This window comes from Rothia sp. ZJ932 (genome assembly GCF_016924835.1).
Taxonomy (GTDB): domain Bacteria; phylum Actinomycetota; class Actinomycetes; order Actinomycetales; family Micrococcaceae; genus Rothia.
Window position 1 is genome coordinate 1,614,404 of the sequence record NZ_CP070480.1, and the last position, 57,671, is coordinate 1,672,074.

The following is a 57,671-nucleotide window of genomic DNA, read 5'->3' on the forward strand; positions in this document are numbered from 1 at the left end:
AATCACGTCGTCGGTAAACATTGCCGGGTGAGGGGAGGTGAAGCGGACGCGCTCCAACCCCTCAATCTCACCGCAGGCACGCAACAGCTTAGAAAAGGCCTGACGGTCGCCGAATTCAACGCCGTACGAGTTCACGTTCTGACCCAGCAGGGTCACCTCAATAGCACCGTCGTCGACTAGAGCCTGAACTTCAGCCAGAATATCTCCGGGACGGCGGTCTTTCTCTTTACCGCGTAGTGAGGGCACGATGCAGAAGGTACAGGTGTTGTTACAGCCCACCGAAATTGAAACCCAGCCCGAGTAGACGTGATCACGCTTGGTCGGCAGCGTGGAGGGGAAAACCTCCAGTGATTCCAGCAACTCAGCCTGTGCCTCATTGTTGTGGCGAGCGCGTTCTAAGAGGGCAGGCAAAGAACCAATATTGTGAGTGCCAAAGACAACATCAACCCAGGGAGCACGCTTGATGATGGCGTCCTGATCTTTCTGCGCCAGGCATCCGCCTACAGCAATCTGCATGCCTTCGTTCTCACGCTTGGTGGGAGCCAACATCCCCAGATTGCCGTACAGCTTGTTCGAGGCATTTTCACGCACAGCGCAGGTATTGAACACTACAAGGTCAGGAGTCTGCCCTTCTTCTACCGGAAGGTAACCGTTAGATTCCAACAAACCGCTCATGCGCTCGGAATCGTGCACGTTCATCTGGCAACCGAACGTGCGTACCTCGTAGGTGCGGGCGCTGTTGGCAGTTACTGCGGGGGTCTGAGTTTCATCTAAGTTCAAAGTCACCTTACAAGACTACTCGATAAGGCATAATGTGCTCCATGAATAATACGCCACGTTCACCACACTGCCAGGGGCTGTACGATGCGGCGTGCTCTCGTTATCAGCCCCAACCGGCGGACTCCCCCGTTGATACTCCCAAATTTGCTTCTCTTCTTGATGCCCTGGTTTCGGTGGCAGCTGGTGTCTGCAATATTGAGCAGGACGCGCTAGAGCACCTTGAGATCCTTTCAGCTGGTATGCGTTCGGTGGTGGTTCGTTGTGTCTTTGCTTTTGGTGCTGATTCTAGTCCACAAGGTTCCAGGCACACGTTTTCGGTTATTGCCAAGCACTACAGGCGCAAGGATTCTGCAACCAATTCCGGCGGGTTCGGGTACATTCGCGAGGTCTGTTCGCTGCCGACTTTTAACTATTGGGCACCTAAACTCTTTAGCTCGCTGTTGGGTTCTGACCCTTTAAAGCGGGTGACTGTTACTGAGGATTTAGGGAATTTTCGTTCCGTTCATGCCCTACTGACCAAGGGCGAAATAGAGGCTGGTCTTGATGCCTATCTGAAATTTTTTGAGGATATCTATGCTCAAGATGACACCTGGCACATAGAGTTCCAAGCAGCGGTGAAGGAGCTTGACCCCCAGGCGACATCACCGGGGTCACTCACCAGCCCCCGTTTAGGTATCAAGGGGTGGCGGCGTTTGGCTGCCATTGCTGGAGTACCACTGGCTGAGTCTGTGGAATGCACTCTTGAGATCAATACGGTACCCGCTTTTTCCATGCACACTGTACTTTCGCACGGAGATTTTTCTCCGCACAATATAGCGGTCGCTGACGCAGAGGTGCGTGCTTTTGACGCGGAGGGAGCTGCTATTCATCACGCCTTTTTACCGGTTGCCGATATGTTGCTGGGGTTCCCTCTCTCCCCATATCACCGCGACTATTTACCGCTGGTAGAAAGGGCGCTATGGCAGGACGCCTGCCGGCGGCTCTACGCCCTAGCAGCTCAGCACGATTTGGAAGCTGGTTTCGATACTGACTTACATCTAAGCGAACAGATGATGGTTATGGCAGGCATGGTCTTGGAACTTACAGGTTTCACCGCCCACGACCTAACCGATACACACCGTCAGCTACTCACGCACACCGCCGCCCGCGTAGCGCAACACTACCCGGATGCGTCCGCACTGATACAGCGGGTCTTAGAGCACCGCAATCTCTAGCTCGCAAGCGGGGTATGTTAGAAGTAATACTCCTCAGATTCTGCTGATCTGCCGCCATTCTCCTGCACGTAGTTCTCAATTTCTTCGCTGACCACGCTAAAAGCCATAGAGGGCGGATAGCCCTTGCGTGCCAGCATACCCACCAGCCGGCGCATAATCTTTTCTTTTTCTTTCCGATCTGAAAAGTCCATAGAAGGTCGCATTTTTTTGGCAACCAGCTGGTGAGCGTCGCTGCGTTCGTCCTCTTCGCTGCGCTGCTCAAGAGCTTCAGCAACGTGCTCCTCAGCGACCCCTTTACTTTTGAGCTCGCGGGCTATTGCTGAGCGTGATAGCTTTTTGAAAGTCACTTTTTCCCGAACGTACATCTGAGCGAACTCTTGATCATTTATGAGTTTGGCTGCTTCAAATCTATCGAGAACATCAACGATGGTTTCTTCGCTAATTTCTTTGTCTCGGAGTTTCTTCTCAAGCATCACCCTTGACTTAGCGCTAGCTGCCAACTGGTTGAGCACAATATTTTTAGCTTTGGTAAATTCGCTCTCAGGCTCATGGGCAGCCCCCCTGCGCCAGGGCTTTTTGGCTTCGTCGGGCGTCCCTACCCCGTGCAGGGCGTATAGCGCCAAATCTTCTTCAGTATCAGGCTGGGCAAGTCTGCTTTCGGGGCGAAACTGAGTTGTCTTAGCCGGTTTATGTGATCCTTTCTTCTCGTCCTCAAGCTCTGGCGCAGCGCCGAAAGCCGGGGCGAAAGGGGAATTCTGCAGGTACTTAGCCGGTGGTTTACGAAACCCTTTTTTGCGTTGAGTGTTCGGGTTCCTGCTGTGTTGCCGTCCTGAACGGTTACGACTAGACGCTTCCTCTTCCATGCGCCTATCGCTCTTGGAAGATTCAGAAAACGGTGCGTTTTCGCCAGTATATTGGCGTCCCACAGTGTTAGCGCTTGGACGGATACCCTCCCCCGGCTTTTCTTCTTGGGCGCCGGTAGATGCGGGGTGCCAGTCAGGATAATCGTTAGCTGGGTTGCTTACCATCATGTTCTAGGGCACCTCCTCCATTTATATACTCACGGTGCTTAGCCATTGTAAAAGGTAAGAGACTACTGACTTGTTTCAACGCAAAAAAAGTGTTGCTACCAACGAAAACCGCAGGTAGCAACACTGTGATAACCCGCGTGCCGAGTTAGAAGTTTTCGGGCAAATCTCCTAGGGGATCAATAGCGTCGTCGGTGATGACTCCATCTGCATCTACTCCATCAGGAGCGTCCGCGTTTTCGTCCTCAATGATTCCCAGCTTCACGAGAGTCTTGTACTGGATTTCCTCAGCAAGCTCGGGATTGTCTTTGAGGAAGCGGCGGGCGTTTTCTTTACCCTGCCCCAGCTGATCGCCTTCGTAAGTAAACCATGCACCTGACTTCTTGACGATGCCGTTTTCAACGCCCATATCGATGATACCGCCCTCAATGGAAATGCCTTCACCATAGAGAATGTCGAATTCTGCCTGCTTGAAGGGCGGTGCCATCTTGTTCTTCACGATCTTGGCACGGGTGCGGTTACCAATCGGGTTTGCACCGTCTTTGAGAGTTTCAATACGGCGAATATCAATACGAACCGATGCGTAGAACTTCAGTGCTTTACCACCGGTAGTGGTCTCGGGTGAACCGAAGAAAACACCGATCTTTTCGCGCAGCTGGTTGATGAAGATGGCGGTGGTGTTGGTCTGAGCGAGGCGACCGGTAATCTTACGCAGTGCCTGTGACATGAGGCGAGCTTGCAGACCCACGTGTGAGTCACCCATTTCGCCTTCAATTTCGGCGCGGGGAACGAGTGCGGCAACGGAATCAACGACGATGATGTCCACTGAGCCTGAGCCGACGAGCATATCCATGATTTCCAACGCCTGCTCACCGGTATCGGGCTGAGATACCAGCAGTGAGTCGGTATCGACGCCTAGCTTAGCTGCGTAAATGGGGTCAAGAGCGTGCTCAGCGTCGATGAAAGCTGCAATGCCACCCGCTTTTTGAACGCTAGCAACGGCGTGCAGAGCAACAGTGGTTTTACCTGATGATTCAGGGCCATAGACCTCAATCACGCGGCCGCGGGGCAAACCGCCAATGCCGAGTGCAGCGTCTAGGGAGAGAGCACCGGTTGAGATGGTCTCGACCTTGACAGCTTCTTTGTCGCCCAGACGCATGACAGCGCCTTTGCCGTAGTTCTTGTCGATTTGTGCGAGGACGCCTTCGAGCGCCTTTTCGCGGTCTGATGCCGGAACCTGGCTCACTGAAGTGTTAGCACGTGCTTTAGCTGCCATGTTTTGCCTTCTTTCATGGTGTGATCTCGTGGTGCGCCTGAACTTCAGCGGTTCAGACTTCGTGTTTTCTATAGTCACCACGGTAGCGGTACCGGCTGACAATTTAGGACCGTTTGAGCAAATCTGTGGATAACTTGCTCATTTTTCGACCGTTTTGACCGATTGTGGAAACAACTCTACCAGATTTTCGAACATATTTTCTAGTTACACGGGTAGATTCGAATACCTAGAATATATTTACGAAAAGATTGGTGGTGAGCCTATCGCTTCGGAGCGATATCAGGCCCCCACCAGCGTTCCTCCGGTATTTCCTGCACCTGACATACTGCCCGCCACACCTCTGCCGGGTTAAACCCCTGCCGAAGCGCTTCCTCTGCGGTGAAGTCACCACACTGCCCCAGCACTAAATCGCGGGCAAGCACCCGGGCATACCCCTCACCGAACTCATGCCCCATCAAAAACCAGAACTCACTCAGCTTCATGTGTCTTGAGTTTACTCTCAATCATCATCTGATACATGTCTGCCCCCTCACAAGAAGTGAACGCTCTATATAAAAGTGCCCCGCACTTCACCAAGTGCGGGGCTTTTCTGAGATCTAGACCTTAGCGGGCAACGCTCAAGGAGTGAGCGTCCTGAGGAATATCCTTGCTTGAGGTTGCAGCGATGCCGTACTCACGCTTGAACTGATCTGAGAATTCAGCAGGTACGGTGTCAGGCACAGTAAAGCCGGTCTCAGGTGCCATGCGGTCTGATACTTCGCGCAGCATCTGCGACAGTGAAATATCGAGCGCCTCGCAGATTGACGCCAGAAGCTCAGATGATGCTTCTTTCTGTCCGCGTTCTACTTCTGAGAGGTACCCCAGAGATACGCGAGCACTGTGTGAAACTTCGCGCAGGGTGCGACTCTGACGCTGGCGAACATCGCGCAACACTTCACCGATAGCGTGGCGCAGGAGAATAGTTTTGGGAGCAGAAGTGGTAGGTGCAGCTGCCTCTGATTGGTCAACGTCCTTCCATCGAACGACGCCGTTTACTGATACTGGTTGCTTCGACATGAGAGTCTTTTTCCTTCAGTGATCATCGCGCTCTTTCTTCTAATGAGCGCTCCTTTGTGTTCTACTCAACAGCCTAACGCATTTTTGAGCAGTATGCACTGTGTTTCGTGGGACGCCCCCACGCTTCACTCATTGCGTTATGACTATTTCAACGCATGAAGCTGGGAGTTTGTTCCCGGTTTACCGCAGAATTTTCTGACGAGAAGCTGAGCAAAAGCTGGTAGAAGATGTACCTTGTTCATACAAAGTTCATTCAGCGCACTGAGACAGGCGTACTATATTCAGGTGCCCACCGACAGTTTCTCGAGATGCGCTAAGAGATGAGCCAGTACGTCCTCTACCGTTGCCTGACGAATCTCTTGCCTGTTGCCCTCATATTTTTTCTCATACGCATAGGTCTCGCCAGCACAAAATATACCAATAAATACTGTACCCACGGGTTTGCCATCGGCAGGCTCAGGACCAGCAGCACCCGTGGTTGCAACAGCGCAGTCTGCCTCGCAAACGCGTGCCGCGCCCTGCGCCATGGAGCGAACTACCTCAGAGTCTACTGCCCCCTGAGTTTTCAGCAGCTGGGCAGACACACCCAAAACCCCGGCCTTCACATCGCTACTGTAAGAAATCACACCACCACGATATACAGCTGAGGCACCGGGGACATCGCACAGAGTTGCCCCAACTAACCCGGCGGTCAGCGACTCAGCCGTTGCGAGCTGAACACCTCGCGTCTTGGCAGTTTCGATGACCCGTTGCGCTAGAGAATAACCCCGTGAGCTCATGATTCGATTCGCTCCTGTCTGTGTTATTTGTTCTGAGACGTGAAGTAGTCACGGCGCAGCTGCATAGCCTTAATCACGTAATCCATACCGGTTACCACAGTGACGATAACGACTGCTGCCATGACCAGCCAACCGAGCCATAGCGCCCAAGCGCCCAAGGACGCCAGCGGCAACAGCATCAGCACTAGAGCCACCGTCTGCAAAACAGTTTTGAGTTTGCCACCCTTCGAAGCTGCCATTACCCCGTACTTAATGATGAAAAGACGCATCACGGTGATGCCCCACTCACGCACCAGAATGACAATAGTAACCCACCACCACAGCTCACCCAGCATCGACAGCAGAACAAAGGCTGCGCCGGTGAGTAGTTTGTCAGCGATGGGATCAGCAATCTTACCGAAGCTGGTAATAAGGTTACGCGAGCGTGCGATGGAGCCGTCCAGCCAGTCGGTAATCATTGCCAGTATGAACACTGCTACTGCCCACCAGCGCATACTCATGTTGGTTTCGCCGTAGGTACCTCCCAGCCAGAGAAGCCAGATGAACAGTGGAACCATCAGGATGCGTAGCGCGGTCAGCGCGTTGGGGAGGTTCCAGTTTGACGCGGTGGGGTTCACGGGGGTTGTCACTTTTATGCCTTTCGCAGGTGGCGGTGGCGTACTGTCTTTTTCTTTACAGTACGCCACCGCCGTCAGTAGTCCAGGTAGCTCCGTCAGTGTTTTATCTACCGGTGAGGTTCCAGGCGTCCTCACCGGTGGGATCTTCAGCGTCGTCGAAGTAGTCAACAGCAGGTTCGCCCATAGCGTCGAGAGAATCAGCGACTAGGTCGGTAGGTTCAGCTGCGGGAGGCTCTTCACCGCGTAGGCGTGCTAGGACGGTGGGAAGGTCATCGGGCTGAACCAGCACGTCGCGTGCCTTAGACCCTTCTGAGGGGCCCACAATTTCTCTAGATTCCAACAGGTCCATCAGGCGCCCTGCTTTAGCAAAGCCCACGCGGAGTTTACGCTGAAGCATAGACGTTGAGCCGAACTGGGTGGTAACGATCAGTTCAGCTGCCTGCAACAGAACGTCAAGGTCGTCTCCGATATCATCGTCAATCTGCTTCTTGGGAGCAGCGGCAATGACATCGTCGCGGTATGAAACCGGCATCTGGGTTTTGACGTGTTCCACGATTTCGTGAATTTCAGATTCACCCACCCATGCGCCCTGAACACGCATGGGTTTAGAAGCGCCCATGGGCAGGAACAGCGCATCGCCCTGACCAATGAGTTTCTCTGCACCCGGCTGGTCAAGAACAACACGAGAGTCGGTAACAGATGAGGTCGCAAACGCCATGCGAGAAGGCACGTTGGCTTTAATCAGACCCGTTACCACGTCAACAGAGGGACGCTGGGTTGCAAGAACCAGGTGAATACCGGCAGCTCGCGCTAGCTGGGTAATACGCACAATAGATTCTTCAACATCGCGCGGGGCAACCATCATCAAGTCGGCAAGCTCATCAACAATCACCAAAAGGTAGGGGTAAGCCTTAATCTGGCGTTTGCTGCCGGGTTCGGGCTGAATCTTGCCAGCTTTGACGGCTTTATTAAAATCGTCGATGTGTTTGTAGCCGTAGTGTGCCAGATCGTCGTAACGCGCGTCCATCTCACGCACTACCCACTGCAGTGCCTCAGCGGCTTTCTTGGGGCTGGTGATGATGGGGGTAATCAAGTGTGGAATACCCTCATAAGCGGTGAGTTCAACGCGCTTGGGGTCTACCATGACCAGACGCACCTGATCGGGGGTTGAGCGCATCAGGATTGAGGTAATCATCGAGTTCACAAACGATGATTTACCGGCACCGGTTGCACCCGCCACCAGCATGTGAGGCATCTTCGCCAAGTTGGCGAGTACGAAACCGCCCTCGACGTCTTTGCCCACGCCCATGACCATGGGGTGTTCGTTGGTATGTGCCTGAGGGGAACGCAGTACATCACCGAGTGCCACGGTTTCGCGATCGGTGTTAGGAATCTCGATGCCGATAGCGGATTTTCCGGGAATCGGCGAGAGAATACGAACATCTGCTGAAGCAACAGCGTAGGAGATGTTTTTACTCAGTGCGGTGACTCGCTCTACCTTGGTGCCAGGGCCGAGCTCAATCTCGTAGCGGGTGACGGTAGGACCGCGGGAGAAGCCGGTGACAGCTGCATCAACGTTGAACTGGTTGAGTACCTCGGTAAGAGATTCCACCACCTGCTCATTGACCTCAGATGATTCTTTGGCGGGAGGACCCGCTTCGAGCAGGGTCTCAGACGGTAGATCGTAGTTACCTGCCGATGACTCCACGCTGATACTGCCGCGCGGTTGCTCGGTCGTTGCAGGTACCGTGTGATTGGCGATATTCGTAGGCGCTTTTGGCTTCTCTGTCGCAGTGGTTTTGCTCGTTGCAGGGTTTGTAGGTTGAGCTACAGGCGGACGCGACGCCGCAGATGCAGACGCTGGGGCTGATCGCTGCGGAGCAGCCGCCGGCACCGTCTGAGTGCGCGGTTGTGTTTTTTCTTCTGTCGTCGGTTCAGCGCGGGGTGAACCTGACGGCTTGTCGAGCTCGTCAGTGTAATCAAAAAGATCCGGGGTTTGGGTTTGCTGGGCTCGTCCACTATCTACCGCAGCTTGACGGACCTTCTCCAAACGCTGAGCGGGCGCGTCCGACCACTCGCCCTGGTCAAAGAGGGTGGGTTCAGCTTTTTTCTTGTTTTTCTTGGGGCGTCGAGGAGCGGGTGGCTCAACATCAAAATCTCGGTTGACACGTTGCAGAGGAGCGGTATCTGACACAGGCTCGTCAGGGTGCAAGAGCGCAGTGTCGAAAGCTTCATCGCCCTCGTAGCTATCAAGACGGCGACTAGCAGAGCTGCCGTTGCCAAAGCCCAACCACGCTAAAATTCCCTTACGGGGCGCGGGCGCTGCTGGTGTAGATTCATCGTAGAGGTAAGAACGGTCATGCGATTCCTCGCGGTGCAGTTCCTGCTCTTCATGGGCTTTTTCGGGTTTTGAGGGTGCCTCGCCAAGCATGATGCTCATCAGGTGTACCAGCCGAGGCCCAATCATGCGCAACGGAGTTTTAGTTGCGATCAAAAGACCCAGCGCAAAAACAGCCGCGGTAACCAGCCATTCAAAGATTGAAATACCGCCCACGAGGCGAGAGAGAGGGTTAGCCATAAGCAACCCAATAATGCCGCCCCCAGCCCATACGTCCTCAAAACCACGACCACGGACGAGGGCGGGAAAGCCAGCGAGTTTAGCGGCGAGCATTGACCCGGCGACCAGCATGATGAAAAGACCAACAGCAATGCGGTTATTAGCCCCAATCTCTAGCGGATGTCTAAAGATGCGCCAGGCGAAAATGAAGGCAAAGATTGGAATCAGCAGGGCACCGTGGCCGAAGGTGCCGCCCACCATCACGTGCCACGCGTTAATAGGGGCTTCAAACCATCGGTAGGTATCAACGGTGCGTAGCGCCCACCATTCCACCAAAGCGGTGATGAAGCCAAAGAGCAGAATCAGCAGCGCTCCCCCATCCCTGCGGTCTTCGGGGGCTAAATCGGTGCGCAGGGCACCCACGCGGCGCACAGCGGCGCCCACGATGTGGGCGCACGCCAACCAGGCACCCAGAACAACCTTGCTCACCATGTTCTGCTGGGGAGCCGTTGATTTAGCTTTGGTGTTCTGGCGGGATCGGGCGGAACCGCGTGCCGCAGTCTTCGTCGCTTTGGGCTGCCTCGATGAACGCGGAGCTGACTTTCGTGATGCCATTGTTTCCAATCACTGCAATCGCTTGTCTATAACACCTCACGCGCGATGGGGTCTGCATCGCAAAGATATAAGACTCCACCGCGCGCGGGTAAAGGTTAAACATTATGTTTAAGGTACAGGATTTTTAGTCCTTATCGGTATGAGTTTCAACCACAACCGGAATAATCATGGGTTTGCGACGCAAACGACGTGCCACCCATGAGCCGATAGTACGGCGGACGATCTGCTGTAGCTGGTGAACAGTGTGTACTTCGTGCGGGGCACGACGCAGAGCGTCCTCCAGGACGGCAGTGATTTTGGGAGTGATGTCGTCAAAGACTGAGTCGTCTTCGGCAACACCGCGGGCGTGTACATCGGGGCCGGTGACCACGCGCTTGGTAGCACGGTCAATAACGGTCACGATAGAGACAAAGCCCTCTTCACCCAGAGTACGGCGATCCTTGAGATCTTCTTCGGTAACCTCACCGACGGAGCGGCCATCAACGTAAACGTATTCGTTAGGCACCTGCCCCACAATGCGCGCCTTGCCGTCCGCTAGGTCCACAACGGTGCCGTCCTCACAGATCAACACGCCCTCGGGATCAATACCGGTTTCAATCGCCAAATCGGCGTTGGCGATGAGGTGGCGAATTTCGCCGTGAACGGGCATAACGTTCTTGGGCTTGAGAATGTTGTAGCAGTAAATCAGCTCACCGGCAGCGGCGTGACCCGAAACGTGAACCTTAGCGTTGCCTTTATGCACAACGTTAGCGCCAAGTTTCATGAGACCGTTGATGACACGGTAAACGCTGGTTTCGTTGCCGGGAATCAGTGATGAAGCGAGAACTACGGTATCGCCCTGTTCAATCTGAATCTTGTGATCGCCATTTGCCATGCGTGAGAGCGCGGCCATAGGCTCACCCTGCGAACCGGTACACATCATCACGATTTCTTCGGGACGGTAGTCATCAACTTTTTTCAAATCTACCAGTAGACCCTGGGGCACGTTGAGATAGCCCAGCTTCTCAGCGATGGTCATGTTACGCACCATCGAGCGCCCCACCAGCACGACCTTGCGTCCGCGCTCAGCCGCAGCGTCAAGCACCTGCTGAACGCGGTGAACGTGCGATGAGAAGGACGCGACGATAATGCGCTGAGGAGCATCGCGGAATACCTGGGACAAAACGCCGCCGATGTTCTTTTCGGTCGGAGTAAAGCCGGGAACTTCAGCGTTAGTGGAGTCAGGCAAGAACAAGTCGATGCCTTCTTCACCCAGACGAGCAAAGTGGCGAAGGTCGGTCAGGCGTCCGTCGAGGGGCAGCTGATCCATCTTGAAGTCACCGGTGTGCAAGACCTTACCCGCCTGGGTGCGAATAAAGACTGCGAGCGCGTCCGGAATCGAGTGGTTAACCGCTACAAATTCGCATTCGTAGGGACCGAATGCCTCAACCATACCCTCTTCAACGGTGAGGGTGTAGGGCTTGATGCGGTGTTCAGCAAGTTTCGCTTCGACCAGTGCCAGGGTCAGCTGCGAACCGACCAGGGGAATATCTGCGCGACGCTTGAGCAAGTAGGGCACGGCACCAATGTGGTCTTCGTGACCGTGGGTCAGCACAACTGCGACAATGTCATCGAGGCGGTCCATGATGTAGTTCAAATCGGGCAGAATCAAATCAACGCCGGGCTGGGACTCTTCGGGAAAGAGCACGCCACAGTCAACAACGAGCAGTTTTCCGTTGATTTCGTACACGGTCATGTTACGACCAACTTCACCCAAACCACCGAGGGCTACAACGCGCAGGGTGTCGCGCTTTAGTTTGGGCGGGCGGGGCAAATCGAATTCTAGATGAGCCATAAAACCTCTTTCATAGACACGGTGAAAGCGGATTCTTGCTGGTATGTGCCAGCTGAACCCGCCTCACGCTGTGGTGCAGTGCAGTTGCGGGTCACCTGTTATTCGGTGCCAGTTGCTGCCTTTTCTGCTTTTATTTTTACTGAGTAATGGTTGATGCCAGTGCTGATTCAGCGAGGTCTGCGCGCATGGCAGCTTCTTCTGAGTCGGTCGGACCAACGTGGGGCAGTCGGACTGCGCTCGATTTGAGCATTCCCTGCCATTTCAAAATTTCTTTTGCAGCGACGCAACCGGGGACGCGCCCCATAGCGGCGCGAATAACGGGCACTAGATCGCGATGAATCTGCTGGGCGTGGGCAAGTTCTCCACCGATGAAGGCATCGAGCATATCACGGAACATTTCGGGGGCTACGTGTGAGGTGACGCCCACATGCCCTACAGCTCCAATACTGAGCCAGGGCAAGAGCAAACCGTCATCGCCAGAGTAGTACTGTAGGTCGGTGGCTGCCATTACTTCGGAGGCAGCACCCAAATCAGCCTTTGCGTCTTTAACCGCCACAACAGTGGGCAGCTCAGCGAGAACTTTGTAGGTGTCTATAGCAATCGGGATGCCCGCGCGACCGGGAATATCGTACAACATCACAGGGGTATCAGATGAGCGCGCGACCTCGGTGAAGTGACCTACCAAGCCTGCTTGGGTTGGCTTGTTGTAGTAGGGGGTCACTACCAAAAGACCGTCAACACCCACACGATCGGCAGCCTTGACTAGGTTCAGGGTGTGGTTGGTATCGTTCGAGCCAACACCGGCAATGATCTTAACGCGATCGCCCACAGCATCTTTCACGATGTCAAAGACGCGTTCGTTTTCCTCATCGGTCATCGTGGAATACTCACCGGTGGTACCGCACACCACAAGACCATCGTGACCACGGTCAGCGAGGTGAAGAGCAAGTTCAGCGGTGGCGGTTTCGTCGACCGATCCATCATCAGCGAAAGGCGTCACCATAGCGGTGAGCAAACGCCCGAAAATAGGCTCGGCAAATGTTCCAACGGTGTTCTGTGACTGCGACATATCTCTAATCTACCCTGTGTTGTGCGCACTTACTACTTGTAACTGGTACGTAGAAGTTCACATATGTTGAGTTTTGTGTTCTTATCTAGGATGCTCCATGAAGGTGCAGATAGCGAGCTGTGAGCACTTCGTTACCTAGTATGTTCCTCCTGTTCTACGAGGTGTGTCAGGAAGCAACCAGTTTTCCTGCGCGTAAAGCAATGGCCTCACGCATGGCGGAGCGGGCACGCTTACGATCACCTGAGGCATCGTAGGCTAAAGACAGGTTGAACCAGTTCTGCCATTTTTCAGGGTTCTCTTCAGCTGCCCTGCGGTACTTCTCAAATTGTGCGTCCGCGTCCTGCCGTACCATACGCCCCGAGGGGTGACGCTCGATGGTGTCTTCAGGGAGCAGACCTTGGGCCGCCATTTCTTCTGCCATCGTTTGAATCCGAGAGCCAAAAATGATTTCGCGGATCATAGCCCAGGCGCCAATAACCGGTAGCACTATCAGGCTCATACCCAGTACTACGCCGACCCACTCGCCACTGGTCATCAAAAGGATGCCGCGTTGAACGGTTACTCCCAGATACAGAGTCAGCAAGGCGATGACGATGGCAGCAAAAAGTTTGCCGCGCCCGCGCCCCTCAATCACCGTAAAAACGCCAACAAAAGCCAGCACCATAAAAACAGTAATTTTCGCGCCCTGAGGTAACGGTAGCAAGAGCACGGTGAGAGCAACCAGCACTATAGCGGTGGCACTAAATAGTTTGAGCGAGTTCATCTATGAAAGATCCAAATACCCGTCAAGCCCGTGCGTCAGACCGGGTTGCTGGGCAACTTCTCGAACGCCCAAGAGTACACCGGGCATAAAGGACGCACGGTCAAAGGAATCATGGCGAATCACCAGCTGCTGCCCCGGATCGCCCAGCAAGATTTCCTGATGAGCAACAAGCCCTCGCAGACGAACCGCGTGAACGTGTACACCGTCAACAACCGCACCGCGTGAACCGCCCTCATCGTGTTCGGTAGCATCAGGGGACTCTCCTACGCCGGCGTTTACTCGTGCCTCAGCGATTTTGCGGGCGGTGTGAACCGCTGTACCCGAGGGCGCATCAACCTTATTCGGGTGGTGCATCTCGATAACCTCAACAGAATCAAAATAGCGAGCGGCTTTAGCGGCAAACTCGGTGGCAAGAATCGAACCGATAGCAAAATTGGGGGCAATAAGCACACCAACCTGCGGGTTTTCAGCTAACAAAGCACGCAAATTCTCGAGGCGTTCAGTGTCCCACCCAGTCGTGCCCACCACCGCATGCATGCCGTTTTCAACTGCGAACCGCACGTTCTTCTCAGTGACAGAAGGGACGGTCAGGTCAACGACGATTTCAGCGCCGGCATCAACCAGTTCCTGCAAAGAGTCGCCAGACCCCAGTGCCGCTACCAGATCCATATCCTCAGCAGTGTTGATAGCTCGCACAGCTTCGCTACCCATGCGTCCGCCCGCCCCGACAACAGCAACTTTAAGAATTCTCGTCATAGCTTCTAAACGCCCACCCTCTCACAAAATTTTGGCAATGGCTTACTACTTTACCGCGATAGTCACAGGAGTTCCCCGTTTGTGTCGATACATGAAACATCTGTGTACCCACTAAACTGGTACGGGAGTACTACAGCGCCACCTGCCTCAGGTCGCCACCTCTACCCGCTCCATCCGTTTCATGCCGTACCATCTGATACGCGCCCTGCGCCCTTGGCAGATATCGGCACCCAGCACGTCAGTGAAGGTAAGTATGCAGCAAGAACACGTTTTCTACTCCAGCGTTCGCCCTGAAGAAGGAACCAGGCGTTTCGTTCTGCCCGGTCTTGATGGGTTGCGAGCTGTGGCGGTCTTGCTAGTGGTCATCTACCACCTGTGGCCAGCTGCTCTTCCCGGCGGCATGATCGGTGTTGATATCTTTTTTGTCATCTCTGGTTACTTGATTACAGCGCTCTTACTACGCGAAGGCGCGTACACCGGCAAGATGAACATTATTGCTTTTTGGGTACGCCGCCTGCGCAGGCTCGTTCCGGCTGTTGCTGCTCTGGTGCTCACCATAGCTCCCGTGGCGCTTCTGGTCGGTGGGGATATTCTGGTAGGATTCGGCAGGCAGCTGCTCGGTGCGTTTACCTATTCTTCTAACTGGTTCTCTATCGCTGCCGGTAACGACTATTTCACGCAGACTTCGCCCGAACTACTGACGAATTTCTGGTCGTTGGCGGTGGAGGAGCAGTTCTACTTCTTCTGGCCCGTTGTCTTAGTGTTTGCCTGTATCTTTTTGAAAACCTGGCGGCAGCGAGCATTGGTGCCGGTTATTCTGGGCGTTCTCTCGCTGGTATTAGTAATAATTTTGGTATGGTCAGGCGGCAGCTTTGCTCGTATCTACTACGGCACTGACACGCACCTCTACGGGCTGATGCTCGGAGTGCTTTTGGCACTGCTAATCCCGTGGAGCATGTACCCGCCCGTGGACGCGCGTCTTTACACCCACGTAGGCTATGGCAACGGTCTCTGGGGTACAGTCCGGGCTCTTGTGGGGTGGTTCAGTCTTGCCGCTATAGTGCCGTTGGCTAGGGTGCTTTCTGAGCATGAGCAGTCTGTGTTGCAGCCCTGGGGATTGCTGGCTGGGGCGTTATTGGGGCTCGGCGTTTTGCAGGCGCTACTGCCCGATACTCGCTCAGCCATTGCCCGGTGGCTCAGAGGTGCTCTATCGTTCGCGCCCCTGGTCTGGATTGGTAAGCGTTCCTACGGAATCTATCTGTGGCACTGGCCGCTGGCTGTATTAGCCCACTATATTTTCGGTCCCGGCTTCGGTCTGTGGGTACAGATTCCCCTGCTCCTGTTGACTCTAACTATTGCTGGTTTTTCCTATATGTACATCGAGACGCCGGTGCGCAGGTACGGTTTCCGAGGGGCCCTCACAGCCTGGGTGGAGGCGATCTTCTCCCCCGCTAAAGCCCTGCCTGTTGCTGGCGTAGCTCTGCTGGTTGTGGGTGCAGCAGCTAATGTTTTCGCGGTACAAACCGCCCCGCACATGACCGAAGCCCAAGCTCTGATTGCTCAGGGAAAAGCCCAGCTTAACCGGGCGCAACAAGAATCTGGATCTTCACACGTGGCTGAGAATCAACAAACGACAGCACCCGACGCGCCCTCTTCCGTATCTACTGATAGTGCAGAAATAGCTCCCGAAGAAAGCAATAGCGGCATCAGCATTATTGGCGACTCAGTGTCATTGGCATCTGCCGGTCAGCTTCACGAGAAACTACCCGACTCCGCCGTCAATGCTGAAATCTCACGGCAGTTCGCAGCAGCTCCGGACATCATTTTCTCACTCAAGCAAGAAGGCACACTAGGCGATACCCTGGTGCTCTCTTTGACCACCAACTCCACCATTTCCCCAACCATGGTCGACCAAGCCATCACCGCAGCCAAAGACGCAGGCGTACAACATATCGTGCTCGTCACCGGCCAGGCACCCGCCCACCTCACCTGGGTTCAGGCTTCCAACGAGGTGCTGCAAGCCACCGCCCAACGACACCCGGAGGTAGCGCTCGCCGACTGGGCAACTGCATCCACCGGCAAACCCCAGCTTTTCGCGAACGACGGCGTCCACCCCACCCCCGAAGGCGCCGAGCTCTACGCCCAAACCATCAAGGACGCGGTAGAGAAGGTAAAGGGGCGCTAGACCCTCACATACTTAAAGAACCGAGGCGGAAGCCCATTATTTTAGGGGGCTCCCACCTCGGTTTACTGTACGAAGGAACTAGCGAACAATGGTAGTCACTTCAGGCTGTTGAGCAAGAAATTCTAGCAGTTCTTTAATATCGCGATGGGTCACAGAACGCACACCGTGTAGGATTTCGTCCAGCGTAGAAAATTCACCAGCGTCAAGTTCAGCCCGTCCTAGACGCGACATGCGGGAACCTGCATCTTCGCTGCCTAGAATAGTTGCCCCACCCAGCTGGCCTAAGACTTTACTAAGCTCAGCGTCGCCGAGGCCTTCCCGCACGAGCTGTTCAAACTCCCGGTACATGATCTCTTGCACCTGCTCAGTTTTCGCGGGTAGGCAACCAGCGTACATGCCAAAATAACCAGCGTCCGAGTAGGTACCAGAGAAAGCGAAAGTTGAGTAAGCGAGTCCTCTTTTTTCGCGGATTTCTTGGAAGAGGCGCGAAGACATACCGCCACCAAGAGCTGATGTGAGAACACTCATCGCATAGCAACGCTCGTCACCGGCAATGATTGAGGGACGACCAACCACGATATTGGTCTGTTCAAAGCCTTTATCAAGTTCAAGGTGGGCAGACGCTGGGCTAATCAAAGTTGCTGAGCGAACACGACGGGGTGATGGCATAACGCCTTCGGTGAGATTCCACCCACTATTTTCAAGGGCTGCAAGAACATAGGAGACAATTTGTGAGTGGTCCAGCGAACCGGCTGCTGAAACAACGAGACGGTCAGGGGTGTAGAACTTCTTGTAGTGTTCATACACTGCCTCGCGGGACACATTCATAATCTCTTCGGGGTTGCCTCCAATGGGTCTACCCAACGGGTTTGTCCCCATGAGCTGCTCAATATGGTTCTCAAAGGCAACGTCTGTAGGGTCATCTTGATCCATAGCAATTTCTTCGAGGATAACGCCACGTTCCTGCTCCATATCAGCGTCATCAAGGCGGGCGCTAGTCACCATATCTGCAATAACATTGATAGCCATTTGGGTATCATCGTCCAGGGCGCGCGCATAGTAGCAGGTATGTTCTTTAGCGGTCAGCGCGTTGGATTCTCCACCCACTTCGTCAAACGCTTGAGCGATATCGAGTGCGCTACGTTTTTCGGTGCCTTTAAAGAGTAGATGCTCTAAGAAGTGAGTTGAGCCAAGCATTCCAGGCTGCTCATCGCGAGAACCTACCCCCACCCAAAAACCGATGGAAACACTGCGTTGGGAAGGCATACGCTCGGTAATAACGCGGACGCCGCCGGGCAAGATGGAACGACGTACCTCATTGCCGCCCTCACCTGCGTACACGAGGCGACCGGTGACATAATTGAGTTCGCCTTGTGCAGCAGCGGTGGTGAGCGGAAGGACGATGGGCATAAAAACCTTTCAGAAGTAGGCGCGTAGTTTGTAGTGTGGTTATGCGCCCGGGAAGAGAGTTTAAAAGATAAGAAAAAGATGCAGCCTCACCCCGTGAGAGGGTCGAGGCTACATCTTTTGCCAAGTTATGACGAGGTAAGAGGTTACGCTTCGTCCGCAGCCTCAGCTGCTTCTTCAGCTACAACCGGTGACAGTGAGAGCTTGCCGCGATCGTCAATCTTGGTGATCTCTACCTGTACCTTCTGGCCGACGCCAACAACGTCTTCAACGTCGTCTACGCGCTTGCCGTAGTTGAGCTTACGCAGCTCTGAAATGTGCAGCAAACCGTCCTTACCGGGGGTCAGTGACACGAACGCACCGAAGGTGGTGGTCTTGACGACGGTACCGAGGTAGCGTTCACCGATTTCGGGAACCTGCGGGTTAGCAATCGCGTTGATTGCCGCGCGTGCTGCCTCAGCGGAGGGACCGTCGGTTGCACCGATGTATACGGTGCCGTCGTCCTCAATGGAGATGTCAGTGCCAGTTTCTTCCTGAATCTGGTTAATCATCTTGCCCTTGGGGCCAATGACCTCACCAATCTTAGAAACGGGAACGTTCACTGAGATCACGCGCGGTGCGTAATCACTCATCTCATCGGGTGCATCAATAGCGGCATTGATAACTTCAAGGATGTGCAAACGAGCCTCGCGTGCCTGGGTCAGCGCGGCTGCCAGAACAGATGCGGGAATGCCGTCCAGCTTGGTGTCGAGCTGAATTGCAGTAACGAATTCGCTGGTGCCTGCTACCTTGAAGTCCATATCGCCCAGTGCGTCCTCGGCACCGAGAATATCGGTCAGAGCAGCGTAGCGAGTTTCACCATCAACCTGGTCTGAGACCAAGCCCATTGCGATACCTGCAACAGGTGCGCGCAGAGGCACACCAGCGTTGAGCATAGACAGGGTTGAGGCACAAACTGAGCCCATTGAGGTTGAGCCGTTGGAGCCCAAAGCCTCTGATACCTGACGGATCGCGTAGGGGAATTCTTCGCGTGAGGGCAGGACGGGGGTCAGCGCACGCTCTGCCAGAGCACCGTGGCCGATTTCGCGGCGCTTGGGTGAGCCCACGCGTCCGGTTTCACCGGTTGAGTAGGGCGGGAAATTGTAGTGGTGGATGTAGCGCTTCGCCTTGACGGGGTGCAAAGAATCCAGCTGCTGTTCCAGCTTGAGCATGTTCAAGGTGGTAACACCCATAATCTGGGTTTCACCGCGCTCAAAGATTGCTGAACCGTGAACGCGGGGCAGAACCTCAACCTCAGCGGTCAGCTGGCGGATGTCGGTGAGACCGCGACCGTCGATACGAACCTGCTCGGTGAGGATGCGCTGACGCACGGTGTGCTTGGTCAGGGCGTTGAAAGCAGCGTTAACTTCGTTCTCGCGACCTTCGAATTCCTTGCCTTCGCCAGCAAGGGCTTCCATGATTTCCTTCTGCAAATCTTCAGAAGCGATTTCACGTTCCTGCTTACCCGCGATGGAGTAAACATCAACAATCTTCTGTGAAGCGTATTCCTTGACAGCTGCATCAACGTCATCACCGTGTGAGCCGAAGAAGGGCAGTTCTAGAGCGGGCTTGCCAGCGCGTGCCTTGAGTTCAGCCTGAGCCTGGCACAGAGCCTTAATAAAGGGCTTTGATGCTTCAAGACCTTCAGCAACGATTTCTTCGGTGGGTGCCTGAGCGCCGTTTTCCTTGATAAGGTTCCAGGAGTTATCGGTAGCTTCAGCTTCGACCATCATGATTGCAACGTCTTCAGTACCGTCTGCACGGGTGATGACGCGACCTGCTACTGCCATGTCGAACACAGCGTTTTCAAGCTGTGAGTGCTTGGGGAAAGCAACCCACTGACCGTCAATCAAAGCAACACGTACGCCACCGATGGGGCCCGCGAACGGAGCACCTGAAAGGGTAGTTGAGCAGGATGCTGCGTTGATAGCCACGGTGTTGTAAATTTCGTCGGGCTCAATGGAGAGCACGGTGACAACAACCTGAACCTCGTTGCGAATGCCCTTGGTGAAGGCAGGACGCAGGGGGCGGTCGATCAGGCGAGCTGCCAGAATCGCTTCGGTGGTGGGGCGTCCCTCGCGACGGAAGAATGAAGCGGGAATTTTGCCGGCTGCATACATACGCTCTTCCACATCAACGGTGAGGGGGAAGAAGTCGAAGCCTTCGCGGGGCTGTTTGCCAATGGCGGTTGCTGAGAGCATTGAGGTTTCATCGTCGATGTAAACCATCGCTGAGCCTGCTGCCTGCTGAGCAAGGCGACCTGTTTCGAAACGAACGATACGCTTACCGAACTTACCGTTGTCTATGATTGCTTCTGCAAACTGAATTTCGGGACCTTCCAAGGTTCCTCCATTTTCTTTATATCTATCGCGCACATCTTTATTTTTATTCGGCGCAGTCTTCGATCGAAGCCCACGGAAAAATTCTTTGTATTTTCCGGAAGCCACTACCGAGGACTCAACCGCATCTTCGATGTGCTTTTTATGTTCTTGTTCTGGTTTTTCTCGATTAAAGGTTATCGAGAAAATATGTAAGACGTAAGGGCGGTACTCATTCTTACGCCTAGATTCTACGCCGGTAGGATGCCGGTTGAGAAGATACCTTCTGCAACAGGTGTACCGAGAGAATCATGCGTAAAAATCAGTGGACCGCCCTTACTATCAAACGTATTTATCGACGCAGACCCAAGCGCTCGATCAGAGCACGGTAGCGTTCGATGTCGATGCCCTTGAGGTAACCCAGCAGGTTGCGACGGCGACCAACGAGAATCATCAGACCACGACGTGAGTGGTGATCGTGCTTGTGTTCCTTCATGTGCTCGGTCAGGTCGGTGATACGACGGGTCAGAACAGCAATCTGCACCTCGGGTGAACCGGTGTCGCCCTCGTGAGTTGCGTATTCTGCAATGATTTCCTGCTTGATTTTGGGATCAAGTGCCATGAGTATAACTCCTAGAGTTAGTGCCGTGACGGCCCGGTTTTGCTTTTGCCCACCGGGTTTCACAAAGCGCCTCGAAAGGGACCTGCGAGGTGCGACAACCACGGACAGCAGTCGCACACTTAGAACTTACTTTACCCCAAAAGTCCTCTGCGGTGGAAGAGATGGGGGTGCGCTAGTAGTGCAAGTTAGGGCACATACGCCAACCGCCCGTTAGCTTTTGAGGGAGGCTAAACGGGCGGTTGTGTGCTGTGAAGCTATTTCAGGTTTACTGTTTTAGGTCGGCGTTTGCGCTTTCGCTTTTACCGCGCACTGCCACGGCATAAATAACTGCCAGGAAGATACACCAGATAACACCGGCAATTAGCGCCAGCTGGGTGTCTTCGTAGAAAGCAAAGAGAACAATCACGAAGATCATGAAGGCAAGTGCTAGGTAGGACGCGGCAGGCCAGGCGGGTACTGCGAACTCGGTGCTTGCCCCGGCGCGTTTCATTTCTTTCTTGAAAGCAATGTGCGACAGCAGAATCATCACCCACACCATAACGGTTGCGAAAGTTGCGATGGCGGCGACGATCAAGAAAGCGTTTTCGAAAAGGATGTTCACGAAGACGCCAATCACCATAACAACGCCCATGCAGACCACCGTCATGAAAGGGGTTCCGTTTTTAGCGACCTTGGTGAAGGATGCAGGCGCCATGCCGCGGTGTGCTAGACCATACAGCATGCGTCCTGCCGCGTAGAAGTCTGCGTTCATAGCCGAAACGGCTGCGGTAATCACCACAAAGTTGAGAATATGAGCGGCAGCCCCGATACCCAGACCTTCAAAGATCTGCACGAAAGGTGAAGCCTCACCCGAAATCTGGTGCCAAGGGTAGAGAGACATAATGACGGTGAGGGTCAAGATGTAAAAGAGCAGGATGCGTACCGGCAGGGTGTTGATAGCCTTCGGGATAGACACGCGAGGGTTTTCTGCCTCTCCCGCGGCGATGCCCACTGTCTCAATGCCGCCAAATGCGAACATCACAACGGTAAAGCAGGCGAGAAAGCCGGTGATGCCGTTGGGGAAGAAGCCGCCCTCGTCCCAGAGGTTGGTAACGGAGGAGTCCTGCCCCACATTGAACTGGGCACCAAAAATCAGCAGGAGAATGCCGCCCACAATCATGGCGATAATAGCGGCAACCTTGATAAGAGTCATCCAGAATTCAGATTCACCAAAAGCTTTCACCTTAGCAAGGTTGATACCCAAGATAACCAAAATGAGACTGGAAATCCAGATCCAGGCGGGAGTAGTGGGAAACCACAGCTTCATATAGGTGGCGAATGCTGTCACGTCAGCAATAGCGACGAACGCCATCTCAAGGGCGAAAGTCCAGCCGGTGATAAAACCCGCACCGCGTCCTAAATAACGGGTAGCGTACTCAGAGAAGGAGCCAGAAACGGGGTGCGCCAGTGCCATCTCGCCCATGGCGCGCATGACCATAAAAACCGCGGCACCACCGATAAGGTACGCCAGTAGCACCGAGGGACCCGCCAGCTGAATGGCTGATGCCGAGCCGTAGAACAGCCCAGTGCCGATAGCAGAGCCCAGGGCGATAAAGAGAATATGCCTGAGCGTGAGCCCCCGTTTGAGTGCCTGCACTTCGTGGGGCGGAACGCTGCCCGCTGCCTGTGGTGTATTCACTGAATCGCCCTTTAATCTCTCATAAAACTTAAAAATGTGTGCAGGTACTAGCTATTTCTAGCCGGCACCTGCACACCTGTGTACTTACCCTATTGTGAGCTTTCACCGGGCAAAAGTCATCTTTTAAGCGGTGATAGTGTCACACTGTGGTCAGCGCTCCCCTACTTTTTGGGGCCACCTGCTACCAGTGAGGCGAGTACGGTCGCGGCGGTAACACTCGCGACGGCGGGCCAGGGGCCAATTTTTTTGTACAGAACGTGGGAGTAGCCGAAGCTACCCAGGTAGACACCGGTAAGGGCAGCGGCGGTGGCAGTACCGCGGTTATTCTGCCAGCCTTTGAAGGCAGTGACGCCACCTGCTGCGAGCGCTAGACCACCGATGGGGCGGACGCCGGTGAGTCGGGCGAGGCTGTAGCCGCCGACCAGACCTGCGGTTGCTGCGGTGGTGGGAATCAAAACGTGAGTCATGGGGTTATTCTTTCTACTCGTAGAATGACGTGATACTAATTTTACGCCGAGATCCTGTTTTGTTGCCGAGATCCTGATTTAAAACAGGATTTGGGTGATAAATCAGGATCTCGGTGGAGAAAATGCGAAAGAATGAGGGTATGGAGAATTTTTCTAAAGACAAGACCAACGTGGAATCCTTCGATTTGGACCACACCGCTGTTGCTGCACCCTATGTGCGCGTAGCCGACCGTAAGACCTTGCCCGGTGGCGATGTACTGGTGAAGTACGACGTACGCTTCACCCAGCCTAATAAGGGGCACCTGGGCATGAAAGCGGTTCACTCCATTGAGCACATGACCGCTCACCACATGCGGAATCACACGGACGCGCTCATCGACTTTTCACCAATGGGCTGCCAGACCGGCTTTTATGCGCTGACTCTTGGCGTTGAGCTTGAAGACTTCCTGCCAATTCTTGAGCGTTCCATGAATGACCTCTTAGAGGCAACCGAGGTTCCTGCAGCTAATGAGGTGCAGTGCGGCTGGGGCACTAACCACTCCCTCGATGAGGCGCAGGCTGCGGTGCGCGAGTTCCTTGCTAGTCGCAATGAGTGGGAACAGGTGATGGCATAGTGTCAGTTTCAGTGCTAGCAGGTTTTGAAGGAGCCGCTGTTATTCAGGTGGCAATGGACGCCGAGGCAGCCCCTTTTTTGGAGGCTTCAGCCTCTGCCGGTGAGGACTTTTCGGTGGGTGTTGCCCACTTCTACCCGCGCGTCCTTGAAACTGAGAACGGTCCGGTGCCTTTTATTCTGGTGCGTTCCATGATTGGTTTGGTGAACGCTGCGACTGCTTTGACCGTTGCCCTTGAGTTGGTTCCTTCCCCGAGCGTCATTGTCTCAGCGGGAACAGCCGGGGGCTTGCGTCAAGATATCAATGTGGGTGATCTTGCTGTGGGTGTTGATTACACCTATACAGATGCGGACGCAACAGCTTTTGGTTACGCACGCGGTCAGGTACCGGGTATGCCCGAAAAATTCGGCTCTCCCGCGCAGCTCATCTCACTGGCGCACGAAGTAGCTGATGGCTACAAGGGCGAGGGTACCGTTTTCTTCGACACTATGCTTGCCGGTGGATCGTTCGTGACCGCCCATAACGTTGCTGATACCCGCGAGGTCTTTCCGCAGGCGATTTCCACCGATATGGAAACCACCGCGCTCGCCCAGGTTTGCAGCACCCGTTCCCTACCTTTTATTGCTACCCGCGGTATCTCAGATTTGTGCGGTCCTGCAGCCGATCAAGATTTCCATATGGCAACCGATATTGTGTCTCAGCGTTCAGCCAACTTTGTGCTGGCGTTGGTCACCCGCGTCCGTGACGGACGCACCGAGGCAGGAGCAGCAAATGCTTAAGCACACCCTTCGTGATGGTAAGACTATTCCCGCTATCGGGTTTGGCACCTATCCCCTGAAAAATGCTGAGGCTGAGGTTCATGTTTCTGAAGCTCTACTGCGTGGTTGGCGTCTGATTGACACCGCTGTGAACTACGGCAATGAAATCGGTGTGGGTCGCGGTGTTAACCGCAGTGGCATTGACCGTTCAGAAATTTTCGTGCAGACCAAGGTACCGGGCCGTCACCACGGCTTTGAAACCACCAAGGCTTCTCTCAAAGAATCGTTGGAACGCCTTGAACTGGATTACGTTGATATGTACCTGATCCACTGGCCCAACCCCTCGATAGGCAAGTTCGTTGATACCTGGCGGGCAATGATTGAGTTGCGCGATGAGGGTCTGACTCGCTCCATTGGCGTCTCCAATTTCTTACCCGAACATGTGGATGCGCTCATTGCGATAACCGGGGAAACCCCGGCTGTGAACCAGATTGAGATTCAGCCGACCTTCCAACAAGAAACCCAGCGTGAATATGACCGTTCCCAGGCCATGATTACTCAGGCGTGGTCGCCTCTGGGTCGCGGCAAAGATATTCTAGAACTACCCGCCGTAATCGAGATTGCCCGCGAGGCACAGGCAACTCCCGCCCAGGTGGTGCTGCGCTGGAATGTGCAATCCAACCTGCTACCCATCGTCAAAACCGCTAACACCGAGCGCATGGTGGAAAACCTCAATATCTTTGAGTGGGAGCTGACAGAGGATCAGATGAACCGACTCAAAATGCTGCACACCGGCATCGGCGTCTTTGGCTACGATCCAGCAGAGCACGAAGAAATGTAAAGCTGGCGTGCCCCGGTGTTCACACCGCACACCGTGCTAACGCAAAACCCGTCTTCTGTATCAGGTAACTGACACGAAAGACGGGTTTTTGCTCTTTCAATCTCGGAAGAACTACAGGGCAAGACCCAAAACTTGTTGCGCGTCCTGAACGTCCTTATTCATCTGCTCAATCAAGGCTTCAACACCGGTATAAGCAACCATGGGTCGCAGACGAGCAGTGAATTCGAGAACAACTCTTTGACCGTATAGATCGAAATCTTCAACACGTTCTTGAGGTCTGCCCATAACGTGCGCCTCCACCTGGCGGCGCTCAACACCCTCAAAGGTGGGGTTCGTACCCACCGAAGTCGCAACCGGCCAGCGGTTACCCGCCTCATCAGTCAGCCACCCAGCATACACGCCGTCCGCCGGAACAAACCCGTCTGAATCAACGCTCAAATTAGCAGTGGGGAACCCCAACTCGCGTCCGCGCGCCAAGCCATGCACCACTTCACCGCGCATCAGGTGCGGGCGTCCCAAAATTTCAGCAGCATCTTCAACCTGCCCCTCAGCAAGAAGCTCGCGAATCCATGTAGAAGAACAGCGGCGGGCAGAATCATGGGTTAGATCATCAACGGTGAAAACCTCAAATCCGTACTTTTCGCCCAGCTCTATCATGGTGCTCAAGTCCCCTGAATTACGGTAGCCAAAGCGAACGTCATCGCCCACCACCACAGCCTTAGCCTTCAGCGCATCCACAAAGGTAGACTTTACAAATTCTTCAGCCGACTGGGCAGAAAACTCCAACGTGTAATGGATCAACACATAGTGTTCAAGACCCATCTGCTGCAGCAGACGCTGACGGTCCTCCTGCCCCATAATCTCGGGGTGATAGGCACCAGGGTTATGCACCACAGCGGGGTGAGGGTCAAATGAGACAGCCACAGAAGTCAATCCGCGCGCGCGGGCAACATCAACAACACGCTCGATCACCTTGGCGTGCCCGCTGTGGGCGCCGTCGAAGTTACCGAGGGTCACCACAGAGGGGCCGAAGTCAGCGGGAACCTGCTGCAAATCGGTATAGCGTTCCACGTAGTCTCCTTATTAGAGTCCAAGAGTTGAGATGTTCGTGCCCGCACGAACCCTAGAAACAATCCTAACGCCGTAGCCGCACTGTAAAAAACTAGTGCTCTGCTGTTACCCGTGATCCAGAGTGCGAACGCGTGCGGTTCAGCCACCACAACCCCACCATAGGCAGTAGCAGGGGAATATAGCCGTAGCCTGACCCAAAATGAGACCACACCGAGGGAAGCTCAAAAAGGTCAGGTCTGATATAGCTGAAAACACCAATCAACAGCACGCCGACCATCTCAGCAGAAACAGCTGCCAGCGAGAGCTTCCATGCTGAGCTTCCCTTCTTCGCTAAAGCCACTGTAGCCACAATATAAATGAGAGCCGAAAGAGCTGAGAGGCTAATAGAAAGCGGCGCTTCATCAAACTTTCGAATCACCTGGTACAGGGCGCGAGCGGTCGCTGAAAGTGAGAATACCGCGTAAATAACAACCAGTAACCGGCCGAAGCCGCTGTTTTTTGCCTGCTGAACCATGGTGAGCTGAAAAGCCTTTCAAATGAAAAGTGGGGCTGTCTCAAGAAAAGAAGAAACGGTTTAGTAGTAGTACCAGAGCATGTTCATACGGTGAACCATGACAATCAGTACCGGGCCCGTCACCGCAAGGACGAGGGTTGACCAGCGGGTTCGCTCAGATAATGACCAGGTCAGAGTGCCCGCAGGAATAATCATTGCGGTCAGCAAATAACCGTAGTACTCTAACCAGTCCCCCGTTGGACCGTCCGTCATCAGTTGCATCATGATAGAACCCACGAAGTAGATCATGAGGAAACCCTCAAGCACAATAATTGAGCCCTGGGACCAGTCATCAGCTGCTGCCCCGCGCAGAAACTGAATGATGCAAATCAGCGCTGAAGCAAGACCGAGTACGGTACATATCCAAAACCACAGGTCAAGACCGGCAATCATCATGAGGTGCTCCCGTATGTTTTACCCGATTCAAAGACGAGGACGGGGGCGGCGACTTTTTCACCGCGCCACTTCTTATTCTCAAGAATCGCGACCAAGCTACCGTCAGGGGCAAAAGCAGCTGTTAAACCAGCTGTACTGACTTTGCTGTGTGCGCTCGGCACGTCCTGAGTCGCCGAGGGCGCGATACGGCGTCCGTTAGAAATGTCAGTGGCTTCAAGGTCACTGAGAGCGCGAGAGGCAAAGAGCCGCCGCGCTGAATCTTCTAAGCTCAGCATGGGGAGGGGATAATCAGGAGCCTGCTCTTTCAAAAAGGCAAGCTGTTCTAAGGTTGCCGCAGTGTCGATACCGACCTCACCGATAGAAACACGGCGCAGGGCAGCCAGATGAGCACCGGTATTCAAAGCCCTACCTAAATCGCGCGCCAAAGCACGAATATAGGTACCCGATGAGCACGAAATTGTTGCTTCGACATCCACCACGGCACATTGACCGGGCGAAATATAGTCGGGCACCGTGTCACCGGTGTAATCCACCAACTGCTCGGGGGCTTCGACCTGCTCAGGGATTACCGCATGAACTTCAAATGAATGCACAGTAATCGGGCGAGCCTCAAGGCTTACCTCTTCACCAGAACGAACGCGCGCGTAAGAGCGCACCCCGTTCACCTTAATCGCTGACACGGACGAAGGCACCTGCATAATCTCACCGCGTAGCGCAGTAAGAGCATCTTCTATTTTCTCAGCCGTCACCGCTGCTAGAGCGTCGGGGGAGGCAAGCGCAGTTGCTTCGCCTTCGGCGTCATCGGTAACAGTTGAGATGCCCAAACGCATGGTCGTAGTGTAGGTCTTAGACTCCCCCACCACCCAGGTCAGCAATTTGGTTGCCTTATTCACCCCCAAAATCAATACGCCTGTTGCCATAGGATCAAGCGTGCCAGCATGCCCTACTTTGCGGGTGCCTGCCAACTGCCGAACCCTCGACACTACATCGTGGCTGGTCATGCCCGCAGGCTTATCAATGACAACTAGACCAGAAGGTCCTTTGTTCGTGTTCTTACGCGCCATCAATTAGGTTCTATGCCTCGCGAGTTTCTTCTACTGACTCGTCCTCGTCCTCAGGCTTCTTGTAAGGATCAGCCTCACCAGCGTAGGACGCGCCCTCAGCCGCAGCGGCAAGCTCGGCATCGCGTTCACGGGTCTTACGCAGCAAATCTTCAAGATGAGCGGCGTTCACAGGAACCTCGTCAGAAACAAAAGTGAGAGTAGGGGTCAATCGAGCAGTGATGTTCTTGCCCACTTCTGAACGCAAAATACCCTTCGCTGATTCAAGAGCAGCCTTAGTGGATGCCTGCTCTTCTTCGCTGCCAAAAACGGTGTAGTAGATGGTTGCGTGCTGTAGGTCGTTAGTGACGCGAGCATCGGTCACAGTAATGAAACCCAAACGGGGGTCTTTAATGCGGCGTTCCAGAGCCTGAGCCACAATAACCTGAATACGATCTGCCAGTCGGGCGGCGCGTGCTGCATCTGCCATGATTATTCTTCTTTCCTCTTTCTTCAACGGCGCACTCAAGCACCGCTCTTATCTGTATCTCTAACTCTATCGTGCTCATAACCCTCCATGCACCGCGAGTTCTCACCTATCAGAAAATTTTCTCGGCACGCCAATAAATCGCAAGTGTTAAAAGGGTGAGCCGGTCACTATCGCTAGTAACCGGCTCACCTTACACGCTAGGGTGCGTTAGCTCACCTACGAGTGAGGATTAGACGCGAGGCTTTTCACGCATCTCCCAGGTCTCAATGATGTCGCCTTCTTTAATATCGTTGAAGGAGCCCAAACCAATACCACACTCGAAGCCCTCACGGACCTCGGTAGCATCATCCTTGAAGCGTCGCAACGACTCAATCTTGAGCTTCTCGGAGATAACCGAGCCATCTCGTACCAGTCGAGCGTTAGCGTTGCGCTTGATGAGGCCGTTCTTGACGATTGAACCTGCGATGTTACCCCACTTGGAAGAGCGGAATACTTCGCGTACTTCAGCTGAACCGAGTTCAACTTCTTCGTACTCGGGCTTGAGCATGCCCTTGACTGCCTGCTCGATTTCTTCAATCGCGCGGTAGATGACGGAGTAGAACTTCATCTCAACGCCTTCGCGATCAGCAAGTTCTGCAACGCGCTCTGCAGGGCGAACGTTGAAGCCGATGATAACCGCGTTATCAACGGTTGCCAGGTTCACGTCGTTCTGGGTAATCGCACCAACACCGCGGTGGATAACGCGCAACTGAACTTCGTCGCCGCCAACCTCAATCTTCATGAGTGATTCTTCCAGAGCTTCAACAGCACCTGAAACGTCACCCTTAATAATGAGGTTGAGGGTGTCCATCTTGCCTTCAGCCACAGCGGCATCGAAGGATTCGAGGGTCACGCGCTTGCGGCGCTTAGCCAGCTGAGCATTACGATCTGCTGCCTCACGCTTTTCAGCAATCTGACGTGCGGTACGCTCTTCCTCGGTAGCCAAGAAGGTGTCACCTGCGCGGGGCACGTTTGACAGACCGAGCACCTGAACAGGACGTGAGGGGCCAGCTTCCTCAACGCTGTTGCCCTTCTCATCGAACATCGCGCGGACGCGACCGTGGGCTGCACCTGCAACGATGGCATCACCAACGCGCAGAGTACCTGACTGAACCAGGACAGTTGCAACGGCACCGCGCCCCTTATCAAGGTTAGCTTCAATGGCAACACCGCGAGCTTCCTTATTGGGGTTAGCCTTAAGTTCTAGAGCACCATCGGCAGTCAGAACAACTGCTTCGAGCAGTTCATCGATATTCAGACCGTTACGAGCTGAAACGTCAACGAAGAGGGCGTCGCCACCGTATTCTTCGGGTACCAGACCGTACTCGGCCAGCTGGCCACGTACCTTATCGGGGCTTACGCCTTCCTTATCGATCTTGTTGACAGCTACCACGGTCGGCACGTTTGCTGCCTGTGCGTGGTTCAGCGCTTCAACGGTCTGAGGCATAACGCCGTCGTCCGCAGCAACCACCAGAATTGCAATATCGGTAACCTTGGCACCGCGGGCACGCATAGCGGTAAACGCCTCGTGACCGGGAGTGTCAATGAAGGTCAGTGCGCGGTCTTCGCCGCCAACTTCGGTGTGAATCTGGTAGGCACCGATGTGCTGGGTAATGCCACCAGCTTCACCATCGATAACGTTGGTGTTACGGATAGCGTCGAGCAAGCGGGTTTTACCGTGGTCGACGTGACCCATAACGGTAACAACCGGCGGGCGGAATTCCAGTGCGTCGTTTTCTTCTTCAGCAACAGCTTCTGCTTCGAGATCGATCGCGAAGGATTCCAACAGTTCGCGCTCTTCGTCCTCAGGTGAAACAACCTGAACCTTGAAGCCGAGCTCTGCACCCAACAATTCAAAGGTCTCTTCATCCAGTGACTGGGTCTGAGTCGCCATCTCGCCCAGATGGAAGAGAACGGTAATCAGTGATGCGGGGTTTGCATTAATCTTTTCAGCAAAGTCCATGATGGAGGCACCGCGGCGCAAGCGCACTACGGTGTCGCCGTTACCGCGGGGAACAACTACGCCACCTACTGCTGGTGCCTGTAGCTGATCTTGCTCGCGGCTCTTGTTCTTACGTCCCTTGCGCTTACCGCCGCCGCGACCGAAAGCTCCCTGAGCGTTACCGCGACCGCCGCCGGGGCCACCGCGACCGGGACCGCGGTTGAAGCCGCCGCCACCGTTACCGCCAGCGCCGCCACCACGACGAGGGCCGTTTCCTGAACCTGAGCCACCGCGACCGGGTGCCGGAGCAGCTGCCATCTTGGTGGGCATCATATTCGGTGAGGGGCGGTTAGCGCCACCTGCGGGCCGCGGTGCCGCGTTGTTGTTTGAGGATGCATTGTTACCTGCGGGGCGGGGACCGCCGTTACCTGCACCTGCAGGACGCTGACCGTTACGACCAGCCGGACGAGGGCCGCCATTGCCTGCGGGGCGGGGACCGCCGTTGCCAGCGCCACCGGGACGGGGTCCGCCGTTGCCACGCTGAGGACCGCGACCACCGGGACGAGGACCGCCGTTACGACCTTCACCGCGTCCGCCTTCGTTGCGCTTCATGCCCTGGTTGTTAGAGAAGGGGTTGTTGCCGGGGCGGGGCGCACCGGGCTTAGCAGCAGGACGCGGTGCAGCAGGCTTGGGAACGCTGGGGCGAGGTGCGTCCATACCCTGGTTAGTTGAGAAGGGGTTGTTGCCAGGGCGGGGACCACTCGGCTTCTGCGCTGAGTTAGCCTTGGGAGCAGCAGCAGGCTTAGGAGCTTCTGCTTTCTTTCCAGCGGGAGCTGAAGTCTTTTCAGCAGGTGCTGAGGTCTTAGCTGCGGGCTTAGGCACAGGCTTGTTAGCACCGGGCTTAGCAGGGCTCTTTGCGGCACCGGGCTTGGGTGCTGATGAACCTGGCTTAGCAGCCGGAGCAGGTGCTGATTCTGCTGGGAGAGCAGCATCGGGGAAGGCAGCGCGCAGTTTTTTGACTACAGGCGGTTCCAAGGTTGATGCTGCACTCTTGACGAATTCGCCAAGTTCTTGAAGCTTAGCGACAGCTTCTTTTGAGGGGATTCCGAGCTCTTTAGCGATCTCGTGAACGCGGGGCTTAGCCACTTTTCTCCTGTCCTGGCTCGCACCAGGACGGCGCGAACCTTCAGTTTTTAGTTAAATGCGCAACGGTGATTACCGTTGCACCGTGATGTTTGCCGGAGGCAGAGCACACAAAAGTACTCATTGTGCGGCACTCATTGGTTGTTTTCCATCAGTTCTCTGACTCGCTTTCGTGATTTCAAGCCGTCAAACTCGTTGACTTATTCGTTTCGCGCAGAGATTTCTCTGCATTCACCCTCATCGAGACTTTCAACCAATTCACCGGTTGGAATGTTTTCGAGGTGGGTTGCATTGACGCGGGCACGAAATGCTTTGTTGAAAGACCCTCGTTTAAGGGCTGTGGCAAAGCACTGCGGGTTCGGGTGAACCCACGCGCCGCGTCCTGATGCGCGTTTAGCGGTATCGAGAAAAACCACCGGTGTACCGGTCGCTTCTTTCTTGAGCGCTACACGTAATAAAGACCCGCGGCTATCGGTGGTGCGGCACCCGATGCAGGTACGAACGGGTACAGCGGTAAGTGCTGTTACCTGTTGCGGGTTTTCCTGCATACTGATGGGGTACCTTCTTTCGATAAGGCGCAAGGTCTTTATTCTTAGTTACCAGTCTAGCCCTTTTGTGGGGGCTAGAGGTAACTTAAGTAGTTTAGCTCTCTTAAGCTTCTTCGGTAGCAGCGCGGGCTGCTTCAGCCTCGTTGAAGCGTGATTCAGAGATGATGTCGATGCGCCAGCCGGTCAGTTTCGCTGCCAGACGTGCGTTCTGCCCCTCTTTGCCAATCGCCAGAGAGAGCTGGTCATCGGGCACAATAGCGCGGGCTGACTGGGTAGCAGGATCGGTCACATCAACTGAGACGACCTTGGACGGTGAGAGAGCCGAGCGAATAAAGACAGTGGGATCCTCGTCGAAATCTACAATGTCGATTTTCTCGTTGTTCAAATCTGACATGACGGCACGCACGCGCGAACCCATTTCACCGATGCAAGAGCCCTTGGGGTTAATGCCGGGCTTGGTAGCGCGCACAGCAATCTTGGTGCGGTGACCAGCTTCGCGGGCAATTGCCATGAGCTCTACTGAACCGTCCTGAATTTCGGGGACTTCGTGCTCGAAGAGACGACGCACTAGGTTGGGGTGCGAGCGCGAGAGAACAACAGAGGGACCCTTCTGACCGCGCTTAGCCTCAAGAAGGTAGGCGCGGATGCGGGTGCCGTGGCGGTACTTTTCGCCGGGAACCTGCTCTGAGCTGGGCAGAACTGCCTCAACAGTGCCCAGGTCAACCTGCACCATGCGGGGGTTCTGACCTTGCTGAATCAGACCTGAAACGAGTTCGCCTTCGCGGTCGCGGAACTCACCCAAAACGTGGGAGTCTTCAGCATCGCGTAGACGCTGGGTGATAACCTGACGCGCTGTGGATGCCGCGATGCGACCAAAGTTATTGGGGGTGTCGTCGAATTCGCCAATGCGCTGGTCATCTTCATCGAGCTCGGGCGCCCAGATGGTGATAGCGCCAGTCTTACGGTCGATTTCTGCGCGTGAACCGTGAATAGCTCCAGGCTGCTTGTTGTACGCCAGCAACAGGGCGCTTTCAATCATTGGAATGAGCTCCTCGATAGAAATATCGCGCTCTTTTTCCAGCAAACGCAGGTTGCTCAAATCAATATCCATATTGCTGGCCCTTCTTTCGTGATAACAGTACAGGGACGCTGTGAGCGTCCCTGCGTGAAAATTTATGAACCCTTCTCACAGTTTGCTCGACGCTGCGCAAACTGAGACAAAAGTAATGAGTTGTCTCTTTGATTCTATCGAATACAGGTTAGTTGGTGAACTCAATTTCTACTTTTGCGGCAGAAATTGTGCTCCATTTGATAGTTTCGGGGTCTTTGTAGGAGGGTTTTTGCCCCTTCTTCGTTTCTTTTTTACGGGAAATCACAGCACCGGCGTCGGTGACTTCGTGTAGGCGTGCCAGGAACTTCTCACCCTGCACGTCGGTGATATTAATCAGGCGACCGATGGAGCGCTTCCAGTGGCGGCGTTCGATCAGCGAACGAGTAGCTCCGGGTGAAGACACTTCAAGGAGGTAGGGAGAGTCGCCGTCTTCTAGCTCATCGAGCTTGGCGCTAATTGCCTGGGATACTTCAGCCAGTGTGTCGAGTGAAACGAAGTCAGTGCGGTCTTCGTGCAGGTCGACAATGATTTCGAGAGTCTTGTTAACTCCATTGCCTTTTGTCTTGAGGGCTTCCAGGTGCAGACTGAATTGGTCGATCATCGGTAGCAGGTTCTCACGCAGTTCATCTACGTTGAGGAAGGAGGACTGTTGAGGGGTGGGGGTGGTGGTGCCTGTTGCTGCGCGTTCAGCGGCGCGGCGGTCGCGGGCATTTGCTGCGTCTTTGTTTTTAGCCATTGATGTACTCACCTCGGGTAGTTGAACGTAGATACCAGTCTAACGCACCGTGTAAGGTGTGTTCGTGGGCAAGTTAGTTGCAGGCGCTTGTCGTTGTTAGTTGATGAGGTTGAGGGTTCATGCGTTTTCTCACGTGGGGTGCGGTCATTGCCACCGTAGTGGCAGTGGTTTTTGCGCTGCTGGGCTTTTCTGCGGTAGGTCAGCAGAATAAGGTGTATGAGAGCCTGAGCGGTGAACGCACGATAGCTCAGCATATGCTGGCGGTACAGGCGCACGGTGACCTCAGCAATGAACAAGACCAGGTTGTGCAGGACGCGCTGGAGCAGCTGCCCGAAGCCGCGGTTGAGCAAGCGCGTCAGCAGCCTGCAGATTCCCAGGTATCCTCGCAGGAGCTGTTCGAACGTCTGGTTGCCGCAAGCCTTGAGGCGCAAACCCCTCAGCAGCGTGTCTTTACCGCGCAGACAGCTCACAGCTGGCTTTCTGCTACCCAAGAAACTGACGAGGAGCTTTCGCGAGAGACAATCGATGAGGCATTTAAACACGAAAGGGTAGGGCAGTGCGAGGTTCCCGAAGAAACCGGCGCCTCAGGTGCTGAAGCTGACCAGATGCAGGCAGTAAGTACTGTAGATGCGCTCGCCCAGTCTCTCTATTCCCTCAAGTACTACGCCGAGGTCTCCAGTGCCAGGGCTGATTTTGTCGGGTATACCGCAGAAGAAGCTGCCGCCCTTGAAGGTGCAGGTCACTACGCACGTCAGGTTCTTACTGAACTTGAAGCAGAACTAAACTGCACCGACCACTCCCCCACGCAGCGTCCTAGCTACGTACTCGATAACGGCGCGGTGACCGATGCGCTGGCTACCTACCATGGCGTTATTATTCAAAACCTACTGGCAGTATTGGCAGACCCAGCCTTCAACGATGCCTCAGATGTACACCTTATCGCTCTAGATGCCCTGCTAAGGGCATAGCAACCTACCAGCTTTGACGCTCTAGGACGCGAGCGCGTCCCACCCCAATTTGAGAATCAACGCACTGACCACAACTACCATGAGCACCCGAATGAAGCCAGCGCCGCGGGCAATAGCTGTGCGCGCTCCCCAGTAACCGCCCACCATATTGGCAAACCCCATCAGTAGGCCGAGAGCCCAGATTTGGTGACCACCCAGCGTAAAGAAAATGAGAGCACCAAGGTTGGTTGCAGCGTTAATGACCTTGGTCTGCGCGACAGATTGCAGCATAGAGTATCCCAGAAAAACCACCATACCCATCATCAAAAACGATCCGGTGCCAGGGCCCAAGATACCGTCATAAAAGCCGATTCCTGCCGCAAGCCCCAAAGCGATGCCCAGGTGTTTCCTGCCCGTGATTCTCAGTGCTGTAAGCTCCCCTTCGGCAGGCTTAACGATAGTAAACACAAGCACCGCGAAGAGGGCAACGATAATAATGGGCGTGAACACTTGGGCAGGAATTATCGTGGCAGCCGCTGCCCCACCACAACTCGCGCACAGGGCTAGAGTAGCCATCGGCAAAGCCGTTTTTATATCGGTAGTGGTTCGCCGGTAGTAGGTCACGGCGCTGGTGATAGTACCGCAGATAGAACTCAGCTTATTCACCGCGAGCGCTTGCACCGGTGTGAGTCCAGGAACCAGCAACACCGCCGGTAGCTGAATGAGCCCACCGCCACCCACTACCGCATCCACCCACCCTGCCAGTAAGGCAGCGAACAAAAGCAAGATGATAGCGGTAGGGGCTAAGGCTTCCATACGACAAGGCTACAAGAAGCACCGTCTCAGCCCCACATCATTAATGAGGCTCGACGCGCCGCCTAAAATAATAAAAGGCAGGTACCCCACTGCACTTTGGTGGGGCACCTGCTTTGACACTCACCGGCGTTAGCCGCGAACCTCAGCAATAACTTCATCGACTGCGGTGGCTACCTGAATATTGCGTGCCTCGCCACTACGACGATCTTTAAGCTCAAGTACGCCATCTTTGTAACCGCGACCAATCACCACAATAGTGGGAACACCCAGCAGTTCAGCATCACCGAACTTCACACCGGGGGATGCCTTGGGGCGGTCATCGACCATCACCTCAAGACCAGCTGCCTCCAGCTCAGCAACCAGTTCATCACCGTAGGAGAAAATTTCCTCGCCCTTGCCGGTAATAACCACATGCACATCTGCCGGTGCCAGGTGACGGGGCCAGATCAAGCCCTTCTCATCGTGGTTTCCCTCGGCAATAGCTGCCAGCGCACGGGTAACGCCGACGCCGTACGAACCCATAGTGACGGTCTGCAACTTACCGTTGTTATCAAGAACCTTCAAACCGAGCGCCTCAGCGTACTTGCGACCAAGCTGGAAGATGTGCCCCATCTCGATACCGCGAGCTGCTTCCAGCGGACCAGAACCATCGGGAGCCATATCGCCCTCACGCACCTCGCACGCCTCAACGACACCGTCAGCGGTGAAATCGCGTCCAGCAACCAGGTAGTAGACGTGCTTGCCATGCTCATTAGCACCGGTAATCCAGTCAGAACCATCGACGACGCGAGGGTCAAGGAAGTAGGGAATACCAGTGGTTGATTCTTTGCCCAACAAGGGCGCATCCAGGGTCAAACCGGGGCCGATGTACCCCTTAACCAGCTGGGGGAAGTTCTTGAGATCTTCTTCGGTTGCCGCCTCGACCTCAACTTCGCCACCAATACCCAGCAGGGCACCGATGTTCACCTCAACACGAGCCATATCTACTGCGCGGTCGCCAGGAAGACCGATAGCAACCATGTGGCGCTCGCCAGCCGGATCAATCACAGCAACGATAACGTTTTTGAGGGTGTCAGCCGCTGCCCAATCACGACCTTCTCTGGGGTACAGCTTATTAGACTGATCAACCAGGGTTTCGATGGTCGGGGAATCGGGGGTTTCGAAAACCTGCGCTACCGGAGTGTTCGATGCATCCACGGGGTCGGGAACCACCGTAGTGACCGCTTCAACGTTAGCGGCGTAGCCACCTGCTGAGCGCACAAAGGTATCTTCACCGATAGCAGTGGGGTGCAAGAACTCTTCTGAGCGGGAACCACCCATAGCGCCGGACTGCGCCTGCACAATGACGATGTCCAAACCCAGGCGTTCAAAGATTCGCTGGTAGGCAGCGCGGTGCGCCAGGTATGCCTCTTCAAGACCAGCGTCGTCAATATCGAAGGAGTAAGAATCCTTCATCACGAACTCGCGTCCGCGCAACAGACCCGCACGCGGACGCGCCTCGTCGCGGTACTTGGTCTGAATCTGGTACAGGGTCACCGGAAGGTCTTTGTAAGAAGAGTAGAGATCTTTTACAAGCAGGGTGAACATCTCTTCGTGGGTGGGTGCCAAGAGCATATCGGTGCCCTTACGGTCTTTGAGGCGGAAGAGGTTATCGCCGTACTCGTCCCAACGGTTGGTGGTCTCATAGGGCTCACGCGGCAGCAGGGCAGGAAAGTGAACTTCCTGAGCACCAATAGCATTCATTTCTTCACGCACAATGTTCTCGACCTTGCTCAGAACCTTCAGACCGAGCGGCAACCAGGTATAAATACCGGGTGCGGCACGACGAATGTAGCCGGCACGCACCAGTAACTTGTGGCTTGCGACTTCGGCATCTACCGGGTCTTCACGCAAAGTGCGCAGAAAAAGGTTTGAAAGGCGAGTTGCCACCGTGAATCTTATCCAATCTTTGTGTTGAGCTCGCACGGCACACCCGTAGGCTGCCTGCATTTAGTATCTCTAGCAGTTTACCGCGTCCGCCTGCCCTCTTTCATACAACAAAAAGGGACGTTACAACAAGATGCTACCAAGTGTATGTCAGGCTACTAGTGATGTGTTCCGTCAGGAACTACATGAGTACATGCTTCTTAGCAGCACCAGAGGCACTAGAAAAGAATCGTCGAAAACGTATTAATCTGTTCGAAGCCAACAGCCCGGTAGAGCGCACGAGCGCGCGCATTATAGTCATTGACGTAGAGCGAGATGTGAGCGTAGCGGGGTCGAATCAACTGGCATGCTTGGGCAAGGAGCGGCGCCGAAAGTCCATGACCGCGGTATGCCGGGTGCAACCAGACCCCCTGCAACTGGCAGTGGTTGTTGTGGGCAAGCCCCAAATCTACTTTGAAGACCACCACGCCCTCACTGTTCGTTGCTACCAGGGAGCGTCCGCCAGTGATGAACTCGCTGACACGTCGAGCATAGCCCGTAGCGTCCCGTTCGAGCGGGTCGTAGCCCACCTCCTCGGTGAACATAGCGACTGAGGCTTGCAAAAGTGATGAGCGGTCGGTGGTGCGCGCCCAGCGCACACCGTAGTCAATGGCTGGCACGCGCAGGTTATGCCGGTAGAGGTCTGCCTGTGCGTGAAGCTGCGTATGAGGAGCAAGGTAGAGCAGTGGCTGGTGGGGGCGTTCGTCCATGACCGACTGAAAGCCATGCTGGGAGCGCTCCCACAACGGCCGCACAAGCTCTGCAACCCCAAATATCGAGGCGAGGTACCTGCTGTTGCTCATGATAAATTCAGCGGTAGCATCAAGGTACCGCTCGGGTACCTGCAACGGTACGCAGTTGCCACCCAACCAGATGGCACCCACCAGCTCTTCACGCGGTGCCGGTGTGGTAGTGGCTGACCGCCCCAAAAAATGCTGGGTCATAGTGCGAATAACCTGCGGTACCGGGTTCGCAGTCTCTGAGTAAGCCGATAAACTACCGGGGTCAGGTACTTCACGCTCAAAAATTCCTACAAACCCATAGGGCGGACGCACCGGCAGCGCCCTACCCGTGGCAGGCAGCCCAAAGGTATTCAGATGCTCGGCTTCAAAGAGATGAGCCACCGGATCATATGACATCATCCGGTGAAGGTCTTCGAAATACTGGCTGGTCAGCGGTCGAAGAATCACACGTTGATCGCGTGCAAATTTAGGTTTCATATACCCCGGCGGCTCGTTAGTGTGTCTAACCCCTTACAGAACAAGAGGGGCTATCACGCATTAGTTGCTGACATTGACGGAGGGGGTACCCTCTGGAACGTAGAGACCGCTGGCTTCCATTTCAGCTGCAATGCGGTTAGCTTCTTCGATGAGGGTTTCAACAATCTGGTCTTCAGGAACGGTCTTGATAACCTCACCCTTGACGAAAATCTGGCCCTTGCCGTTGCCCGAGGCAACACCCAAATCAGCCTCGCGTGCTTCACCAGGACCATTGACGACGCAACCCATGACAGCAACGCGCAGGGGCACCTTCATGCCCTCCAAACCTGCGGTGACGTTCTCTGCTAGCTCCCACACATCCACCTGCGCGCGTCCACACGAGGGGCACGAAACAATATCGAGCTTACGCGGACGCAGGTTCAGCGATTCAAGAATTTGTGAGCCAACCTTGACCTCTTCAACGGGAGGGGCAGACAAAGAAACACGAATGGTGTCACCAATGCCATCAGAGAGCAAAGCACCGAAAGCAGTCGCGCTTTTGATGGTGCCCTGGAAGGCAGGACCAGCTTCGGTCACGCCCAGGTGCAGGGGCCAGTCACCGGCAGCAGCCAGCTGACGATAAGCCTCCACCATAATCACGGGGTCATTGTGCTTCACCGAAATCTTGAAGTCATTGAAACCGTGCTCTTCAAAGAGGGAAGCCTCCCAAACAGCTGACTCCACCAGAGCCTCAGGAGTGGCGCGTCCGTACTTTTCAAGGAGGCGCTTATCAAGCGAACCACCGTTAACACCAATACGAATAGAGGTGCCGTGATCTTTCGCCATCTGCGCGATCTCTTTGACCTGGTCATCAAACTTGCGAATGTTACCGGGGTTCACACGCACAGCACCACAGCCTGCTTCAATTGCCTGGTAGACGTACTTGGGCTGAAAGTGAATATCAGCAATCACGGGAATCTGTGACTGCTTAGCGATAATAGGCAGTGCCTCAGCGTCCTTATCAGTGGGGCAGGCAACGCGCACAATATCGCAACCAGCAGCGGTCAGCTCAGCGATCTGTTGCAAGGTTGCACCGATATCGTGGGTTTTTGTGGTGGTCATTGACTGCACCGAAACGGGTGAGTCAGAACCAACACCAACCTTGCCCACAGAAAACTGACGGGTCTTGCGACGCGGTGCCAAAGTGGGCGCAGGCGGCAGGGGCATTCCTAGATTGACCGCGGTCAAAGCGTTCCTCCAAAACTTACGTTTACTCTTTAGTTTTAAAGAGCATAGTGTGTCATCTTCTATTGTGCACCAGTACACGAGGTTTTATGAAGAGACTTAGGCTGGCTCACAGCTAAATGCACCAGCGTTATCTACAGGGCTTAGAACAGGCTCACCGGCTTGAAAATATCAGCAACAATAAGCACCAACGACATCACCATAAATGAGCCCGCCACCACGAAGGTCAGCGGCAGCAAACGCGCAGCGTCAAAAGCTCCGGGGTCTGGTTTACCAGCAAGACGAGCGAACCCTCTGCGTACAGACTCCCACAGAGCACCCAAGACGTGCCCGCCATCCAAGGGCAAAAGGGGAATAAGGTTGAAAGCAAAAAGAAAAAGGTTCAAAGTACCAATCATCGACACCAAGGTCGCAGCTTTTTCTTTCAGGTTAATCTGATCGGTGGCAGCCACCTCACCGGCAATACGCCCTACGCCCACCACCGACATAGGACCATCGGGATCACGCTCCCCGTTGGTTGCCAAGACCACCGCAACGTCCCACACACGGGCAGGCAATCTCAGTACGGACGCGTAGATGCTACGCAGCTGCTCCCCCACTATTGGCATGACTTCCCCGGCAGTTCCCGGTACCAGCTGTGTGTCAGGACCCACACCAATAAAGCCAACATCACGGGTTTTATAGCTACCATCAGGGTTGGTTTCATAGCTGCCAGTAACCTCATTAAAGAGAGGACGCGCAGTCAGCATGGGTTCAATACGTAGTTGCTTCTCTTCCCCCTCACGCAACACCGTCATAGAAACTTCCTTATTAGCATGAGCGCGAATAAGTTCGGTCAGCTGTTCCCAGCTATCAATACGCACACCGGCAAACTCAACCACCGTATCGTTGAGCTGCACCCCGGCAAGAGCCGCCGGAGCTTGAGGGTCTTTATCGGTGCAAGTGGCAGCATTTTCCTGGGCAGCAACTACCGTCTTAACGCACTCGCTCATGGAAGCAACGGTCGTAGTCGGTTGCGCCGAACCAAATCCCAGAATCAATACGGCGGTACACACCACGCCAATTGCAAGGTTCATCAGTGGCCCACCCAGCATAATGATGATCCGCTTATAAATAGGCAGTTTATAGAAAACTCTGTTCTCGTCCCCCGGTTGCAAGCGCTCATAGTCGGTAGCACGCGCATCCTCTACCAGCTGACTAAACGGACCGGTAGTACTAGCGCGCAACCCCGCCTCAGCGTTCGACGGCGGGTACATACCTATCATCGAAATATAGCCACCCAGCGGAATCGCTTTGACACCGTACTCGGTTTCACCGCGACGCCACGAAAAGAGAGTTTTGCCGAAGCCAATCATGTACTGGGGTACCCGCACACCAAATTTTTTGGCAGGTAGCAAATGCCCTACCTCGTGCAGACCGATTGAGAAGCCGATGGCGAGAGCCATGATCAGCACACCTACCAGAAACAAAAGTATTCCCACTTAACTGATGACCTTTACTTTTTCGCGTTGCGTGTTAGGGTTCGGGTAAGCCCCTTACCTCTGCATATAGCATTTCGATAGTACCCCTCTAACCTGGGAGTCTTCGAGGTGCTTACCTATATTGCTTGATGGCGAAAGCGTTGTCTGCGCCAGCGGGACTTGAGGTTATTTTCACCTGTTTGTTGAGGTACTTTGAACCTAATTTTTTGAGTAAAAAATACCCTAACGTCATATTTGGTATTTTTGGGCTCCACACACACCTAAATCTTGCATAAAAAATGCGATATAACAGTATTTAGCCTAGTCAAAACCATTTTTCTAAAAATCAAGCCCATGCCTGGTACCTCAGCAAAAATTTTCGTCACCTTGTATTTTCTCACTGCATCAATAGGCTTGTTAAGTAAGAAACTACGTTCATTCACTAGTAAGCATCAAAGGAGCATCTAGCACATGACTGCACTAGCCAACGCCGAAGAGGCAACCCTCATTCGTCCCGAGTTTGCGGACGCGTGGCGCGGCTTCAACGACGGCGAGTGGAAGCGCGCTGTCGAAGTTCGCGACTTCATTCTCAAGAACTTCACCCCCTACGAGGGCGATGCATCATTCTTGGCAGGCCCCACCGAAAAGACCCTCCGAGTCTGGGACACCCTTGAAAAGAAATTCCTCTCAGTAGAGCGCAAGCAGCGCGTTTACGATGTAGACACCGAAACCCCCGCTGAAATCGATGCTTTCGATGCAGGCTACATCTCAAAGGACGACGACGTTATCGTCGGCCTGCAGACTGATGTGCCCCTCAAGCGCGCCATGATGCCCAACGGTGGCTGGCGCATGGTTGAGACCGCTATTAAAGAAGCGGGTAAAGTACCCAACGAAGACGTCAAGAAAATCTTCACCGAGTACCGCAAGACCCACAACCAGGCTGTCTTCGACATCTACACCCCTCGCATCCGCGCAGCTCGTTCATCACACATCATCACCGGTCTGCCCGATGCTTACGGCCGCGGTCGCATCATCGGCGACTACCGCCGCGTAGCTCTCTACGGTGTTGACGCGCTGATTGCTGATAAGGAACGCGCAAAGGACGCCGTAGCGGACCAAGGTTTCTCAGAGCACTGGGCACGCTACCGCGAAGAGCACTCAGAGCAGATTAAAGCTCTGCAGCGTTTGAAGAAGATGGCAGAGAAGTACGGCTTCGACATCTCAGGTCCTGCACGCAACGCTAAAGAAGCTGTTCAGTGGACCTACTTTGGTTACCTGGCATCGGTGAAGTCACAGGACGGCGCTGCAATGTCCATCGGTCGTCTCTCAGGCTTCTTGGATGCCTACTTCGAGCGTGACTTTGCAGAGGGCACTATCACCGAGTCTGATGCTCAGGAAATGATTGACGCACTGGTTATCAAATTGCGTATTACCCGATTCCTGCGCACCATCGATTACGATCAGATTTTCTCAGGTGACCCCTACTGGGCAACCTGGTCAGACGGTGGTTTTGCTGAAGACGGTCGTACCCTGGTTACTAAGACCTCCTTCCGTTTGTTGCAGACCCTGCGTAACCTTGGTCCTGCTCCCGAGCCCAACATCACCATCTTCTGGGACGAGCAGCTGCCCAACGGCTACAAGGAATTCTGCTCCGCAATCTCCATTGAGACCTCTTCCATTCAGTACGAATCTGACCCCCAGATTCGTCAGCACTGGGGCGACGACGTAGCTATTGCTTGCTGCGTATCCCCCATGAAGGTCGGCAAGCAGATGCAGTTCTTCGGCGCACGCGTCAACGCTGCAAAGGCCCTGCTGTACGCACTGAACGGTGGCCGTGATGAGATGACCGGCAAGCAGATTGTTGAAGGCTATGAGCCCATCAAGGGCGACGAGCCCCTCGACTTTGATGAGGTCTGGCACAAGTACGAAGAAATGTTGGACTGGGTTATCGGCACCTACGTCGAGGCGCTGAACATCATTCACTACAGCCACGACAAGTACGCCTATGAGTCCATCGAAATGGCTCTGCACGACTCAGACATCATCCGCGCAATGGGCTGCGGTATCGCAGGTCTCTCCATTGTTGCTGACTCGCTGGCAGCTATCAAGTACGCAAAGGTAACCCCTGTACGAGATGAGACCGGTCTGATTGTTGACTATATCACCGAAGGCGACTTCCCCGCCTACGGCAATGATGACGACCGCGCAGACGATATCGCTGCAACTATCGTCCATACCGTCATGAGTAAGATCAAGGCTATCCCGCTCTACCGCGACGCTATTCCTACCCAGTCGGTTCTGACTATTACCTCAAACGTTGTCTACGGTAAGGCAACCGGTAACTTCCCGTCAGGCCACCGTGCTGGTAACCCCTTCTCCCCCGGTGCAAACCCCGAGAACGGTAAAGACACTCACGGTATGGTTGCTTCGATGCTCTCAGTCGGCAAGCTCGACTACGATGACGCACTCGACGGTATCTCACTGACCAACACGATCACCCCGACCGCGTTGGGTCGTGACAAGGACGAGCAGGTTAAGAACCTGGTTGGCATCCTCGATGCCGGCTTCATTCCTGAAGAAGACTAATCCTCGCCTTTACACGGCAAACCCTTATATTTCAAACGAAAGAAGGTCATATCATGGCTGTCAAGACTTACGAAGAACGCCTTGCATCGATGAAGGCTAACCGTGCGGCAAAGCCCGCCGACAGCAAGGGTCTCTACCACGCGAACATCAACGTTCTAAACAAGGACACCCTGATCGACGCAATGGAGAACCCCGATAACTACCCCAACCTGACCGTTCGCGTTTCAGGTTACGCAGTCAACTTTGTTCGCCTTACCCGCGAGCAGCAGCTTGACGTTCTCTCACGCACCTTCCACCAGGGCGCATAAATTCAATAATGACTATTGAAGTCAAGCCTCTGGCGGAGCAGGGTTTCGCTCCACCAGAGGCTCGTCAGTCAGGTGCTGGCACCTGGGGTCTTGGAGATATGACCGATCTTGAGCGTTCGTCTCAGCTGAAGCTAATGCGCGAAGGCAAGATGGGTTCTATTCACTCCTGGGAGCTAGTAACCGCTGTCGATGGTCCGGGTACCCGCATGACAGTGTTCATGAACGGTTGCCCGCTGCGCTGTCTCTACTGCCACAACCCCGATACTTTTCAGATGCGCGATGGCAAACCCATCATGATTGATGAGCTGCTGAAGAAAATTAAGCGCTACCGCAAGATTTTTAAGTCAACCGGTGGCGGTCTCACCATCTCTGGTGGTGAAGTTCTGATGCAGCGAGCTTTCGCAGAGAACCTGCTGATTAGTGCTAAATCTTTGGGCGTTCATACCTGCATTGATACCTCAGGGTACTTGGGCAAAACAGTGACCAATGAATTCTTGGACTACGTTGATCTGGTTCTGCTTGATATTAAATCGGGTGATGAGGAGACGTATAAAAAGGTCACCGGCAGAGAATTGCAGCCCACCATTGACTTTGGCGACAGGCTCAACGCGTTGGGTAAGGACGTGTGGATTCGCTTTGTCGCTGTACCCGGCTACACCGATTCTTATAAAAATGTTGAGAAGGTCGCCGATATTGTGTGCCGTTGGCCCAACGCGGTCAAGCGTGTGGAGGTTCTACCTTTCCACCAGATGGGCACCGATAAGTGGCAGTCACTGGGCTTGGAGTACAAGCTCGATGACGTAAAACCTCCGACTAAGGAGGAAACCGAGCGTATTCGCGATCAGTTCCGCGCCCGCGGGCTGACCGTCTACTAAAGGTTTCACCTATAGACTGTAAAACCCCGCTCACCTAGCCTTTATAGAATAGGGTGAGCGGGGTTTCTTTATGCTCGAACGCTTGCGAGCATGGTTAGCTCAGAATCTCGTTGGCACGGGCGCGTGCCCATTTCTCTGCTTCAAGGACGGCGTCCAAGGTGAGATGTGCGTCCTCAGTTTTCGCTATCGAATTCTCATGTTCTTCAAGCACACGCTGAACGGTATCGATCATGTCGGTAAAACGAATTTTTCCGGCGTGGAAGGCAGCAACTGCTTCTTCATTAGAGGCATTAAAAGCGGCAGGGAAGGTTCCGCCGCGTTTGCCTGCCTGCTTAATCATCTCAACAGCAGGGAATGCCTGGTTATCGAGGGGTTCGAAGGTCCACTTACTAGACTGTGACCAGTCATAGGGGTTTGCAACGCCGGGGACGCGGTGGGGCCAGGTCAGCCCCAAGGCGATAGGAAGCAACATGGTAGGTGGGGACGCCTGAGCAATGGTTGAGCCGTCCACAAACTGCACCATGGAGTGTACCACCGACTGGCGGTGAACGGTCACGTCAATGCGGTCAAGATCTACACCAAAAAGATGGTGGGCTTCAAGGACTTCCAGCGCCTTATTAACCATAGATGCCGAGTTAGTAGTCACTACCAGACCCATATCCCAAGTGGGGTGAGCCAACGCCTGAGCAGGAGTTACATCGTGCAACTGCTCACGGGTTTTACCGTGGAAAGGCCCACCGCTTGCCGTGAGAATAAGCCGGTCAATTTCGCGGTCAGTACCCGATGCTAAGGCTTGAGCGAGAGCTGAGTGTTCTGAGTCCACCGGAATCAAGGGCTGTTCGAGCGGCGAAGCGTCAACCGCTGCGCGCACCAGCGGGCCACCAGCAATCAGCGACTCTTTATTAGCCAGCGCCACCTGCTGACCAGAGTGAAGAGCGGCAAGAGTCGGCTCTAAACCAATAGAACCAGTAATACCGTTGAGCACCACGTCCGCCCCAAAAGTTGCAGCTTCGGTAGCGGCTTGCGGACCGTAGACAATACGCGGGGTGTAGCTAACTCCGGCGACAGCGGCGGCGTCCTTGATCAGCTGGGTGAGTGTGGCAGCGTCCTCAGCGTTACCAGAGGTAGCCACCAGCGCCGCACCGGTAGTGACCGCCTGGCGGGCAAGCAACGGCAGGGATGAACGTCCCGCAGCTAAAGCAACTACGCGCAAGGGAGCGTCATGGCTACCGGTTAACGTTGAGGCAAGAGACGCCATGTGGTCAATAACTTCGAGTGCCTGGGTACCAATGGAACCAGTAGAGCCAAGAATAGTTACCGTACGCCCCTCCCCCAGAAAATCAAGAAGCTCGGGGGTGAGAGATTCACGGGTGCCAAATTCAGGAGGTGTCGCGCCAAATTTCATGGTTTTAAGTATGGCACGCTCTTGTGCCGCTGTTTCCTCCCTAGAATGAAAGAGAATTGGTTTTTTGTTGGAGGAAGGCAGATGGTATGCAGGCACCCGAGGTTCAGAGACCGGGCATGAGCACTCTTATACCGTATGCACTGCAGCAGATACCGAAAGTGCAGCGGGTTGATCCCTCGCTACGCCACTGGATGCTCTACACCCCCTGGCATGTAAAAATGGGGTTGAAAGTGCGTGTACGCAACTGGAAGAAGTTTGAAGCGCAACCTGAACAGCAACAGCCTGTACGGGTGCGGGTCATTACGCCGAGTGTTGAGGGTTTAGCAGGCGGTCAGCCGTCTTTTCTGAATGTTCCTGAGACAAGAACCAGCAATGGCGCTGTCCTTTTTATTCACGGTGGCGGGCATTTACGCGGGGTCGCTGAGCCAGACCAGCCTTTTGTGAAACGCCTGGCACGGGCAGTGGGCGTTCCCATCTTAAGCGTTGCCTATAGGTCTGCGGAGGAGGAGCCCTTCCCCGCCGATTTAGACGATTGCTATGTTTCCTTGCGCTGGTTGCAGATGAATACCCAGAAACTAGGTATCGACCCGGCAAAGATTGCCGTGGTAGGCAAGAGTGCCGGTGGTGGCCTGGCAGCAGCATTGGTGCAGAAGGCTCTCGATTCAGGGCATCCGGTGGGTTTTCAGGGGCTGCTCTACCCCATGTTGGATGACCGCACCGCTTTGCGTGATGAGCACGAGCATCGCGGGGAATTTTTCTGGTCGGATGCGTGGAACAAGTACGCCTGGAATCTCTACCTGGGTGAGCAGGTGCAAGAGGAGAACGCCCCAAAATATGCCGCACCTGCCCGCCGCGAAAACTACGAGGGTCTGCCTAACACCTGGTTGGGCGTCGGCACACTCGACCTTTTTCACCCGGAATGTCTGACATACGCCCAGAACCTTCACGACGCCGGGGTTCAGGTACAAACCATTGAGATACCGGGTATGTTCCACGGTGCCGATCTCATGTTCCCCCAAGCCACCGCGTCTTTGAAACTCTGGAACTCGCTGTTTGTTGCCTTAGAAAAGTTCTTTGCCGGGTAAGACATTTTCCCGGAACTGACAAGAAAGTACCCCGCGTTAGTGTGAAAGTACTCTTCGTAAAGACAGTACTTTCACGCTAGCGCGGTACGATTCTGTGCAGATTATTAGCTGACGATATCGAAGCTCTGCAACCTCTTCTTATCGGATTTCTTACCGGAACCTTGCAGTGCCAGAAGCTCTGCGTAGATACCACCGGAGGCGGCAAGTTCTGCTGGGCTACCGATTTCGTCGATGTGCCCGTCCTTGAGCGTCACGATGCGATCCACCGCCGAAATCGTCGAAAGGCGGTGGGCGATAATCAACGATGTGCGACCCTCCATCAGTTCGTCTAATCCCTTCTGAACAGCTCGCTCAGCCTTGGTATCAAGAGCCGACGTTGCCTCATCCAAAATCAGGATCGGCGCGTCCTTGAGAATAGCGCGAGCCACCGCAATACGCTGCTTCTGACCGCCCGAAAGTTTCAGACCGCGTTCGCCAATCAAAGAGTCATAACCGTCGGCGAACTTCTCAATAAAGGTGTGGGCATTAGCCTTCTGTGCGGCAGCCACAATTTGCTCGCGGGTGGCATGCGGGTTGGAGTAGGCGATATTCTCAGCGATAGTTCCCGAGAACAAAGAAGCGTCCTGGAAAACCATTCCGATGCGAGAACGTAGCTGCTCCAAATCTGCACTGGCGATGTCGTGACCGTCAACAACAACCTTACCCTCACGCGGGTCGTAGAGACCCTCAAGCAAAGCCATGAGAGTAGACTTGCCGCCGCCCGATTCGCCCACGAAAGCGATCTTTTCCCCGCGTTTAATAGTCAGGTCAATGTTTTCTAGAACGTTAGCTTCGCCCTCGTAGCCGAAAGCCACACGGTCAAAGGCTATGAGGTTACCGCCGGGCTGGGTTGTCAGCGGGGACGTGCGGACGCCTTCGGTCTGTGCCTCTGCGCCTACTAGAGCTAGGGCGCGCATGTCAGCGTCAAGAGCCATCACATCGAAGTAATCCTTTGAACCGGCGATCGCTCGCTGAGCAGAATCAACAACCCAGCTCAAAGACGAAATGGGGTGTACTGCCATATTCATAAGCTGGATAAGAAGCACCATGTCGCCGATAGTGAAGTCGCCGCGGAGAGTACGCACGAAAATCATGAGGTAAAGACCGAAAAAGATGAGGTCAAGAAAGCCGCGGCGGGCAACATCCATACGGTGCCAGTAAGAGGACTGAGAGCGGGTGAGTCCAATTGTTTTTGCAAAGTGGCTGCTGAAGAGCCCGAGTTCGCGGCGCTCCTGTCCAAAGGATTTAACAACGCGAATCTGACCGATGACCTCATTGAAGCGACCGGAGGCGATGTCAATGTTCTTGTTCTTGTCGCCTTCCCAGACCTGCCATTTTTCACTGGTCTTTGAGGTGAGCCAGAAGTAGACCGGGAAGATAATCACCAGCAGCAGTGCCAGCGGCCAGTAGTACCAGCCGCTAATAGCAATCACGGCGATGGTCGTGATAATCATCGTGAAGAAGGAGTTGGAGAACATCTTCACGAAGTTAGTGATTTCGGTAATTGAACGGTTAAGCCGCGAAATGATAGTTCCTGTGAGCTCCGAATCGAAGTAGCTCTGGGGCAAAACCATGAGCTTTTCGTAGTAGCGGTTAGAGAGGATGGTACGCATTTTCTGGCTCATCACGTCGCCCCAAAAGCCCCCGATATTAGAAATGACGGTGTTGAACAGCTGAGAGGCAAAGTAGGCAACTGCGAACCAGATGATGATGCTCACCGGTTGCGGATCTGAGCCGTTGAGGGTGTTGACTACCGTATCGGTGGCGCCTTTGATGACGAACGGTGCAGCAAGCGCTGTGATAGAAACAGCGATGGAACAAACGATAATTCCTACGTAGTAGGGCATGAGTTCCTTGGTGGCACTCATGATTCTAAAGATGCTTTTCATGCGGTTTCTTTCTCAACCTTCAGGTGCGTGTGTTTCTTCCACTGTGCCAGTTCTTCTGTAGTCGGCGGTTATTTAGTGCGGTTATTTTGCCCATACCCCAGCTACTTGCAGTGCCCGCACAAACAAAGCACCCGCGTCCTTGATATAAGGACGCGGGTGGAAAGTTATGTAAGTCGCCAGGACTTAGCGGCGCTTGGTTACCGCACCGTAAATCCACAGAACGATCAGTGAACCAATAACTGCGGTAAAGAGAGTGCCGATACTGAATGACTGAATGCCGTCTGACAGACCGGGAACCATACTACCCAAGAAGCCACCGAGCATAGCGCCTACGATGCCGAGAACCATAGTGACGAGGATGCCACCACCCTGCTTGCCGGGCATGATGAGCTTAGCGAGTGCGCCAGCAATAAGACCAAGAATAATCCAACCAATGATACCCATGAGGTTTTCTCCTATGTATGTGTTCATGCAAACGCCATTAAATTGCGTTATGCTGTTGAACCTCATCTTATCTGCTTTACAAGGAAAATATAAGCTGTCTTGGGGATTTCACCAGAAAGTATGTTTTTATTCATAGTGCAGTGAGAATATACGGGCTAAAACCGTCACAGCCACAAAAATTTACCGGCTCACCGTGCTTTTGTCTCTACTGCGAGAGGCGGTAGCAGGGCGTGCCGGTAAATCTTTTGAGGGGTGTTACTGATTGTTTTTAGTGGTCGATTGCGCCCTCTGCGCCGACGCCGGTGAGTGAGCGAACTTCCATCTCAGCCTGCTTATACTCGTCCTCTGAACCATCCGTCAAGGAGCCGATGAAGCCCAAGAGGAAAGCCAGCGGAATGGAAACCAAGCCGGGGTTGCTCAGCGGGAAGATCGCAAAATCCGCTCCGGGAATCATTGAAGTTTCAGCGCCCGAGAGAACCGGGGAGAAAATGATGAGAACAACCGACGAGATCAGACCACCGTACATTGACCACACCGCGCCGCGAGTAGTAAAACCCTTCCAGAACAGTGAGAACAAAATGGTGGGCAGGTTAGCCGAGGCAGCAACCGCGAAAGCAAGCGCTACCAAGAAAGCAACGTTCTGCCCCTGGGCACCGATGCCACCTGCAACCGCCAGCAAACCGATAACAACCACGGTAGTCTTAGCAACCTTGATTTCTTTCTTGGGGTCAGCCTCACCCTTGCAGATCACCGAGGTGTAAATATCGTGAGCGAAGGATGCTGATGCGGTGATAGCAAGACCAGCAACCACAGCCAGAATAGTTGCAAACGCAATAGCTGCTACCAGCCCCATGAGTACTGAGCCACCCAGATGGAAAGCCAGCAACGGAGCCGCCGAGTTCACACCGCCGGGTGCTGCTTTAATCGCGTCCTGACCAACCAGAGCTGCGGCACCGTAACCCAGCACCAAGGTGAAGAGGTAGAACAAGCCAATGAGACTAATAGCCCACACCACCGACTTACGAGCTTCTTTAGCGGTGGGCACCGTGTAAAAACGCATGAGCACGTGTGGCAGACCAGCCGCACCGAAGACCAAAGCCAATGACAGTGAAATAAAGTCGAGCTTAGCGATTTCGCTGTGACCGTACTTGAGTCCGGGTTCAAGCAGGGCGGGGTTGCCAGTATTTTCAACCGCAGCCCCCAGCAGAGCTGAGAGGCTAAAGCCGTTGAGAGCTAGAATCCAAACGGTCATGACACCCACCGCCGCAAGCAAGAGGCAAGCCTTGATAATCTGAACCCAAGTTGTGCCCTTCATTCCACCGATGAGTACGTACACGATCATCAGCACGCCCACAATAACGATCACCAGCGACTGCCCTGCCTTGGAGCTAATACCCATCAGCAGTGAAACCAGCGCACCTGCACCAGCCATCTGAGCCAGTAAGTAGAAGAGGGTTACGGCAAGGGTTGAGATACACGCTGCAATACGCACCGGGCGCTGACGCAAACGGAAAGACAGCACATCTGCCATAGTGAATTTACCGGTGTTACGCAGCATCTCAGCGACCAGTAGCAAAGCCACCAGCCACGCTACTAAGAAGCCAATGGAGTAGAGAAAGCCGTCATACCCCTGAAGTGCAATAGCACCCACGATGCCCAAGAAGGACGCTGCTGAGAGGTAATCACCGGCGATGGCGAGACCGTTCTGAGTGCCGCTGAAGGAGCGTCCACCTGCGTAGTAGTCTGCGGCGGTTTTATTGTTTTTGGACGCGCGCAGCACCACCACCATGGTGGCTGCCACGAACAGCCCAAAAACGAGCATGTTGATCCAGGGGGTGCCTACGGTTTCTTGCGCCTCGCCTGCTGCTATGACAAGAGTATTCATGAGTGGCTCCCGCGGGTGTGAGTTGAGAGGTAAACATCGTTTTCGAGGTCAGCACGCAAAGCCGCTGCCTGGGGGTCAAGAGTGCGGTTAGCAAAACGTACGTACAGTCCTGTAATCGCAAAGGTAGAAACGAACTGCAGAAGACCCATCACAACACCCACATTGATGTTGCCCCATACCTTGGTTGTCATGAAGCTGGGCACGTAAATCGCCAAAATTGCGTAGAGAAAATACCAGACGAGAAAGATAAGCGCCATCGGGAAAATAAAAGAACGCTGGTCTTTGCGAAGTTTCTGAAAGGCATCGCTACGCTGCGCTGCCGCGAAATCTACCCGATCTGCGTCGAAGGCTCGTGCCTCCGGTGCCGGTGCCGGTGTTGGTGTTGGTTGCTGGGTCATATAACCCACCTCCTCAATTTTATATGACTGAGATAACAATATTATGAGTTCTGAGTCACATGGAGAATTTGGGGTAAAAAATATTTTCGGCGAGTCGCACAACACATCGGGTATAAGAAAACCGCCCTCACCACAGGGGCAAGAGCGGTTAACACCAGCACAGGCGCTGAATACCTCACAACCTACTTCAGGTAGTGCATCAAATCCAAGCAACGATCCAAAAAAGCGTCCACCTGGGTTTCATCGTACGATTTAGCACCCGTAGCGGAACGGAAAACAGCACCACGAATCAGCTGCACGTCAACATCGTCCGACATCTTAAACTCGGTTGCCAGTTGCTGGCACAGTGAATCCACATCAGCAATAAGATACCCTTTGGTCAGCTTCTTTGAGGGGTGTCTAAAACGCTGACCAGCCGGACGCTGTAACCTACCCATAATCGTTTCAGCAAGCTGCTCAATGTGGGCGCTCCAAGCGCTCATCCCATGCTCAGCAATAAACCCCCGACGCTCAATCGCCGCGAAGCGATCCTCAACGCGATCAAGAGCCGAATCAACGTCCTCAATGCAATAGCCGCCGGGTGCTGGAGGGAAGCTCTTCATGCGTATCGAACGCGCCGTCGAACCACCGGAGGCAGATTCACCGGCACGCAAGCTCTCATAATCATTAGCAAGCTCATCAAAATACTCATCCACAGCTTCAACGCTGTAGCCAACCTTACGCCCCTTCGCCAGAGCAAACTCAGAAATTCTTTTCTGCACGATCATTTCTACCTTCCACTTACAGGCTCAGCGACCAGGGGTCAAGCAACTCAAAAATCACGTACCCCGCAGCAATAGCAAACACGATTGAATCCAAACGATCCATCACCCCACCATGCCCCGGCAGAATGTTGCTCATGTCCTTAATACCAATTTCGCGCTTCACCATGGACTCAGCCAAATCACCCACCGTTGAAGCAATCACCAAGAAGAAAGCAATAATAAGACCAAACCACCAGCGCTCACCCATCACCACCATACAGATGATGCCAACAATGAAGGATCCAAGCATCGACCCAGCAAAGCCCTCCCACGTTTTCTTGGGAGAAATCTTCGGTGCCATAGGGCGTTTGCCCCACCGCACACCAGCAATATAGCCCCAGGTGTCGTTGCCAATTGCCATGACAACAATCGTAAAGACTTTACCCACGCCCGTATCTTCGCGATAGAGCAAAAGCGCAAGCGAAATAAGAAACGGCACCCAGCCCATCACGAACATCGAGCCCATGATTGACATAATCATGCCGTTCTTCGAACCGAAGAGCCGCCAAATAATCACTAGCAAGCTAGAAGCTACCACGCCAAAAATAAGCCACTGGGCTCCACCGTAGTAGGCAAAAAAAGGCATCGTTGCCGCAGCAACCACCGCGGGAATCACAGGAACACCCATGCCGCGCTTCTGGTTCAGCCCGTTCGTTACCTCCCAGGCACCCACAGCAGTAGCAGAGGCAGCTAAACACACCAAAATAACCGGTACAAAAAACAAACCCACCGCCAGCAAGCCACCGAGAACAACCCCGACAGTGATGGCGGCAGGTAAGTTACGACCAGCCTTAGATTTTTGGGGCTGGCTCGCTGTACCTTCAGAGAGCTTCTCGCTCATAGATACAGACCTTAATCGTTTAGACTTCCGAAAGCTCAGTTTCTTTGTGCTTCAGCAAGGTATCGATGGTCTCAACGTGCTTCTTCGTCAAACCGTCGAGTTCCTTTTCAGCGCGAGTACCCTCGTCCTCACCAATTTCGCCGTCCTTGACGAGCTTATCGATGCTAGTCTTGGCGTGACGACGCACGTTACGCACTGCAACACGAGCGTCCTCAGCCTTGTGGCTGACTAACTTGATGTATTCTTTACGACGCTCTTCAGTCATTTCGGGCATCACGATGCGAATAACGTTGCCGTCATTTGAGGGGTTAGCACCCAAATCTGAGTCGCGCAGAGCCTTCTCAATGGCGCTCATTGCACCCTTATCGTAAGGGGTAATCAAAATGGTACGAGCCTCAGGAGTCTGGAATGAAGCCAGCTGCTGCAAAGGGGTCGGCGCACCGTAGTAATCAACAGTCAATGATGAGAACAGTGAGGGGTTCGCACGACCGGTACGAACGTTTGAAAATTCGTTTTTTGCAGCGTCAATGGCTTTATTCATCTTTTCGCCAGCTTCAGCCAAGATTTCTTCGATCATAGGCGTTTCTCCTTATATAGAACTACAGGTTTTCATCCCGCAGCGGCGAGGAGTATTCCCCACCCAATATTATTTCTCTCTCAACAGTCTAGTAGCCCAGTCACTGACCGGGCTACTTCTAAACACCCAAACACCCGATTACTAGATTTCTTTTGCCTCTAGCATCGAGTCAGGGTGTACACACTGTTTTATGCGGTAACGAGAGTACCCATCTTCTCGCCCAAAATAGCGCGAGCCACGTTGTCTTCACCTTGCATACCGAACACACGCATTGAAACCTTGTTATCGCGGCACAGAGCAAAAGCGGTCTGATCCATGACACGAATATCGCGCTGCATCGCCTCATCATAGGTGAGGCTAAAAAGACGCTCAGCATTGGGGTCCTTGTTGGGATCAGCAGTGTAAATACCATCTACACCGTTCTTAGCAACCAGCACCTCGTCCGCCTGAATCTCAAGAGCACGCTGCGCGGCAACAGTGTCGGTGGAGAAGTAAGGCAAGCCAGCACCAGCACCGAAAATCACCACGCGGTCTTTTTGCATGTGGCGGATAGCGCGACGAGGAATGTAAGTCTCAGCAACCTGCGGCATGGTGATGGCTGACTGCACACGGGTATCGATACCTGCCTGCTCCAGGAAATCCTGCAAGGCCAGTGAATTCATCACCGTACCGAGCATGCCCATGTAATCAGCGCGTGAGCGATCCATACCGGCAGTTGACAGTTCAGCACCGCGGAAGAAGTTACCGCCACCAATGACAATCGAAGTCTCGACCTTGCCTACGGTGGACGCAATCTGCTCAGCGATACCGCGAATCACCTCGGTATCAATGCCTACCTTGCCACCGCCAAAAACCTCACCAGAAAGCTTCAGAAGGACGCGGCGGCGTCCGGTGGCGTCATTATTAATCTTGGTTGCGGTCTCGGTCATGGGATCCTCCACAGAATAATCGGGCAAAAGCGCTTGCAAACGCACCTTTGCAGGCTCTAGAAAAGCATACGACAAAGGGGAGCACCGTTGCGGTACTCCCCCAATGTCACCACTAAATTACGTGTATATCACACACGCAGTGGCAGGTGGTGAAAACCTTATGCACCTACGCGGAAACGCTCGAAAGCAGTTGCGGTTGCACCAGCTTCTGACAGAACCTGAGCAACTGACTTTGAGGAGTCCTTTGCGAAGTCCTGGTCGAGCAGGGTGTTTTCCTTGTAGAAAGCCTTGAGCTTACCCTCAACAATTTTGGGGATAATCTGCTCGGGCTTGCCCTCAGCTGCTGCGGTCTCTTCAGCAACGCGCTTTTCAGCTGCGATGTCGTCTGCTGAGATAGCATCTGAGTTGAGGTACTTGGGTGACATAGCAGCAATGTGAACTGCAACGTCGTGTGCAACCTCGTCGGTGTTTGAACCCTCAACAGCCAGCAGAACGCCAACCTGTGCGGGCAGATCCTTTGAGGTCTTGTGCAGGTAAACTGCTACGTTTTCGCCCTCAATACGTGCTACGCGACGAACAACAACCTTTTCGCCCAGCAATGCGCCAGCTTCGGTGGTCAGTTCTTCAACGGTCTTGCCGTCAACGGTAGCTGCCTTGAGTTCGTCCAGGGTTGAAGCGTTCGCTGAAACAGCTGCTTCGAGAACGTTGTTAGCAAAAGCAATGAAAGGCTCGCTCTTAGCCACGAAGTCGGTTTCTGAGTTAACTTCAACCATGAAACCTGCGCCGTTTTCAACGCGAGCGGCTACGATGCCCTCTGCGGTTGCGCGACCTTCACGCTTGGTGACACCCTTGAGACCCTTAACGCGGATGATCTCCATTGCCTTCTGCTGATCGCCGTTAGCTTCGTCGAGAGCCTTCTTGACGTCGAGCATGCCAGCGCCGGTCTTTTCGCGCAGTGCCTTGATGTCTGCTGCAGTGTAGTTCGCCATAGTGTGAACTCCTAAGTTATTGATTTCAAAGGTTTGTGGGGCACAGCACCTCGCCACTTTCGCAAGAGGTAAGGCTCTGCGGGGAACATAAGACGGCACACCGTTTGCATCAAAGGGGGTACCGTCTTATGTTGTTCAAGCTATTTACTTAGCTGACTCTTCTGCTTTTTCTGACTTTGCAGCTTCGTGCTGCTCCAGCAGTTCCTTTTCCCATTCAGCCATGGGCTCTTCGGTTGAATCAGCCTTGCCAGCCTTCTTGTTGTTACGCTCAAGCAGACCCTCAGCAACCGCGTCCGCGATAACACGGGTCAGCAGATTGATGGAGCGGATTGAGTCGTCGTTACCGGGGATGGGGAACGCAACTTCGTCCGGGTCTGCGTTGGTGTCAAGAATACCAACAACGGGGATGTTCAGCTTCTGAGCTTCGTCAACCGCGAGGTGTTCCTTCTTGGTGTCAACGATCCAGATGAGTGAAGGAGCCTTGGTGAGGTTACGGATACCGCCAAGGGTCTTCTCAAGTTTCTCGTGCTCGCGACGCAGCAGAAGGAGTTCCTTCTTAGTGTACTGTGAGCCTGCGACATCGTCGAAGTCCAGCTGCTCAAGTTCCTTCATACGATCGATTCGCTTTGAAACGGTCTGGAAGTTGG

At 54.1% G+C, this 57,671-nt stretch carries 52 protein-coding genes (2 of these 52 running past the window's edge); 10 read left to right on the forward strand and 42 right to left on the reverse strand.

Annotated elements, in window-relative coordinates:
* On the reverse strand, window positions 1-780 hold the 5' portion of the coding sequence (miaB, locus tag JR346_RS07405; protein ID WP_239478803.1) for a tRNA (N6-isopentenyl adenosine(37)-C2)-methylthiotransferase MiaB. It extends 729 nt beyond the left edge of the window; only the first 780 of its 1,509 coding nucleotides appear in the window; its start codon is at window positions 778-780; the stop codon falls past the left edge of the window.
* A 41-nt stretch (window positions 781-821) separates the two neighbouring features.
* On the opposite strand from miaB, the gene JR346_RS07410 reads away from it, so the two are divergent.
* Window positions 822-1,994 (forward strand): hypothetical protein, encoded by a 1,173-nt coding sequence (locus JR346_RS07410; RefSeq protein ID WP_205482112.1) that lies wholly within the window; start codon window positions 822-824, stop codon window positions 1,992-1,994.
* A gap of 17 nt (window positions 1,995-2,011) precedes the next feature.
* On the opposite strand, the gene JR346_RS10405 is transcribed toward JR346_RS07410, so the two are convergent.
* The 11 genes from JR346_RS10405 to dapB form a co-directional block, all read right to left on the reverse strand.
* The gene (locus JR346_RS10405) at window positions 2,012-3,025 is read right to left on the reverse strand and encodes a regulatory protein RecX (protein ID WP_240333909.1); all 1,014 of its coding nucleotides are present in this window, start codon (window positions 3,023-3,025) and stop codon (window positions 2,012-2,014) included.
* Window positions 3,026-3,170: 145 nt separating this feature from the next.
* On the reverse strand, window positions 3,171-4,298 hold the full coding sequence (gene recA / locus JR346_RS07420; RefSeq protein WP_205482113.1) for a recombinase RecA: 1,128 nt from the start codon (window positions 4,296-4,298) through the stop codon (window positions 3,171-3,173).
* Window positions 4,299-4,558: 260 nt separating this feature from the next.
* Window positions 4,559-4,780 (reverse strand): DUF3046 domain-containing protein, encoded by a 222-nt coding sequence (locus JR346_RS07425; protein ID WP_205482114.1) that lies wholly within the window; start codon window positions 4,778-4,780, stop codon window positions 4,559-4,561.
* Window positions 4,781-4,901: 121 nt separating this feature from the next.
* Window positions 4,902-5,354, reverse strand: a complete 453-nt coding sequence (locus JR346_RS07430; RefSeq protein WP_204877276.1) for a helix-turn-helix domain-containing protein — start codon at window positions 5,352-5,354, stop codon at window positions 4,902-4,904.
* Between the two features lie 281 nt (window positions 5,355-5,635).
* Window positions 5,636-6,133, reverse strand: a complete 498-nt coding sequence (locus tag JR346_RS07435; RefSeq protein WP_205482115.1) for a CinA family protein — start codon at window positions 6,131-6,133, stop codon at window positions 5,636-5,638.
* A 23-nt stretch (window positions 6,134-6,156) separates the two neighbouring features.
* Window positions 6,157-6,762, reverse strand: a complete 606-nt coding sequence (pgsA, locus tag JR346_RS07440) for a CDP-diacylglycerol--glycerol-3-phosphate 3-phosphatidyltransferase (protein WP_255521866.1) — start codon at window positions 6,760-6,762, stop codon at window positions 6,157-6,159.
* Window positions 6,763-6,853: 91 nt separating this feature from the next.
* Window positions 6,854-9,922 carry a DNA translocase FtsK gene (locus JR346_RS07445; protein WP_205482116.1) on the reverse strand — a complete coding sequence of 1,023 codons (3,069 nt, stop codon included), beginning with the start codon at window positions 9,920-9,922 and terminating at the stop codon, window positions 6,854-6,856.
* Between the two features lie 124 nt (window positions 9,923-10,046).
* Window positions 10,047-11,756: a ribonuclease J gene (locus JR346_RS07450; RefSeq protein WP_205482117.1), complete on the reverse strand. Its 1,710-nt coding sequence runs from the start codon at window positions 11,754-11,756 to the stop codon at window positions 10,047-10,049.
* Between the two features lie 136 nt (window positions 11,757-11,892).
* Window positions 11,893-12,825, reverse strand: a complete 933-nt coding sequence (dapA, locus tag JR346_RS07455) for a 4-hydroxy-tetrahydrodipicolinate synthase (RefSeq protein ID WP_205482118.1) — start codon at window positions 12,823-12,825, stop codon at window positions 11,893-11,895.
* 166 nt (window positions 12,826-12,991) lie between these two features.
* Complete coding sequence (locus JR346_RS07460) at window positions 12,992-13,588, reverse strand: hypothetical protein (protein ID WP_205482119.1); 597 nt, start codon at window positions 13,586-13,588, stop codon at window positions 12,992-12,994.
* Entirely contained in the window at window positions 13,589-14,344 is a 756-nt protein-coding gene (gene dapB / locus JR346_RS07465; protein ID WP_204877282.1) for a 4-hydroxy-tetrahydrodipicolinate reductase, read from the reverse strand.
* Between the two features lie 253 nt (window positions 14,345-14,597).
* Here dapB and JR346_RS07470 point away from each other — a divergent pair, with 253 nt between their 5' ends.
* Window positions 14,598-16,529, forward strand: a complete 1,932-nt coding sequence (locus tag JR346_RS07470) for an acyltransferase family protein (RefSeq protein ID WP_204877283.1) — start codon at window positions 14,598-14,600, stop codon at window positions 16,527-16,529.
* A gap of 78 nt (window positions 16,530-16,607) precedes the next feature.
* Here JR346_RS07470 and JR346_RS07475 read toward each other — a convergent pair whose 3' ends face one another.
* The 5 genes from JR346_RS07475 to JR346_RS07495 all read right to left on the reverse strand — a co-directional run bounded on the left by JR346_RS07475 (window position 16,608) and on the right by JR346_RS07495 (window position 23,060).
* A complete protein-coding gene (locus tag JR346_RS07475; protein WP_205482120.1) occupies window positions 16,608-17,939 on the reverse strand; it encodes a pitrilysin family protein in 1,332 nt (443 codons plus the stop codon).
* 143 nt (window positions 17,940-18,082) lie between these two features.
* Entirely contained in the window at window positions 18,083-20,317 is a 2,235-nt protein-coding gene (locus tag JR346_RS07480; protein ID WP_205482121.1) for a polyribonucleotide nucleotidyltransferase, read from the reverse strand.
* A gap of 328 nt (window positions 20,318-20,645) precedes the next feature.
* The gene (gene rpsO / locus JR346_RS07485) at window positions 20,646-20,915 is read right to left on the reverse strand and encodes a 30S ribosomal protein S15 (protein WP_204877286.1); all 270 of its coding nucleotides are present in this window, start codon (window positions 20,913-20,915) and stop codon (window positions 20,646-20,648) included.
* Window positions 20,916-21,180: 265 nt separating this feature from the next.
* Window positions 21,181-22,593, reverse strand: a complete 1,413-nt coding sequence (locus JR346_RS07490) for an amino acid permease (protein WP_205482122.1) — start codon at window positions 22,591-22,593, stop codon at window positions 21,181-21,183.
* Between the two features lie 161 nt (window positions 22,594-22,754).
* Window positions 22,755-23,060 (reverse strand): hypothetical protein, encoded by a 306-nt coding sequence (locus JR346_RS07495; protein ID WP_205482123.1) that lies wholly within the window; start codon window positions 23,058-23,060, stop codon window positions 22,755-22,757.
* Between the two features lie 140 nt (window positions 23,061-23,200).
* On the opposite strand from JR346_RS07495, the gene JR346_RS07500 reads away from it, so the two are divergent.
* The 3 genes from JR346_RS07500 to JR346_RS07510 are packed head-to-tail and all read left to right on the forward strand — an operon-like array spanning window position 23,201 to window position 25,270.
* Entirely contained in the window at window positions 23,201-23,674 is a 474-nt protein-coding gene (locus JR346_RS07500; protein WP_204877289.1) for an S-ribosylhomocysteine lyase, read from the forward strand.
* A complete protein-coding gene (gene mtnN, locus JR346_RS07505) occupies window positions 23,674-24,450 on the forward strand; it encodes a 5'-methylthioadenosine/S-adenosylhomocysteine nucleosidase (protein WP_240333911.1) in 777 nt (258 codons plus the stop codon). The genes JR346_RS07500 and mtnN overlap by 1 nt, the downstream gene beginning before the upstream one ends.
* Entirely contained in the window at window positions 24,443-25,270 is an 828-nt protein-coding gene (locus JR346_RS07510; RefSeq protein WP_205482124.1) for an aldo/keto reductase, read from the forward strand. Before mtnN ends, JR346_RS07510 begins: the two co-directional genes overlap by 8 nt.
* A gap of 111 nt (window positions 25,271-25,381) precedes the next feature.
* On the opposite strand, the gene JR346_RS07515 is transcribed toward JR346_RS07510, so the two are convergent.
* From JR346_RS07515 to rimP, 9 genes are all read right to left on the reverse strand, one after another.
* Window positions 25,382-26,341 (reverse strand): bifunctional riboflavin kinase/FAD synthetase, encoded by a 960-nt coding sequence (locus tag JR346_RS07515; RefSeq protein ID WP_205482125.1) that lies wholly within the window; start codon window positions 26,339-26,341, stop codon window positions 25,382-25,384.
* Between the two features lie 91 nt (window positions 26,342-26,432).
* On the reverse strand, window positions 26,433-26,855 hold the full coding sequence (locus tag JR346_RS07520; protein WP_204877292.1) for a hypothetical protein: 423 nt from the start codon (window positions 26,853-26,855) through the stop codon (window positions 26,433-26,435).
* Window positions 26,856-26,915: 60 nt separating this feature from the next.
* On the reverse strand, window positions 26,916-27,290 hold the full coding sequence (locus tag JR346_RS07525; protein WP_239478807.1) for a hypothetical protein: 375 nt from the start codon (window positions 27,288-27,290) through the stop codon (window positions 26,916-26,918).
* Window positions 27,287-28,354, reverse strand: a complete 1,068-nt coding sequence (truB, locus tag JR346_RS07530; protein WP_204877293.1) for a tRNA pseudouridine(55) synthase TruB — start codon at window positions 28,352-28,354, stop codon at window positions 27,287-27,289. The genes JR346_RS07525 and truB overlap by 4 nt, the downstream gene beginning before the upstream one ends.
* Before the next feature lie 10 nt (window positions 28,355-28,364).
* Window positions 28,365-28,820 carry a 30S ribosome-binding factor RbfA gene (rbfA, locus tag JR346_RS07535; protein WP_204877294.1) on the reverse strand — a complete coding sequence of 152 codons (456 nt, stop codon included), beginning with the start codon at window positions 28,818-28,820 and terminating at the stop codon, window positions 28,365-28,367.
* Between the two features lie 229 nt (window positions 28,821-29,049).
* Entirely contained in the window at window positions 29,050-31,947 is a 2,898-nt protein-coding gene (infB, locus tag JR346_RS07540; protein ID WP_205482126.1) for a translation initiation factor IF-2, read from the reverse strand.
* Between the two features lie 197 nt (window positions 31,948-32,144).
* Window positions 32,145-32,492 (reverse strand): YlxR family protein, encoded by a 348-nt coding sequence (locus tag JR346_RS07545; RefSeq protein ID WP_204877296.1) that lies wholly within the window; start codon window positions 32,490-32,492, stop codon window positions 32,145-32,147.
* Between the two features lie 103 nt (window positions 32,493-32,595).
* On the reverse strand, window positions 32,596-33,603 hold the full coding sequence (gene nusA / locus JR346_RS07550; RefSeq protein WP_204877297.1) for a transcription termination factor NusA: 1,008 nt from the start codon (window positions 33,601-33,603) through the stop codon (window positions 32,596-32,598).
* A 148-nt stretch (window positions 33,604-33,751) separates the two neighbouring features.
* Window positions 33,752-34,339: a ribosome maturation factor RimP gene (rimP, locus tag JR346_RS07555; RefSeq protein ID WP_205482127.1), complete on the reverse strand. Its 588-nt coding sequence runs from the start codon at window positions 34,337-34,339 to the stop codon at window positions 33,752-33,754.
* A 119-nt stretch (window positions 34,340-34,458) separates the two neighbouring features.
* On the opposite strand from rimP, the gene JR346_RS07560 reads away from it, so the two are divergent.
* On the forward strand, window positions 34,459-35,307 hold the full coding sequence (locus tag JR346_RS07560) for a hypothetical protein (protein ID WP_205482128.1): 849 nt from the start codon (window positions 34,459-34,461) through the stop codon (window positions 35,305-35,307).
* Window positions 35,308-35,328: 21 nt separating this feature from the next.
* Here JR346_RS07560 and JR346_RS07565 read toward each other — a convergent pair whose 3' ends face one another.
* The 5 genes from JR346_RS07565 to JR346_RS07585 form a co-directional block, all read right to left on the reverse strand.
* The gene (locus JR346_RS07565; RefSeq protein ID WP_205482129.1) at window positions 35,329-36,102 is read right to left on the reverse strand and encodes a TSUP family transporter; all 774 of its coding nucleotides are present in this window, start codon (window positions 36,100-36,102) and stop codon (window positions 35,329-35,331) included.
* A 129-nt stretch (window positions 36,103-36,231) separates the two neighbouring features.
* Window positions 36,232-38,031, reverse strand: a complete 1,800-nt coding sequence (locus JR346_RS07570) for a proline--tRNA ligase (protein ID WP_205482130.1) — start codon at window positions 38,029-38,031, stop codon at window positions 36,232-36,234.
* Between the two features lie 215 nt (window positions 38,032-38,246).
* Complete coding sequence (locus JR346_RS07575) at window positions 38,247-39,287, reverse strand: GNAT family N-acetyltransferase (protein WP_205482131.1); 1,041 nt, start codon at window positions 39,285-39,287, stop codon at window positions 38,247-38,249.
* Between the two features lie 60 nt (window positions 39,288-39,347).
* Complete coding sequence (gene ispG, locus JR346_RS07580; protein WP_204877303.1) at window positions 39,348-40,514, reverse strand: flavodoxin-dependent (E)-4-hydroxy-3-methylbut-2-enyl-diphosphate synthase; 1,167 nt, start codon at window positions 40,512-40,514, stop codon at window positions 39,348-39,350.
* A 140-nt stretch (window positions 40,515-40,654) separates the two neighbouring features.
* Window positions 40,655-41,992, reverse strand: a complete 1,338-nt coding sequence (locus tag JR346_RS07585) for an RIP metalloprotease (protein WP_204877304.1) — start codon at window positions 41,990-41,992, stop codon at window positions 40,655-40,657.
* 450 nt (window positions 41,993-42,442) lie between these two features.
* Between JR346_RS07585 and pflB the strand changes: the two genes are divergently transcribed.
* Genes pflB through pflA form a run of 3 tightly spaced genes read left to right on the forward strand, consistent with a single transcriptional unit; the run spans window position 42,443 to window position 45,740 of the window.
* The gene (gene pflB / locus JR346_RS07590) at window positions 42,443-44,557 is read left to right on the forward strand and encodes a formate C-acetyltransferase (RefSeq protein ID WP_205482132.1); all 2,115 of its coding nucleotides are present in this window, start codon (window positions 42,443-42,445) and stop codon (window positions 44,555-44,557) included.
* A gap of 53 nt (window positions 44,558-44,610) precedes the next feature.
* Complete coding sequence (grcA2, locus tag JR346_RS10510; RefSeq protein ID WP_204877306.1) at window positions 44,611-44,865, forward strand: autonomous glycyl radical cofactor GrcA2; 255 nt, start codon at window positions 44,611-44,613, stop codon at window positions 44,863-44,865.
* Window positions 44,866-44,873: 8 nt separating this feature from the next.
* Window positions 44,874-45,740, forward strand: a complete 867-nt coding sequence (gene pflA, locus JR346_RS07600) for a pyruvate formate-lyase-activating protein (RefSeq protein WP_204877307.1) — start codon at window positions 44,874-44,876, stop codon at window positions 45,738-45,740.
* A 94-nt stretch (window positions 45,741-45,834) separates the two neighbouring features.
* Here pflA and dxr read toward each other — a convergent pair whose 3' ends face one another.
* Window positions 45,835-47,145 (reverse strand): 1-deoxy-D-xylulose-5-phosphate reductoisomerase, encoded by a 1,311-nt coding sequence (gene dxr, locus JR346_RS07605; protein ID WP_205482133.1) that lies wholly within the window; start codon window positions 47,143-47,145, stop codon window positions 45,835-45,837.
* Between the two features lie 116 nt (window positions 47,146-47,261).
* Here dxr and JR346_RS07610 point away from each other — a divergent pair, with 116 nt between their 5' ends.
* Window positions 47,262-48,230 (forward strand): alpha/beta hydrolase, encoded by a 969-nt coding sequence (locus JR346_RS07610; protein ID WP_205482134.1) that lies wholly within the window; start codon window positions 47,262-47,264, stop codon window positions 48,228-48,230.
* A 104-nt stretch (window positions 48,231-48,334) separates the two neighbouring features.
* Here the strand turns inward: JR346_RS07610 and JR346_RS07615 are convergent, their stop codons facing one another.
* From JR346_RS07615 to rpsB, 10 genes are all read right to left on the reverse strand, one after another.
* A complete protein-coding gene (locus JR346_RS07615; RefSeq protein WP_205482135.1) occupies window positions 48,335-50,158 on the reverse strand; it encodes an ABC transporter ATP-binding protein in 1,824 nt (607 codons plus the stop codon).
* A gap of 183 nt (window positions 50,159-50,341) precedes the next feature.
* On the reverse strand, window positions 50,342-50,602 hold the full coding sequence (locus JR346_RS07620; RefSeq protein ID WP_204877516.1) for a GlsB/YeaQ/YmgE family stress response membrane protein: 261 nt from the start codon (window positions 50,600-50,602) through the stop codon (window positions 50,342-50,344).
* A gap of 268 nt (window positions 50,603-50,870) precedes the next feature.
* A complete protein-coding gene (locus tag JR346_RS07625) occupies window positions 50,871-52,487 on the reverse strand; it encodes a cation acetate symporter (RefSeq protein ID WP_204877311.1) in 1,617 nt (538 codons plus the stop codon).
* The gene (locus tag JR346_RS07630) at window positions 52,484-52,885 is read right to left on the reverse strand and encodes a DUF485 domain-containing protein (protein ID WP_205482136.1); all 402 of its coding nucleotides are present in this window, start codon (window positions 52,883-52,885) and stop codon (window positions 52,484-52,486) included. The genes JR346_RS07625 and JR346_RS07630 overlap by 4 nt, the downstream gene beginning before the upstream one ends.
* A 182-nt stretch (window positions 52,886-53,067) precedes the next feature.
* Window positions 53,068-53,646: a DivIVA domain-containing protein gene (locus JR346_RS07635; RefSeq protein WP_204877313.1), complete on the reverse strand. Its 579-nt coding sequence runs from the start codon at window positions 53,644-53,646 to the stop codon at window positions 53,068-53,070.
* A gap of 19 nt (window positions 53,647-53,665) precedes the next feature.
* Window positions 53,666-54,529 (reverse strand): phosphatidate cytidylyltransferase, encoded by an 864-nt coding sequence (locus tag JR346_RS07640; RefSeq protein ID WP_204877314.1) that lies wholly within the window; start codon window positions 54,527-54,529, stop codon window positions 53,666-53,668.
* Between the two features lie 19 nt (window positions 54,530-54,548).
* Window positions 54,549-55,106: a ribosome recycling factor gene (frr, locus tag JR346_RS07645; RefSeq protein WP_204877315.1), complete on the reverse strand. Its 558-nt coding sequence runs from the start codon at window positions 55,104-55,106 to the stop codon at window positions 54,549-54,551.
* A gap of 188 nt (window positions 55,107-55,294) precedes the next feature.
* Window positions 55,295-56,035: a UMP kinase gene (pyrH, locus tag JR346_RS07650; RefSeq protein WP_204877517.1), complete on the reverse strand. Its 741-nt coding sequence runs from the start codon at window positions 56,033-56,035 to the stop codon at window positions 55,295-55,297.
* A 158-nt stretch (window positions 56,036-56,193) separates the two neighbouring features.
* Entirely contained in the window at window positions 56,194-57,024 is an 831-nt protein-coding gene (gene tsf / locus JR346_RS07655; protein ID WP_204877316.1) for a translation elongation factor Ts, read from the reverse strand.
* 144 nt (window positions 57,025-57,168) lie between these two features.
* On the reverse strand, window positions 57,169-57,671 hold the 3' portion of the coding sequence (gene rpsB, locus JR346_RS07660; RefSeq protein WP_204877317.1) for a 30S ribosomal protein S2. It continues 304 nt past the right edge of the window; 503 of the gene's 807 nt are visible here — the last part of the coding sequence; its start codon lies beyond the right edge, outside the window; it ends in the stop codon at window positions 57,169-57,171.

Bases quoted from the DNA above. Each gene is read 5' to 3' on its own strand.
- rbfA (WP_204877294.1), bottom strand. From the start codon at position 28,820: ATGGCAGATGCAGCACGCGCCGCCCGACTGGCAGATCGTATTCAGGTT.
- pflA (WP_204877307.1), top strand. From the start codon at position 44,874: ATGACTATTGAAGTCAAGCCTCTGGCGGAGCAGGGTTTCGCTCCACCA.
- JR346_RS07575 (WP_205482131.1), bottom strand. From the start codon at position 39,287: ATGAAACCTAAATTTGCACGCGATCAACGTGTGATTCTTCGACCGCTG.
- truB (WP_204877293.1), bottom strand. From the start codon at position 28,354: ATGGCGCGTAAGAACACGAACAAAGGACCTTCTGGTCTAGTTGTCATT.
- JR346_RS07625 (WP_204877311.1), bottom strand. From the start codon at position 52,487: ATGAATACTCTTGTCATAGCAGCAGGCGAGGCGCAAGAAACCGTAGGC.
- nusA (WP_204877297.1), bottom strand. From the start codon at position 33,603: ATGGATATTGATTTGAGCAACCTGCGTTTGCTGGAAAAAGAGCGCGAT.
- JR346_RS07500 (WP_204877289.1), top strand. From the start codon at position 23,201: ATGGAGAATTTTTCTAAAGACAAGACCAACGTGGAATCCTTCGATTTG.
- JR346_RS07630 (WP_205482136.1), bottom strand. From the start codon at position 52,885: ATGACCCAGCAACCAACACCAACACCGGCACCGGCACCGGAGGCACGA.
- frr (WP_204877315.1), bottom strand. From the start codon at position 55,106: ATGATCGAAGAAATCTTGGCTGAAGCTGGCGAAAAGATGAATAAAGCC.
- JR346_RS07450 (WP_205482117.1), bottom strand. From the start codon at position 11,756: ATGGCTCATCTAGAATTCGATTTGCCCCGCCCGCCCAAACTAAAGCGC.
- JR346_RS07435 (WP_205482115.1), bottom strand. From the start codon at position 6,133: ATGAGCTCACGGGGTTATTCTCTAGCGCAACGGGTCATCGAAACTGCC.
- JR346_RS07615 (WP_205482135.1), bottom strand. From the start codon at position 50,158: ATGAAAAGCATCTTTAGAATCATGAGTGCCACCAAGGAACTCATGCCC.
- dxr (WP_205482133.1), bottom strand. From the start codon at position 47,145: ATGAAATTTGGCGCGACACCTCCTGAATTTGGCACCCGTGAATCTCTC.
- JR346_RS07560 (WP_205482128.1), top strand. From the start codon at position 34,459: ATGCGTTTTCTCACGTGGGGTGCGGTCATTGCCACCGTAGTGGCAGTG.
- JR346_RS07545 (WP_204877296.1), bottom strand. From the start codon at position 32,492: ATGCAGGAAAACCCGCAACAGGTAACAGCACTTACCGCTGTACCCGTT.
- rpsO (WP_204877286.1), bottom strand. From the start codon at position 20,915: ATGGCACTTGATCCCAAAATCAAGCAGGAAATCATTGCAGAATACGCA.
- recA (WP_205482113.1), bottom strand. From the start codon at position 4,298: ATGGCAGCTAAAGCACGTGCTAACACTTCAGTGAGCCAGGTTCCGGCA.
- JR346_RS07510 (WP_205482124.1), top strand. From the start codon at position 24,443: ATGCTTAAGCACACCCTTCGTGATGGTAAGACTATTCCCGCTATCGGG.
- rimP (WP_205482127.1), bottom strand. From the start codon at position 34,339: ATGGCTAAAAACAAAGACGCAGCAAATGCCCGCGACCGCCGCGCCGCT.
- pyrH (WP_204877517.1), bottom strand. From the start codon at position 56,035: ATGACCGAGACCGCAACCAAGATTAATAATGACGCCACCGGACGCCGC.
- JR346_RS07525 (WP_239478807.1), bottom strand. From the start codon at position 27,290: ATGATGATTGCCGGTCTTGACCTGTGGTTTTGGATATGTACCGTACTC.
- JR346_RS07460 (WP_205482119.1), bottom strand. From the start codon at position 13,588: ATGAACTCGCTCAAACTATTTAGTGCCACCGCTATAGTGCTGGTTGCT.
- grcA2 (WP_204877306.1), top strand. From the start codon at position 44,611: ATGGCTGTCAAGACTTACGAAGAACGCCTTGCATCGATGAAGGCTAAC.
- dapA (WP_205482118.1), bottom strand. From the start codon at position 12,825: ATGTCGCAGTCACAGAACACCGTTGGAACATTTGCCGAGCCTATTTTC.
- pflB (WP_205482132.1), top strand. From the start codon at position 42,443: ATGACTGCACTAGCCAACGCCGAAGAGGCAACCCTCATTCGTCCCGAG.
- JR346_RS10405 (WP_240333909.1), bottom strand. From the start codon at position 3,025: ATGATGGTAAGCAACCCAGCTAACGATTATCCTGACTGGCACCCCGCA.
- JR346_RS07425 (WP_205482114.1), bottom strand. From the start codon at position 4,780: ATGAAGCTGAGTGAGTTCTGGTTTTTGATGGGGCATGAGTTCGGTGAG.
- JR346_RS07520 (WP_204877292.1), bottom strand. From the start codon at position 26,855: ATGGTTCAGCAGGCAAAAAACAGCGGCTTCGGCCGGTTACTGGTTGTT.
- dapB (WP_204877282.1), bottom strand. From the start codon at position 14,344: ATGACGAGAATTCTTAAAGTTGCTGTTGTCGGGGCGGGCGGACGCATG.
- JR346_RS07430 (WP_204877276.1), bottom strand. From the start codon at position 5,354: ATGTCGAAGCAACCAGTATCAGTAAACGGCGTCGTTCGATGGAAGGAC.
- JR346_RS07610 (WP_205482134.1), top strand. From the start codon at position 47,262: ATGAGCACTCTTATACCGTATGCACTGCAGCAGATACCGAAAGTGCAG.
- JR346_RS07470 (WP_204877283.1), top strand. From the start codon at position 14,598: ATGCAGCAAGAACACGTTTTCTACTCCAGCGTTCGCCCTGAAGAAGGA.
- JR346_RS07475 (WP_205482120.1), bottom strand. From the start codon at position 17,939: ATGCCCATCGTCCTTCCGCTCACCACCGCTGCTGCACAAGGCGAACTC.
- JR346_RS07620 (WP_204877516.1), bottom strand. From the start codon at position 50,602: ATGGGTATCATTGGTTGGATTATTCTTGGTCTTATTGCTGGCGCACTC.
- tsf (WP_204877316.1), bottom strand. From the start codon at position 57,024: ATGGCGAACTACACTGCAGCAGACATCAAGGCACTGCGCGAAAAGACC.
- JR346_RS07640 (WP_204877314.1), bottom strand. From the start codon at position 54,529: ATGAGCGAGAAGCTCTCTGAAGGTACAGCGAGCCAGCCCCAAAAATCT.
- JR346_RS07565 (WP_205482129.1), bottom strand. From the start codon at position 36,102: ATGGAAGCCTTAGCCCCTACCGCTATCATCTTGCTTTTGTTCGCTGCC.
- JR346_RS07410 (WP_205482112.1), top strand. From the start codon at position 822: ATGAATAATACGCCACGTTCACCACACTGCCAGGGGCTGTACGATGCG.
- JR346_RS07445 (WP_205482116.1), bottom strand. From the start codon at position 9,922: ATGGCATCACGAAAGTCAGCTCCGCGTTCATCGAGGCAGCCCAAAGCG.
- JR346_RS07495 (WP_205482123.1), bottom strand. From the start codon at position 23,060: ATGACTCACGTTTTGATTCCCACCACCGCAGCAACCGCAGGTCTGGTC.